The 54,772-nt window shown below is 65.7% G+C and carries 60 protein-coding genes (2 of these 60 only partly in view); 17 read left to right on the forward strand and 43 right to left on the reverse strand.

The window, feature by feature from the left end; translation table 11 throughout:
* Positions 1-1,157: the 3' portion of a glutamate synthase-related protein gene (locus tag FPZ61_RS03485; RefSeq protein ID WP_185464980.1), read on the forward strand. It extends 394 nt beyond the left edge of the window; only the last 1,157 of its 1,551 coding nucleotides appear in the window; the start codon falls outside the window, past its left edge; the stop codon is at positions 1,155-1,157.
* 46 nt (positions 1,158-1,203) lie between these two features.
* Here FPZ61_RS03485 and FPZ61_RS03490 read toward each other — a convergent pair whose 3' ends face one another.
* The 10 genes from FPZ61_RS03490 to atpD form a co-directional block, all read right to left on the reverse strand.
* Entirely contained in the window at positions 1,204-2,712 is a 1,509-nt protein-coding gene (locus FPZ61_RS03490; protein WP_370593356.1) for a mechanosensitive ion channel family protein, read from the reverse strand.
* A gap of 569 nt (positions 2,713-3,281) precedes the next feature.
* Complete coding sequence (locus FPZ61_RS03495; RefSeq protein WP_185464982.1) at positions 3,282-4,250, reverse strand: F0F1 ATP synthase subunit gamma; 969 nt, start codon at positions 4,248-4,250, stop codon at positions 3,282-3,284.
* Positions 4,251-4,255: 5 nt separating this feature from the next.
* On the reverse strand, positions 4,256-5,812 hold the full coding sequence (locus FPZ61_RS03500; protein ID WP_185464983.1) for a F0F1 ATP synthase subunit alpha: 1,557 nt from the start codon (positions 5,810-5,812) through the stop codon (positions 4,256-4,258).
* Positions 5,787-6,581 (reverse strand): hypothetical protein, encoded by a 795-nt coding sequence (locus FPZ61_RS15855; RefSeq protein WP_185464984.1) that lies wholly within the window; start codon positions 6,579-6,581, stop codon positions 5,787-5,789. Before FPZ61_RS15855 ends, FPZ61_RS03500 begins: the two co-directional genes overlap by 26 nt.
* A 1-nt stretch (position 6,582) precedes the next feature.
* Positions 6,583-6,852: a F0F1 ATP synthase subunit C gene (locus tag FPZ61_RS03510; protein ID WP_185464985.1), complete on the reverse strand. Its 270-nt coding sequence runs from the start codon at positions 6,850-6,852 to the stop codon at positions 6,583-6,585.
* On the reverse strand, positions 6,849-7,562 hold the full coding sequence (locus tag FPZ61_RS03515) for a F0F1 ATP synthase subunit A (protein WP_185464986.1): 714 nt from the start codon (positions 7,560-7,562) through the stop codon (positions 6,849-6,851). Before FPZ61_RS03515 ends, FPZ61_RS03510 begins: the two co-directional genes overlap by 4 nt.
* A gap of 3 nt (positions 7,563-7,565) precedes the next feature.
* Positions 7,566-7,904, reverse strand: a complete 339-nt coding sequence (locus FPZ61_RS03520) for an ATP synthase subunit I (RefSeq protein WP_255441335.1) — start codon at positions 7,902-7,904, stop codon at positions 7,566-7,568.
* Positions 7,904-8,221 (reverse strand): AtpZ/AtpI family protein, encoded by a 318-nt coding sequence (locus tag FPZ61_RS03525; RefSeq protein WP_185464988.1) that lies wholly within the window; start codon positions 8,219-8,221, stop codon positions 7,904-7,906. Before FPZ61_RS03525 ends, FPZ61_RS03520 begins: the two co-directional genes overlap by 1 nt.
* Complete coding sequence (locus tag FPZ61_RS03530; protein ID WP_185464989.1) at positions 8,218-8,607, reverse strand: F0F1 ATP synthase subunit epsilon; 390 nt, start codon at positions 8,605-8,607, stop codon at positions 8,218-8,220. Before FPZ61_RS03530 ends, FPZ61_RS03525 begins: the two co-directional genes overlap by 4 nt.
* Complete coding sequence (gene atpD, locus FPZ61_RS03535; RefSeq protein WP_370593357.1) at positions 8,607-9,980, reverse strand: F0F1 ATP synthase subunit beta; 1,374 nt, start codon at positions 9,978-9,980, stop codon at positions 8,607-8,609. Before atpD ends, FPZ61_RS03530 begins: the two co-directional genes overlap by 1 nt.
* On the opposite strand from atpD, the gene FPZ61_RS03540 reads away from it, so the two are divergent.
* Positions 9,952-10,941 (forward strand): hypothetical protein, encoded by a 990-nt coding sequence (locus tag FPZ61_RS03540; protein ID WP_185464991.1) that lies wholly within the window; start codon positions 9,952-9,954, stop codon positions 10,939-10,941. The genes atpD and FPZ61_RS03540 overlap by 29 nt on opposite strands.
* 56 nt (positions 10,942-10,997) lie before the next feature.
* Here FPZ61_RS03540 and FPZ61_RS03545 read toward each other — a convergent pair whose 3' ends face one another.
* Together FPZ61_RS03545 and FPZ61_RS03550 are read right to left on the reverse strand one after the other, a co-directional pair.
* Positions 10,998-11,621: a mechanosensitive ion channel gene (locus FPZ61_RS03545; RefSeq protein ID WP_185464992.1), complete on the reverse strand. Its 624-nt coding sequence runs from the start codon at positions 11,619-11,621 to the stop codon at positions 10,998-11,000.
* A 6-nt stretch (positions 11,622-11,627) separates the two neighbouring features.
* Positions 11,628-12,566 carry a hypothetical protein gene (locus FPZ61_RS03550; protein WP_185464993.1) on the reverse strand — a complete coding sequence of 313 codons (939 nt, stop codon included), beginning with the start codon at positions 12,564-12,566 and terminating at the stop codon, positions 11,628-11,630.
* A 503-nt stretch (positions 12,567-13,069) separates the two neighbouring features.
* Here FPZ61_RS03550 and FPZ61_RS03555 point away from each other — a divergent pair.
* Positions 13,070-13,564 (forward strand): hypothetical protein, encoded by a 495-nt coding sequence (locus FPZ61_RS03555; RefSeq protein WP_185464994.1) that lies wholly within the window; start codon positions 13,070-13,072, stop codon positions 13,562-13,564.
* On the opposite strand, the gene FPZ61_RS03560 is transcribed toward FPZ61_RS03555, so the two are convergent.
* The 10 genes from FPZ61_RS03560 to FPZ61_RS03605 all read right to left on the reverse strand — a co-directional run bounded on the left by FPZ61_RS03560 (position 13,475) and on the right by FPZ61_RS03605 (position 22,156).
* Entirely contained in the window at positions 13,475-15,079 is a 1,605-nt protein-coding gene (locus tag FPZ61_RS03560; protein ID WP_185464995.1) for an alpha-amylase family protein, read from the reverse strand. The genes FPZ61_RS03555 and FPZ61_RS03560 overlap by 90 nt on opposite strands.
* A 109-nt stretch (positions 15,080-15,188) precedes the next feature.
* Entirely contained in the window at positions 15,189-16,946 is a 1,758-nt protein-coding gene (locus FPZ61_RS03565) for a mechanosensitive ion channel family protein (RefSeq protein ID WP_185474745.1), read from the reverse strand.
* Positions 16,947-17,017: 71 nt separating this feature from the next.
* The gene (locus tag FPZ61_RS03570; protein WP_370594264.1) at positions 17,018-17,926 is read right to left on the reverse strand and encodes a DUF362 domain-containing protein; all 909 of its coding nucleotides are present in this window, start codon (positions 17,924-17,926) and stop codon (positions 17,018-17,020) included.
* A 313-nt stretch (positions 17,927-18,239) separates the two neighbouring features.
* Positions 18,240-18,905 (reverse strand): SDR family oxidoreductase, encoded by a 666-nt coding sequence (locus FPZ61_RS03575; protein ID WP_185464998.1) that lies wholly within the window; start codon positions 18,903-18,905, stop codon positions 18,240-18,242.
* Between the two features lie 72 nt (positions 18,906-18,977).
* Complete coding sequence (locus tag FPZ61_RS03580) at positions 18,978-19,667, reverse strand: hypothetical protein (protein WP_185464999.1); 690 nt, start codon at positions 19,665-19,667, stop codon at positions 18,978-18,980.
* Positions 19,668-19,879: 212 nt separating this feature from the next.
* Complete coding sequence (locus tag FPZ61_RS03585) at positions 19,880-20,128, reverse strand: hypothetical protein (RefSeq protein WP_185465000.1); 249 nt, start codon at positions 20,126-20,128, stop codon at positions 19,880-19,882.
* Positions 20,129-20,270: 142 nt separating this feature from the next.
* Complete coding sequence (locus FPZ61_RS03590; RefSeq protein ID WP_185465001.1) at positions 20,271-20,996, reverse strand: hypothetical protein; 726 nt, start codon at positions 20,994-20,996, stop codon at positions 20,271-20,273.
* Between the two features lie 53 nt (positions 20,997-21,049).
* Positions 21,050-21,199 carry a chlorophyll a/b-binding protein gene (locus FPZ61_RS03595; RefSeq protein ID WP_185465002.1) on the reverse strand — a complete coding sequence of 50 codons (150 nt, stop codon included), beginning with the start codon at positions 21,197-21,199 and terminating at the stop codon, positions 21,050-21,052.
* Between the two features lie 69 nt (positions 21,200-21,268).
* Positions 21,269-21,544 carry a cell division protein SepF gene (locus FPZ61_RS03600; RefSeq protein WP_185465003.1) on the reverse strand — a complete coding sequence of 92 codons (276 nt, stop codon included), beginning with the start codon at positions 21,542-21,544 and terminating at the stop codon, positions 21,269-21,271.
* A gap of 54 nt (positions 21,545-21,598) precedes the next feature.
* Positions 21,599-22,156: a PAP/fibrillin family protein gene (locus FPZ61_RS03605; RefSeq protein ID WP_185465004.1), complete on the reverse strand. Its 558-nt coding sequence runs from the start codon at positions 22,154-22,156 to the stop codon at positions 21,599-21,601.
* A gap of 132 nt (positions 22,157-22,288) precedes the next feature.
* Between FPZ61_RS03605 and FPZ61_RS03610 the strand changes: the two genes are divergently transcribed.
* A complete protein-coding gene (locus FPZ61_RS03610) occupies positions 22,289-22,618 on the forward strand; it encodes an RNA-binding protein (RefSeq protein ID WP_185465005.1) in 330 nt (109 codons plus the stop codon).
* A 148-nt stretch (positions 22,619-22,766) separates the two neighbouring features.
* On the opposite strand, the gene FPZ61_RS03615 is transcribed toward FPZ61_RS03610, so the two are convergent.
* Both FPZ61_RS03615 and FPZ61_RS03620 read right to left on the reverse strand, forming a co-directional pair.
* Complete coding sequence (locus FPZ61_RS03615; protein ID WP_037979861.1) at positions 22,767-23,141, reverse strand: AbrB family transcriptional regulator; 375 nt, start codon at positions 23,139-23,141, stop codon at positions 22,767-22,769.
* Positions 23,142-23,352: 211 nt separating this feature from the next.
* Positions 23,353-24,819, reverse strand: a complete 1,467-nt coding sequence (locus FPZ61_RS03620) for an apolipoprotein N-acyltransferase (RefSeq protein WP_185465006.1) — start codon at positions 24,817-24,819, stop codon at positions 23,353-23,355.
* 35 nt (positions 24,820-24,854) lie between these two features.
* Here FPZ61_RS03620 and FPZ61_RS03625 point away from each other — a divergent pair, with 35 nt between their 5' ends.
* From FPZ61_RS03625 to FPZ61_RS03635, 3 genes are all read left to right on the forward strand, one after another.
* The gene (locus tag FPZ61_RS03625) at positions 24,855-25,196 is read left to right on the forward strand and encodes a phasin family protein (RefSeq protein WP_185465007.1); all 342 of its coding nucleotides are present in this window, start codon (positions 24,855-24,857) and stop codon (positions 25,194-25,196) included.
* A gap of 88 nt (positions 25,197-25,284) precedes the next feature.
* The gene (locus FPZ61_RS15460; RefSeq protein WP_185465008.1) at positions 25,285-25,941 is read left to right on the forward strand and encodes an FKBP-type peptidyl-prolyl cis-trans isomerase; all 657 of its coding nucleotides are present in this window, start codon (positions 25,285-25,287) and stop codon (positions 25,939-25,941) included.
* Positions 25,942-26,156: 215 nt separating this feature from the next.
* Positions 26,157-26,756, forward strand: coding sequence for a superoxide dismutase (locus tag FPZ61_RS03635; protein WP_185474746.1), 600 nt, complete (start codon positions 26,157-26,159; stop codon positions 26,754-26,756).
* A 51-nt stretch (positions 26,757-26,807) separates the two neighbouring features.
* Here the strand turns inward: FPZ61_RS03635 and queA are convergent, their stop codons facing one another.
* The 5 genes from queA to lipB form a co-directional block, all read right to left on the reverse strand.
* A complete protein-coding gene (gene queA / locus FPZ61_RS03640) occupies positions 26,808-27,959 on the reverse strand; it encodes a tRNA preQ1(34) S-adenosylmethionine ribosyltransferase-isomerase QueA (RefSeq protein ID WP_185465152.1) in 1,152 nt (383 codons plus the stop codon).
* 38 nt (positions 27,960-27,997) lie between these two features.
* Entirely contained in the window at positions 27,998-29,368 is a 1,371-nt protein-coding gene (locus FPZ61_RS03645) for a dihydrolipoamide acetyltransferase family protein (RefSeq protein ID WP_185465010.1), read from the reverse strand.
* Between the two features lie 67 nt (positions 29,369-29,435).
* The gene (locus FPZ61_RS03650) at positions 29,436-29,879 is read right to left on the reverse strand and encodes a YlqD family protein (protein ID WP_185465011.1); all 444 of its coding nucleotides are present in this window, start codon (positions 29,877-29,879) and stop codon (positions 29,436-29,438) included.
* Positions 29,880-29,957: 78 nt separating this feature from the next.
* Positions 29,958-31,895, reverse strand: a complete 1,938-nt coding sequence (locus tag FPZ61_RS03655) for an AMP-binding protein (RefSeq protein ID WP_185465153.1) — start codon at positions 31,893-31,895, stop codon at positions 29,958-29,960.
* Between the two features lie 93 nt (positions 31,896-31,988).
* Positions 31,989-32,666 carry a lipoyl(octanoyl) transferase LipB gene (gene lipB / locus FPZ61_RS03660; RefSeq protein WP_185465012.1) on the reverse strand — a complete coding sequence of 226 codons (678 nt, stop codon included), beginning with the start codon at positions 32,664-32,666 and terminating at the stop codon, positions 31,989-31,991.
* Between the two features lie 53 nt (positions 32,667-32,719).
* Here lipB and hpf point away from each other — a divergent pair, with 53 nt between their 5' ends.
* The 5 genes from hpf to FPZ61_RS03685 are packed head-to-tail and all read left to right on the forward strand — an operon-like array spanning position 32,720 to position 37,435.
* Entirely contained in the window at positions 32,720-33,307 is a 588-nt protein-coding gene (gene hpf / locus FPZ61_RS03665; protein WP_185474747.1) for a ribosome hibernation-promoting factor, HPF/YfiA family, read from the forward strand.
* Between the two features lie 27 nt (positions 33,308-33,334).
* The gene (gene deoC / locus FPZ61_RS03670) at positions 33,335-34,015 is read left to right on the forward strand and encodes a deoxyribose-phosphate aldolase (protein ID WP_185465014.1); all 681 of its coding nucleotides are present in this window, start codon (positions 33,335-33,337) and stop codon (positions 34,013-34,015) included.
* Positions 34,012-34,842 carry a DNA repair protein RecO gene (locus FPZ61_RS03675; RefSeq protein WP_370593366.1) on the forward strand — a complete coding sequence of 277 codons (831 nt, stop codon included), beginning with the start codon at positions 34,012-34,014 and terminating at the stop codon, positions 34,840-34,842. The genes deoC and FPZ61_RS03675 overlap by 4 nt, the downstream gene beginning before the upstream one ends.
* Positions 34,843-34,846: 4 nt before the next feature.
* Complete coding sequence (locus tag FPZ61_RS03680; protein ID WP_185465016.1) at positions 34,847-36,238, forward strand: MFS transporter; 1,392 nt, start codon at positions 34,847-34,849, stop codon at positions 36,236-36,238.
* Positions 36,239-36,265: 27 nt separating this feature from the next.
* Positions 36,266-37,435 carry a glycosyltransferase family 4 protein gene (locus tag FPZ61_RS03685; protein ID WP_185465017.1) on the forward strand — a complete coding sequence of 390 codons (1,170 nt, stop codon included), beginning with the start codon at positions 36,266-36,268 and terminating at the stop codon, positions 37,433-37,435.
* A 3-nt stretch (positions 37,436-37,438) separates the two neighbouring features.
* On the opposite strand, the gene FPZ61_RS03690 is transcribed toward FPZ61_RS03685, so the two are convergent.
* The 5 genes from FPZ61_RS03690 to FPZ61_RS03710 are packed head-to-tail and all read right to left on the reverse strand — an operon-like array spanning position 37,439 to position 41,907.
* Complete coding sequence (locus FPZ61_RS03690; RefSeq protein ID WP_185465018.1) at positions 37,439-38,818, reverse strand: 1-acyl-sn-glycerol-3-phosphate acyltransferase; 1,380 nt, start codon at positions 38,816-38,818, stop codon at positions 37,439-37,441.
* 6 nt (positions 38,819-38,824) lie between these two features.
* Complete coding sequence (locus FPZ61_RS03695; protein ID WP_185465019.1) at positions 38,825-39,520, reverse strand: superoxide dismutase; 696 nt, start codon at positions 39,518-39,520, stop codon at positions 38,825-38,827.
* A 17-nt stretch (positions 39,521-39,537) separates the two neighbouring features.
* Positions 39,538-40,281 (reverse strand): orotidine-5'-phosphate decarboxylase, encoded by a 744-nt coding sequence (gene pyrF, locus FPZ61_RS03700; RefSeq protein ID WP_255441337.1) that lies wholly within the window; start codon positions 40,279-40,281, stop codon positions 39,538-39,540.
* Positions 40,282-40,289: 8 nt separating this feature from the next.
* Positions 40,290-41,537 (reverse strand): tyrosine--tRNA ligase, encoded by a 1,248-nt coding sequence (tyrS, locus tag FPZ61_RS03705; protein WP_185465154.1) that lies wholly within the window; start codon positions 41,535-41,537, stop codon positions 40,290-40,292.
* A 46-nt stretch (positions 41,538-41,583) separates the two neighbouring features.
* Entirely contained in the window at positions 41,584-41,907 is a 324-nt protein-coding gene (locus tag FPZ61_RS03710) for a DUF1825 family protein (protein ID WP_185465021.1), read from the reverse strand.
* Between the two features lie 131 nt (positions 41,908-42,038).
* On the opposite strand from FPZ61_RS03710, the gene FPZ61_RS03715 reads away from it, so the two are divergent.
* The 4 genes from FPZ61_RS03715 to FPZ61_RS03730 are packed head-to-tail and all read left to right on the forward strand — an operon-like array spanning position 42,039 to position 45,164.
* Positions 42,039-42,725 (forward strand): hypothetical protein, encoded by a 687-nt coding sequence (locus FPZ61_RS03715; protein ID WP_185465022.1) that lies wholly within the window; start codon positions 42,039-42,041, stop codon positions 42,723-42,725.
* A 2-nt stretch (positions 42,726-42,727) separates the two neighbouring features.
* Positions 42,728-43,345 carry a GIY-YIG nuclease family protein gene (locus FPZ61_RS03720; protein ID WP_185465023.1) on the forward strand — a complete coding sequence of 206 codons (618 nt, stop codon included), beginning with the start codon at positions 42,728-42,730 and terminating at the stop codon, positions 43,343-43,345.
* A 41-nt stretch (positions 43,346-43,386) separates the two neighbouring features.
* Positions 43,387-44,862: a leucyl aminopeptidase gene (locus tag FPZ61_RS03725; RefSeq protein ID WP_185465024.1), complete on the forward strand. Its 1,476-nt coding sequence runs from the start codon at positions 43,387-43,389 to the stop codon at positions 44,860-44,862.
* A 32-nt stretch (positions 44,863-44,894) separates the two neighbouring features.
* A complete protein-coding gene (locus FPZ61_RS03730; RefSeq protein ID WP_185465025.1) occupies positions 44,895-45,164 on the forward strand; it encodes a hypothetical protein in 270 nt (89 codons plus the stop codon).
* A 6-nt stretch (positions 45,165-45,170) separates the two neighbouring features.
* On the opposite strand, the gene FPZ61_RS03735 is transcribed toward FPZ61_RS03730, so the two are convergent.
* The 9 genes from FPZ61_RS03735 to FPZ61_RS03775 all read right to left on the reverse strand — a co-directional run bounded on the left by FPZ61_RS03735 (position 45,171) and on the right by FPZ61_RS03775 (position 53,898).
* Positions 45,171-45,395 carry a hypothetical protein gene (locus FPZ61_RS03735; RefSeq protein WP_185465026.1) on the reverse strand — a complete coding sequence of 75 codons (225 nt, stop codon included), beginning with the start codon at positions 45,393-45,395 and terminating at the stop codon, positions 45,171-45,173.
* Positions 45,396-45,491: 96 nt separating this feature from the next.
* On the reverse strand, positions 45,492-46,121 hold the full coding sequence (gene msrA, locus FPZ61_RS03740) for a peptide-methionine (S)-S-oxide reductase MsrA (RefSeq protein WP_185465027.1): 630 nt from the start codon (positions 46,119-46,121) through the stop codon (positions 45,492-45,494).
* Between the two features lie 86 nt (positions 46,122-46,207).
* The gene (gene lpxB / locus FPZ61_RS03745; protein ID WP_185465028.1) at positions 46,208-47,395 is read right to left on the reverse strand and encodes a lipid-A-disaccharide synthase; all 1,188 of its coding nucleotides are present in this window, start codon (positions 47,393-47,395) and stop codon (positions 46,208-46,210) included.
* The gene (lpxA, locus tag FPZ61_RS03750; RefSeq protein WP_185465029.1) at positions 47,395-48,216 is read right to left on the reverse strand and encodes an acyl-ACP--UDP-N-acetylglucosamine O-acyltransferase; all 822 of its coding nucleotides are present in this window, start codon (positions 48,214-48,216) and stop codon (positions 47,395-47,397) included. Before lpxA ends, lpxB begins: the two co-directional genes overlap by 1 nt.
* A gap of 4 nt (positions 48,217-48,220) precedes the next feature.
* Positions 48,221-48,676 (reverse strand): 3-hydroxyacyl-ACP dehydratase FabZ, encoded by a 456-nt coding sequence (gene fabZ, locus FPZ61_RS03755; protein WP_255441338.1) that lies wholly within the window; start codon positions 48,674-48,676, stop codon positions 48,221-48,223.
* Between the two features lie 6 nt (positions 48,677-48,682).
* Positions 48,683-49,534: a UDP-3-O-acyl-N-acetylglucosamine deacetylase gene (lpxC, locus tag FPZ61_RS03760; RefSeq protein ID WP_185465030.1), complete on the reverse strand. Its 852-nt coding sequence runs from the start codon at positions 49,532-49,534 to the stop codon at positions 48,683-48,685.
* Complete coding sequence (locus FPZ61_RS03765) at positions 49,534-51,969, reverse strand: BamA/TamA family outer membrane protein (protein ID WP_185465031.1); 2,436 nt, start codon at positions 51,967-51,969, stop codon at positions 49,534-49,536. The genes lpxC and FPZ61_RS03765 overlap by 1 nt, the downstream gene beginning before the upstream one ends.
* A gap of 43 nt (positions 51,970-52,012) precedes the next feature.
* The gene (gene purC, locus FPZ61_RS03770; protein WP_185465032.1) at positions 52,013-52,768 is read right to left on the reverse strand and encodes a phosphoribosylaminoimidazolesuccinocarboxamide synthase; all 756 of its coding nucleotides are present in this window, start codon (positions 52,766-52,768) and stop codon (positions 52,013-52,015) included.
* Positions 52,765-53,898, reverse strand: coding sequence for a hypothetical protein (locus FPZ61_RS03775; RefSeq protein ID WP_370594265.1), 1,134 nt, complete (start codon positions 53,896-53,898; stop codon positions 52,765-52,767). Before FPZ61_RS03775 ends, purC begins: the two co-directional genes overlap by 4 nt.
* Before the next feature lie 64 nt (positions 53,899-53,962).
* Between FPZ61_RS03775 and purD the strand changes: the two genes are divergently transcribed.
* Positions 53,963-54,772 carry the 5' portion of a phosphoribosylamine--glycine ligase gene (gene purD, locus FPZ61_RS03780; protein WP_185465033.1) on the forward strand. Its footprint extends 516 nt past the window's final position, so only the first 810 of its 1,326 coding nucleotides appear in the window; its start codon is at positions 53,963-53,965; the stop codon falls past the right edge of the window.

The raw sequence follows: 54,772 nt of genomic DNA on the forward strand, positions 1-54,772 counted from the left end.
TGGGGGTGCCCCGCTCCCAGCTGCCCCTCTGGGATGACATCCAGATCCTCACGGCCCAGCTGGCGCGGCGACCCCTGGCCGAATCCGCCCCGGTGGGCACGGAGCTGGTGATCGGTCCCCGGGCCCGGCGCCCGCTGCGGCTGGAGATCCCTCTTCTGGTGTCGGACATGAGCTTTGGGGCCCTCTCCGAGGAGGCCAAGCGGGCCCTGGCCACAGGCGCGGAGCTGGCCGGTACGGGCATCTGCTCCGGCGAGGGGGGGATGCTGAGCGAGGAGCAGGCCGCCAACCACCGCTACCTCTACGAACTCGCGCCGGCGATGTTCGGCTATCGCGAAGACCTTCTCTCCCGGGTGCAGGCCTTTCACTTCAAGGCTGGTCAGGCGGCCAAGACCGGCACGGGCGGTCATCTGCCCGGTGCCAAGGTCACCGCCCGCATCGCCAGGCTCCGAGGCATCCCCGAAGGACAGCCCGCCTGTTCTCCCGCCAGCTTCGAAGATCTGCGCACCCCGGCCGATTTCCGCCGCTTCGGCGATCGGGTGCGGGAGCTCAGCGGCGGCATTCCGGTGGGCTTCAAGCTGAGCGCCCAGCACATCGAGCAGGATCTCGATTTCGCTCTCGAGGCCGGGGCCGACTATCTGATCCTCGATGGCCGCGGCGGCGGCACAGGTGGGGCCCCCCAGCTGCTCCGTGATCACATCACCATGCCCACCATTCCCGCGCTTGTCAGGGCCAGGGCCCATCTCGACCGACGCGGCGCCAGCGCACAGGTGTCCCTGATCGTGACGGGCGGCCTGCGCACCCCGGCAGACTGCGTCAAGGCGCTGGCCCTGGGGGCCGACGGGATCGCCCTGGCCAATGCCGCAATCCAGGCCATCGGCTGCGTCGGCTCCCGGATCTGCCACACCAACCGCTGCCCGACGGGGATAGCCACCCAGGATCCAGAGCTGCGCCGCCACCTTCAGGTGGAGCCTGCCGCCCAGCGCCTGGATCGTTTCTTCCGGGCCACGGTGGCGTTGATGCAGGTGATGGCGCGGTGCTGCGGCCATGACCACCTGAACCGCATGAACCGGGACGACCTGGCCAGCTGGCAACGGGACCTGGCGGAGCTGGCCAGCATCGCCTGGAGCGGTGCTGGGGCAGCCACGGAACAGCCATGAGGACATGACGTGATTGGTGTGGTTCTGCTCCCCCCGATGTTCGTACTCAGGGATTGTTCCCTGGCTGCTTGGGGAGAGTGCTGGCATTGCCGTTGCGGATGGCGTGGTAGCCGGGGGAGAGAATCTCCACCTTGGCCTCGGCAAAGTGATCCTGGAGTGCCGCAAAGAGGTCGGAGAGGGTCTGGCGATAGGTGCCTGGATCGCGCACGTAAGCCGTGAGTTCGTAACTGATATGGAAGTCGTTGAGCGAGGTCTGCAGCACAAACGGCTCGATCTCGTCTGTGATTCCCTCAACGCTGCGGGCGGCGGTGAGCATGAGCTCGTGCACCTGCCGCCAGGGCACGTCGTAGCCGATGGTGATCGTGGTGGCCAGGGCCACTGGTTGGCGGATCTCGCGGCGTGAGAAGCTGAAATTGGTCACCGAGCTGCTGATCACGGTGGCATTGGGGATGCTCACCAGTTCGTTGCGAGGAGTCTTCACCCGCGTGACCAGCAGGGTGCGATCCTGCACCACGCCAACCACCCCGTTGATATCAATGCGATCACCCTCGCGGAAGGCGCGGGTATAGATCAGCATCAGTCCGCTGATGATATTTGTGGCCACAGCACTGGAGCCGAGAGCCGCCAGCACACCCACGAACAGTCCTGCTCCCTGGAACACCTCGCTGCCGGAACCTGGGACGAAAGGGAAAGCTCCGACAAGAGCAATCAACACCGCCAGGGTCGCCACCAGCCGGGAGGTTGGCTTGGCCCATTCCCTGTAGAAACCTGGAATGCGCAAGCGTCCAAGACGGATCGCATTGAAAAACGCATTGCTGATCCGGATGATCACGATGGTGATCCCGATGATCACCGCGATGGACAGCAGGTTAGGGATCGCGGCCACCATCCCCTGAAGGAATGCAACAACCAGGCCGAGGATCTGCGCTCGCAGCCCCTCAGCGATCCCCTGGGTGGGAGGGAAGAAGCCAAGCAGGAGGGGGATCAGGAGATAGCTGATCAACAGCAGGATGGTCCAATGAATCACCACACGAATCAGCTGCATCAGCTGACGCACCCTGTCCGCATCCACCAACGCCGTGATTCCCACCCGACTCAACCTCTGCAGCACAAACCGTTCCCTGCTCGACAACCAGTCACGGATCCGGTTGTTGAGACGGAACTGCACCCGAAGCCACACCACATAGGCAGCCAGCACCAACGCGGCCAGGGCACTGCCCCGCAGCCAGAATTGAGCACTGTTCTCCTTCCTGTAACGGCTGATGGCCGTCTTCAAGGAATCCCTGTACGTCTCGGCAAGCCTCATGCGGGTACTGGCGGAGCAGGCCGCCATCCGATCATCCACCGCTCCGAGCTGCTCAAACTCCCCCGAGCTGTCCTCGATTCCGATCAAGGCATAGGGAGGGGAGTCGCGGACAACGATCTGATTCACGGCGACGGTTCTGTCCTTGGCCAACGCGAGAAGTTCGCTGGACTCACGACGGGCAACGTCCTCCAGGTTCTGGGCGCCGGTGGTCGCGCGCATCTCCAGCACATTCCGGCCGTCAAGGGTCACGAATACGGGCTTCTCCGCGCACTCGGTTGTCGAGCTGGACGGGGAGGGGGTCTCGGCGGCAATAGCGATGGGAATCTGAAACGTTGGAGATCCCAGCAGGAGCAGCGCCAGCAGGAGAAGCAGGGCAAAACTGACCTGTTGAGGAAGGCGGAAACGTCTGCAGATTTTCGCAGGAAGGTTCATGACAGAGCGGCCTGGAAGCAATCGTTTATGGGCCGATTCTCGCACCCACAGATTCCATTTCAAGCTTGGCGTTGTCGACTCGCCAGGTTGTTCAACTGACGATGGTCGGCGAGGTCACAATGTGAGGTCACCAGGGTCGGGGGCTCGCCGCCCATCTCAAGACCTCAGCTCGGGTGTCCAGCCATCCTCAAGCCAGACTGCCGCTCAAGTCGCTTACAGCACAAGCTGAGATCAGCCTGCGCAGGGCTTACACCACCCGGCGGCGGTACCGTTGCTCTCTGGTGCTGCGGCGCCTGCCCCTGGCCTGGACTGGTGTCGTCAACCCATGATGCCTGGCCACACAATCAGGTGAATCCCAACGCTTCCTTTGCCGGCAACAACCGGGGTCATTCTCTCTGACGAAGAGCCTCGAAACCAGAGACGATGTCGAGCAGTTCACCGGTGATTGCATTCTGCCGCTGCTGACGATGCAGGGCATTCAGTTCACTGAGGCGCTCATCAATGTGTTCTCCTGCAGCATGCATGGCCGTAAGGCGCGCAGCATTCTCGCTGGCCAGCGACTCCACCGCGGCCCGGAACAGGCAGAGGTGGAGGTACTCCTGCACGATGCCCGCGAACAGCCCTGGAAGCGGCTGGTTGTTCATCGGCTCACCGCACGAGCCCCAGGCGCGCCACTGCAGCCCCCCAAGCCAGGAGGGATCAAGGGGCAGGAGCTGCAACGCCGAGGGCTGATGGGTCGTGGCAGTCAGAACCCTCTGGTACACAAGCAAGATCCGACCGACACCGGCGCTGGTGTGCTCTGGATCGCTCCATGCGGGGTCGGTCTTCATCGCCCCGGCAACAGAATCCGGGAAACGCCAGCCTTCAATCAACGGGAGGAGTTCCTGAAGCAGGACTGAAATCACCGCCACCGAACTGGGCAGCGAAAAACGTGCCTCAACCGGCAGAGGGCCACCCTCCAGAAGGGTGGCAAGGCGGTCTCCGACCACTGCCATCCTGCATCGCTCATGGGCGATGCCTCGGCGCCGCAGCTGCTCAACCGTGAAGGTGACGATCTGCTCGTTGAACGGACCGCAGAGTCCGTGACTGGATCCATAAAGAATCACACCCACATCCCCAGGAGCGGTGGGAGAGGGCAACAGTGAAGAAAGGGAAGCAGGAGCGGCATCGAAGCGCTGCAACCGGAGCACAGCCTGCAGGGCCAGCTCCACACTGGCGGTATAAGCAACGAGTGATTCACTGGCCAACTGATACTGACGCGTCCCCGCCATCGCCAGTGCCTTCATGGTTCGAACGACCGACTGCAGTTCCTGCGTTGTACGGATCGTGGCTCGCAACTCCTCAAGCGTCTGCATGGGTGTTACGCGTTGTCGTCGTCGGCAAGGGCGGCGGCGATGCTGCCGCTGAGCGCCTCACGATCCTCCACCGAGAGGGGCTTGCCGTCTTCGATCCTCTGGTAAAGGGAGGCCAGCTCCCGCCGCACATGGCTCAGGATACTCGCTTCCTCAGACTCCAGACTCATCTCTGGTAGCTCGTCGAAGAGACCTGAATCCGTACCAAACAACATCGTGACCTGCTCAGGCACCGACAAGGGGTTGTGCAGTCCCTGCCTGAGTACGTCCCGGATGCGCCGACCCCGCCGCAAGACATCGCGGGTGCCGGAATCAAGCTGGGTTCCAAAACGGGTGAAGAGTTCGATCTCCTGATACTGGGCATAGGCCAGGCGCAGACCAGGACTGATCTCCCGAAGGGCTGCGAGCTGGGTCCTTGAGCCGACACGCGAGACTGACCTGCCCACATCCACAGCTGGAAAGATTCCCTTTCGGAACAGATCAGAGGAGAGGTAGATCTGCCCATCGGTGATCGAAATCAGATTGGTAGGAACATAAGCCGAGATATTCTGAGCCTGGGTCTCGATGATCGGCAACGCAGTCAGAGATCCCCCTCCGAGGGCAGGGGAGAGGTGAGTCGCCCGCTCCAGCAAGCGCGAGTGCAGATAGAAGATATCTCCAGGATAGGCTTCACGCCCGGGCGTTCGCCGCAGCAGAAGGGAGAGCTCCCGATAGGTGCGGGCGTGATGCGTGAGATCGTCATAGACAATCAGCACATCACGCCCCATCTCCATGAAGTACTCGCCCATGGTGGTGGCAGCATAGGGGGTAACATATTGCAACCCAGGCGAATCCTGGCCAGAGGCAACAACCACGATGCTGTACTCCATCGCGCCATAGTCCGAGAGAGTCGCGATCACATTTGCAATCGAGGCTGAACGCTGTCCGATCGCGCAGTAGATACAGACGACGTTTTTATCCTTCTGATTCAGAATCGTATCGACTGCCAGAAGCGTTTTACCGGTCTGGCGATCTCCGATAATGAGCTCCCGTTGGCCTCGGCCAATCGGAATCAGGGCATCAACAACCTTCCATCCGGTCTGAAGGGGCACCGTGACTGCAGCCCGCTCCAGGATGGCCGGAGCTTCACGCTCAATCGGGCGCATCGTGCTGAACGAGACATCACCCAATCCATCGAGGGGTTCACCCAGGGCGGTGATCGTGCGGCCCAGCAGACCATCACCAACCGGAACCTCCACCACCCGGCCGGTTCGAACGACCGGATCCCCGGCGCAGATGTGCTGGCTGTCCCCCAGCAGGACAACCCCCAGCTCCTCAGGATCGAGATTGAAGGCGATCCCAAGGATCGACGACGGGCCGGATTGCTGATCCTCATACGAGAAGCTGACCAGTTCGTCAGACCGCACATTGGGAAGTCCACCCACTTGAGCGATGCCGCGTCGCACGGAAAGGGTGGCGCCGGTCTCCTGTACGGAAAGAGCTGGGCGGAACGCGTCGACGGAACAACTCAGCGAATCCAGCGCCCCGAGCAAAGCAGCCTCAAGCGGACGCTGTCGCTGAGTCATGAAGAGAACTGTTTTTCGGAAGGAGGGCCTGGGTCAGATGTCGATCGAGGTCGCCAAGGTACTGATCCAGCGTCCAGCGGATGGCCTTCCCTTCGATTCCCAGCTGGATGCCAATGGGGAAGAGGGGATCGTCGAGGAAGGTGACACGTCCGCTGCACGCGAGGGACTCAAGCACCTGATCAATCAGAAGCTGACGGAGCTCCCTTGGAAGGGGAAAGGAGGTTTGGACTTTGATTGGCCCATGGGCGGCCCCATCCATGGTCTGAATCGCGTCTCGCTCCAGGGGGTCAAGATGCTTGAGCCGATCGATGAACACAGCCACGATCTGATGCTCCAGATCGATATTGGCGAGATCCTTCAGGGCCTTGCGTGCGATGAACTGACTCTCCAGAAGAACGCGCTGTTTCACTGTCTGGAGGGAGGCCTCCTTCTCCTCTTGAAGGGACTGATAGCTGAGCTGCCGTCGTTCCTCCACCTCAGTGCGCAGGCGAGCGAGCTGATCCAACCGCTGCGCCTCCACCTCTGCATTGGCCTCAGCAAGGAGCTGCTGATGATGCGCTTCAAGATCGAGGAGGAGGGACTGCTGATGTTCCATATCCCGCTGGGCAGTCTGCTGGAACTCCTCAGCCTTATGGATATCGTGCCTGATTCGATCCTGACGTTGTCGAATCACACGGCGTATTGGATCATAGAGAACCCACCGAAGCAGCACGACAAGAAGCAGGAAATTAAAGATCTGGGCGGCAACGATAAACCAGTCAACAAGCATATCAAAGCCCTTTAAAATAAATCCAGAATGGATTAACGAAAACCAGGACCATCGCGACAACCAGGCAGTAAATGGCGGTGGATTCAACCATCGCCAGACCGACAAACAGGGTGCGGGTGATCACATTGGCCTTATCAGGCTGCTGGGCCAAAGCTCCCAAAGCGCGTGCCACGGCCCAGCCCTCTCCCAGAGCAGGACCAATCGAGCCCACGGCCATCGTAAAGGCCGCTCCAGCGATGGAGGCCATTCCGATCAGGGCAAGGTCACTCATGAGGGCGCTCCGGGTGCTGTAGTTCGGGAGCCACCCCGAGCCTTGGCACCAATGCTAGCCGCGGATGAGATATAGACCAACGAGAGCACCGCGAAGACATAGGCTTGAATCACTCCAAAGACAAGACCCATCGCTTGCATCACAGCAGGCACGAAGAACGGCACAATGGACAGAAGGATGGCCGTGATCAAAGTGCCACTCATGATATTACCAAACAGACGCATTGCAAGAGCTATAGTTCGCGAGAACTCACCGATGACCTGAAAGGGCAGCATCAGCGGGGTGGGCTTCAGATAGGAGAGCAGATAACGGCGGAGGCCTAAATCACTGATGCCATAAATAGGGACAGCAAAGAACACGCAGATCGAAAGGGCTACGGTGGTCGAAAGCGACCCCGTTGGCGGCTCAAAGCCGGGAATGATCGTCAGAATATTGGCTGTTATAATGAACAGAAATAGGCTGCCAATGAAGGGCAGGTAGCGAGCGGGATCCTGCTGGGAAACATCCTCAATCTGTTGGCAGATGGCCTCAACAACGGCCTCCACCACGCACTGCATGCGGGATGGTGTGCCCTCTGAGCTGAGGCTGCGCCCAAGCCATAGGGAGAAGCCAACAAGCACAGCGCTCGTGAGCCAGGTGAACACCAGGGTGGCGCTCAGGGTCCAAGGTCCCCAGGTGGCGATCACGATGGTGTCGGGGCTTAGTTGCACGCTTCAATCATCCAGAACAGCCGGATCCGTGGAAGGGATGGGACGCCAGCAAAGGATCAGCAGGGAGCGGGCGAGGACGAATCCAAGCAGGGCAAAAGCCACGCGCTGCCACTGGCCTGCAGCCACGAAATAAAACGCGGGAACAGCTACTGCCATCCTTGCCACTCCGCTGCCAAGCATCAACAGCACGGGGTTGGAGGAGCGAGGCAGGTGGCGCACAGTGAGCCATAGGGAAGTAAAAAAGCACAGACCCAGCACAAACCCGATCAGCAGGGCCATCAGCACCGAAGCGCTAGCGAAAAGCGTTGACACGCCGGAAGCCAGAGCAGGAAGACCGTTCATTATGGCCCCTCCTGCTGTTGCTGCATCCATCGCCACGCATTCCAACATCCCAGCACGATTCCGAGAACCAGGAACATCAGGGTCCACGAATAGGAGCCGGGAAATCGGCGGTCGACCCACATCCCCAGGGCAAGACCAAGCAGCGCCGGAAGGGTCACCGACCAGCCCACCATTCCAGACACACCTAACCCCTTGAGGATGCTCCGATCACCCTCAGCTTTGGCGCGAAGGCGACGTTCAGCCTTGCGGCGAACCTGAGAAGCCAGCGATGGTGGCTTCTGCCGGGGACGGGACTCTTCGTGACGAGCCTGTTTCATCCCTGATCTCCCAGCCCCACCAGGCCATACACGAAGCTGGCCTCGAGCCGGGCCAGCACGGCGCGAGCCTGCTCTTCCCGTTCATCTAGGGCCAGAAACTGCTCCACCACTGTCTTCTGCAAGGTTTCAAGGGATCCTCCTGCCACCCCCCGACGAACCGTGACCGTGACCTGCGCCCCTCGCTTGACCAGAAGACCTTCATCAAGCGCGACGAATCCTTCCTGGCCATCGAGATCTTGGTAGGAGAGGATCCCTGGGACCAGGGTGCTCACCAGAGCGGCATGGTGTGGCAGCAGAGCGAAGCAACCACTTTGGCTTTCCGCGAGCACCTTCACGACATCGACATGCAGGATCTCCTCAAAGGGCAGCAGAACCTTCAGCTCCATCAGGCCACGGCCTCGTCAATGGCACCAATCATGTAGAGCGCCGATTCAGGAACCTCAGCAAAATCATCGTTGAGGATGCGCTCGCAACCCTCCAGAGCATCAGAGAGTTTCACATGCCGTCCAGGCTTGCCGGTGAACTGCTCAGTCGTGAAGAAGGGTTGTGTGAGGAATTTTTCCAGTCGCCGGGCCCGGTTCACCAATTGACGATCATAGGGAGACAGCTCCTCGATCCCCAGCATCGCGATAAGATCTTTCAACTCTTCATACGTTGCCAGAGCTTCTCTAACGGCAAGAGCGATTGAGTAGTGGCGCCGACCGGCAATGCTGCTCATTAACATTTTGGAATTTGAGCCGAGAGTATCAACGGCAGGATAGAAGCCCTGGCTGGCTCGTTTGCGTGACAGCAGAATTGTGGAGGAGAGATGACCGAATGTATGGACCGCTGCAGGGTCGGTGAAGTCGTCAGCAGGTACATACACAGCCTGAATCGAGGTGATGGCCCCCGAGGATGTGCTGGAGATGCGTTCCTCAAGCGCCGCCAGCTCAGAGGCCAAGGTCGGCTGGTAGCCGACCCTTGATGGCAGTTCCCCCATCAGACCAGAGACTTCCTGGCCTGCCTGGATGAATCGATAAATGTTATCAATCAGCAGCAGCACATCCTGGTGGGCATCGTCACGAAAGTATTCTGCCATCGTCAGAGCTGCATGACCCACCCGATAACGAGCGCCGGGTGGCTTGCTCATCTGCCCGAAGACCATCACGGTCTGATCAAGGAGGTCGGCATCCTTCATGGCGCGATAAAGATCTTCCCCCTCTCGACTTCTTTCTCCGATTCCGCAGAACAGGCTGACGCCTTGATGGTGACGCACCATGTTGTGGATCATCTCCGTGATCAGCACTGTCTTTCCCACTCCGGCTCCGCCGAATAAGCCTGCCTTGCCACCTCGCTCCACAGGGGTCAGGAGATCGATGGCCTTGATACCCGTTTCCAGGATTTCCGGATGGGTTGAAAGCTCGTTGAGTGGAACAGTGGATTGGTGAATGGATCGCCAGGCCACACCCTCGATCCGATCACCCTGATCGATAGCCTCACCGAAGACATTCAACATGCGGCCCAACAGTTGCCTGCCGACTGGAACCCTTAACGAATGACCAGTGTCGACAACGCGTGAGCCCCGAGCCAGCCCCGAGGCCGTGGTCAGGGCGATGCCCCGCACGACCTCAGTACTGAGGTGGCTGACGACTTCGATGACGACATGGCCATCCTCCCCAGCATCCAGTCGATTCAGCAGTGCGGGAAGTTGATGAGGAAAATGCACATCAACCACGCTCTCCCGAACCGCAATGACCGTACCGCTGTTGGTTGTTTCCATGGCCATCGGCCAAGCCCTGGGCTACTTCCCTGGCGGACGCCAGGATCTGTGGACAACCATTCTCCTTCTTTCTAGCTTTCAGGTGTGGGCTCCTGCCCTGAAGCACATGCACCTGATCAAGAGCCTCCTGGCGGTCCTGCTTGGGTCCAACATCTGGATGCTTCCTGCTGAAGCCGCTGTCCTCGTCGACCTGGATCAGGATCTGGTCCGATGGAGCAATGACGGCAAGCCCGCGGTCCAGGTGCGTCTTCAGGGGGAGATCAGGCTGGTTGCCGAGGCAGCGCCCTATGCGTTCCCCATTGGACCCGATCGAAGCCTGCGCTTCATTCCCTGCCTGCCTCCTGCCGGTGCCTCACCACCAGGATGCGAGATCCCTTCCGCACCGGCGGGCGCAGCCGGGCTGGTGGTCAGCGCTCCACTCGTCGAGTCGATGCGCATGGTCTATCAACAGGCCTGGCGGCGAGGAGTCACGCCAAACAGCCCGGAGGAGGACCTGCTCGCTATCGCCATGATCCAGACGGCAACCCGACTTCGTGACAAGGGGGAGCAAAAACTCAATCTGCGGCAGACCAGCACAGCCTTTCAAAACGTTTTAGCGGCGCTGTCGAAAGCCAAGCAGGCAGGCAGTGCGGCGCCGATCACCAGGCGGGCGGAACGGGTGGCAAGAATGTTTGCCGTGTTCAGAGATCTGTGGCAAGAGAAGAACACGTCCGCGTCTCGCGATCTGAGCATGCCCTGCACTCTGCTCGAGGCGAAGGCTGAGGCCTTCAACACAGCCGCCGGCGCTGATCTCGTCCAGGTGGAGAGGCGGAGTCCGCGAGGGATCTGTTTCTTCTGCAGGAACATCTGCACCCTGGAATCAGCTGACGCCCTACTTCATTCCATGAAGCAGGCGGTGGCCGATGAGCTGAGGGAGGCCACTCAATCACCGGTGCAATCTGGTGCAGGAGCACCTGGCTGATACTCCTGTTGATCGTCTACCGCCTGGCGGGTTGCAGCCAAGGCCTCCCGCCCGGGTCACTTCAGGGTCTTGATCGAGCGCATCCACTCCCGCAGCTGCTCGGAGGCCACCTCCCTGCCGCCCAGGCCGAAGGCCACCGCCACCGCCACAGCGATCGAGCCGAACAGCAGACCGAAAGCGATCGAGACGATCATGGGCGCCACGCCGATCTGCTGCAGGGCCATGGCACCGGCAAAGGCGATGATCGCCAGCCTGGTGATGGTGGAGAGCAGGGGGGCGAGCGGGCCCGCCGAAGCGGCGACCACCTGGCTGGCCAGATTGGCCAGGTAGAGCCCGATCGCAAACACCACCAGCCCCGCAAGGATCTGGCTGAACACCAGGAGCATCACCTTGAGCACGTCGGTGAGCGCCGGCAGGGCCAGCACATTCGAGGCGGCGATGCAGGAGAAGAGAAGGATGGCCAGGAAGGCCACCACACCCACCAGCTCCGACGGCGAGCGCATTCCATCGCCGGCCTCGGCATTCGCGGCCTTGCCGTACTCGGGCAGGCCGATCCACTGGAACAGACGGTTGAAGCCCACCCCGGCCAGCACCCGCTCCACCAGACCGGCCACGAAACGGCCCACCACCACGCCCACCACCACGATCAGCAGGGCCGTGAAGATCTGGGGCAGGCTCACCAGCACCTAGGCAAGCATGGCGGTGGCCGGACCCGACAGCGCCGGAATCGCCAGGGCATCAAGGGCCGCGGTGGCTGTGGGGATCAGCACCAGCACGTACACCAGCATTCCGGCGATCCAGGAGAGCCGCTGGCCGCCCTTCTCCGGGTTGAGGCCGAAATCGGCGCCGGCCTTGTCGAGGCCGCTGGCAGCCACCAGGTTGGAGACCACGCCCCGCAGGGTCTTGGCGATCAGCCAGCCGATCGCCGCTATCACAAGAGCTTTGACCAGCCGCGGCAAGGCGCCGATCAGATCCTCGAACAGGCCGACCACCGGGGTGATCTGGGCGCCGAGGTTGAGGGCACCGAGCACCAGCGGCACGAAGAACAGGATGATCAACCAGAACGCCAGATTGGCGACGGCCTCGCCGATCAGCATCCCTGCCGGGGCGTCGTCCTCCTTGCTGTCGAACAGCTTTTCGTCCAGCTCCAGTTTGGAAGTGGACCCGCGCACGATCGATCGTGCCACCGTGGCCAGCACGAAGGCCACGGTGGCCAGGATGGCAGCCGAGAGCAGCTTCGGCAGGTAGGCGAAGATCTGATTGACCAGCTCACTGAACGGCTGGGACACCGTGCGCAGATCGAGCGTGTCGAGCGCCGCCAGCACAGCCAGCACGATCACCAGCCAGAACACCCCGGTGGAGATCCAGCGGCTCAGCCGCATTGGCTTGGTGTCTTCGCCCCCGTCCGACAGGGTGCGGGAGAGCCGCTCATCCACCGACAGCCGCCGCAGCACCGAGCGGCAGATCTTGGAGAGCACTCCGGCCACCAGCCAGCCCAGCAGCAGGATCGCCAGGGCCCCAAGCAGACTGAGAACCATCGGCAGCACTTCAGCGCTGAGAGCCGTGAGGTCGACCCCGGCAGGTGAAGGCGTGGCGGCGGCGGTGATCGGAACGATGGGATGCATCAAAGGTTGAAGCAGAAACCGGGCCCGGCAGGGGCTGTCCTGATCAGGTTCGACACGGCGGCCTCAAGCGTCAACAAAATGAAGGAATACGGAGGAAACCCGTCGCTGGCTGCGGGCCACGAGGCTTCCCATCACCCTCTCGTGGCATCACGCAGGGGCTTCGATCCCGGGGTGGGATCCTCTTTCAACAAAACCGGTCAGCAGCTCAATCCCGACGGCGTTGCGGCCCTGGCAAAGGATTGGATCCAGGCACTGGCGCTGCCAATGCACTCATCCATTGGGCCACGATGATGACGAGGTGTTGCAGGCTTCCAGCTGTCACGCTGTGACCGGTTCGATGGGTTTTCCCTTTCCCCAGGGCCTCTCACCCTTCCTGTCCGGTAGCCTGGCGTTCTGCGGCAAGCTGAAGCCGGGCCGGACTGCCTGAGCTGGACGAAGGGCCTGCAGGAGTGGTGAGTCAATGCACCGATCTGACTACCATGTCCCCAGCCTGGACCTGACTGATGGTGCCTGAGATCTACCTGTTCGGGCTTTACCCAAGCGACACCGTCGTCTGGTCCTGGCAGTACCGAAGCCTCGATGGGGAGGTGGATCCCGTCACGGCTGGCGGGCTGCTGCTGAGCGACCCGGACCTTGACGGCGATGGCTGGTTCGACATCGATGGCATCATCGGCCGGCGCAACGGAGTGAGAATCTCTGGGCTGTTTCCTGCGGGAGAGGGCATTCCGGGAAATGTGAATCCCGACGATGGCGTTCCCTACACGGGAGACAACCAGGTGCGGCAGGCCGGACTGGCTGACGACCCTCAGCTCACAACCAGTGGCTTGCAGTTTGCCCTCACGGATGGCAGCTATTCCAATGTGTTCCACGCCTCCTTCCTCTCACCGCCCACTGACCTTGATTTTCATTCAGTGTCGCCATTCCCCGATGGGCCGATCTCGCCCAACAGCGAGCCCGCGGTGAGTTTCTCCGCCGAGATCATCGCCACTGTGGTGTAGGGATGTGCTGGATCCGACCGCATACCACATCCTGGCGCTGCGGGCTGGCAGGTGAAACGTGTAGCTGGGCCCCTTGATTTCAGGAAGCAAGGTGTCCGTGAGCATGTCGCGGTAAGGGTGGTTCCACCTGAACTTGAAACGGGTGTCCACCGTGATCGAGCGTTGCTCCCCGCATTTGTTGATGGCCACGATCCCGTCCTCCTGGCGACGCCAGAGCAGGGTGCAGGCATCAGCGGCCATGACCTCCATCGGCTTGCCCTGCATGCGGTTGTGGAAGGCAATCATGCGCCCCATGCGATCGCTGTTCCACACATCGCGCCACCGGCTGTTGTTGGAGCGGCCATCCGACTGATCGTCAAAGACCAGGGGGGTCCCACCGTCTCGACCCATGATGTACACATAGGCCAGATCTTCATCGACAGAGGACTCTGCATCCTGATCAAAAATCAGTGATCTGAATACTTCATTGTAAGGAATGTCGTGCGTGACCACCACGGTGACGGCACGGCTGTTGGCCAGGGCATCGCCGCTGGAGTATGGGAAAGCGACATCCGAGAGGGGGCGAGAGAACGAGAAGGCCTGCCTGAGTGCATTGAACAGCGGGAAATCGTAGGCACCAAACTCCGATGGAAGTTCCCGGAGGTACGGCTCCAGATACTGCTGATAATCGCTTGAGGTGGCCCCACCTGAGGTGATGATCTCCGCAAAGACATGGGAATTTCTGGCCACCTCCTCTGGCACAAATGACCTGATGGCACCATTCGGCATATGCTTGGCGGCATCGATACGAAATCCCCGGATGCCAAGGTCGTAGAGAGCCTGAACATACCGCTTGCGCTGGTCCTGCACCCAGGTCCTGGTGGGATCGGTGTCGATCAGATCGGGCAGGCCTGGATCAGGGTCAGGACCGCAGATACGATCACGTATCACCGAAAAACGGTTGCCGTAGTCCCGAATACAGGCTCGAGGGTGAAAGTCCTGTGGCCCGAACAGCCCATCGGGGGTGCCATCATCAGGAAGATACCCATTATCAAGGATCCCGTCACCATTGCTGTCCCCGTAGAGAATCTGCCTGCTCCAGTACGGCTTGTCTTCAGAATAGGCGCGCAGGATCTCCTCACCAGGGAAACTGGTTGCTGCCATCCTCTCGTTCGCCATGTGATTGACCACCACGTCCGCGTAAGTCTTCACGCCTCGCAAATCGAGTGCCTGAATCGCCTGAACGAGGGACTCCCTGTTGCCATCACAATGATCAATCACGCGGAAATCCTGAGGCTGATACCGCAACCACCACTCACAGCTCGTTGTTTTCGGTGATTTCAACGGTGGCGTGACCAGCACCGCCTTGTATCCCACCGCCGCAATCGCTTCTGCCCGCTCGGCTATGTCTGCGTAGGACCAGTCAAAGGCGTGCAGGATCACATCGGCCCGGCTCTCTGCGGGAAGAGAAAGCAGCAGGCCTGCGATCGAGAAGGCAAGAGAGGCACGGCGGGCAACAGGAGATCTCCTCGTCATTCCCCATGGACGCTGGGTTGTCCTTCAAGGTTCACAAGGGCCCTTGGGGAGATCGGTAGCAGCAGTCACACCTGCAAGACCCGGGCTGGATCAGCACCCTGCCGTCCGATCATGGCTTCTGAAGAGCCTTGAGTTCAGGGATGTAGGCAAGCCGGATCTGTTCCTGCTGGAGGCCCTGCACCAGGCGACGCAGCAGCTCCCGCTCTGCCCTCCACTGCTCCATGGTTCGGGTCACGAGCAGGGCGCTGATGGTGATTCCCAGGGGCGAAACCTGCGTGACACCGCGCAGCAGTGGCGGCTGCATCAGCAGGGACTTCCATTCGGGATCAGCCGAGAAGTCCATGATCACCCGGTGGGCCACCGCCAGCACCCGCTCAATCGAGGCCGTGTTCGGGGCCACCACCCAGGTGACCTCCACGCCGGAGCGCAGCTTGGTGTGATTGATCACCCTCTGGAAGGAGCTGTTCGCTGCCACCAGCAGCCTCTGATCGAGACAACGCACGGTGGTGTTGAGCATTCCCACGTCTTCCACCACGCCCTCATCCCCATCGATCTCCACCCAGTCGCCGATGGCGTAGTGATCCTCCAGGGCCACCACGATGCCGGCCAGGAAATCACGCAGCACGCTCTGAAAGCCCAGGGCCAGCGCACCCAGCAGAGCGCCCCCCACCAGGAGAACCTCTGCCGAAAAGCTGCGGACCCCGGGAATCCCGAACAGGATCCAGAGGCCCACCAGCGCCAGACAGAAGCAATTGATCAATCGGTGGCTGCCCTTCAGCAGGCTGCGAAAGCGCTGCTCACGCCGGCACTGTTCTTCGGCTGGAACGGCCAGATTCGCGGACCACTGGAAGAGCAGAAAGCTGGCAAGGGAACGCAGCACGATCGCCAGCCCACCGATCACGATGACCTTGGCGGCCGCCTCAGCTGGAACCACCAGCAGTTCGAGGCCCAGGGGGATCTGACCCGGGACGGCCATCACCAAGAGGCTCAGGATCAGCACGAGGCCGATCACGACCAGCACCAGTAGCAGCCGAGAGAGCCCGAAGTTCACCTGCACGAGCAACAGGCTGGTGGTGCAGGGATTCTCCCGGGCCTGGCGGTGCAGGCGGACTGTGCGACTGCGAACGCGTTGCCAGAGCCAGATGATCCCTGCTTCCGCCAACACCACGATCAGAATCATCACCGCGGTGAGACCCAGACGGCTGAGCAGGGCCGAGGGGCTCGTGACCGCCCGGGCATAGCGCAGCCTGGCCTGAAGCACTGAGCGCCAGGATTCAGCCAGCTCCCAGGGAGTGGTGCCGAAGAACTGGGCATCGGCCTCCGTCACCGTGAGCAGAGTGAAGGGAGTCCTGCGCCCGGGCAGCAGGGCTTCGATCACCGCCAGGCCAGAGGGCAGGGATCGGGCGCGGAGAACCAGGGAATCCGGCTCGTTCTGCTTCCAGCCCTTGAGGGAACACAGATCGCTCCTCTCGGCCTTGATCCATCGGCGGATCAGCCCATCGGCCAGGCGTTCGCCAAGGCTGCACACCTGCACGGGCTGATACAGGAGCATGAGATTTCCCTCGATCACCCGGGCCCGGCGGCGGGCATCGATCGATTCCGATCCAGCACCGACAGTGCGGGAGGTGACCTGAATCACCGGCACGCCAAGGATCCTGACCGGTGCCAGCACGAAACTGCCCACATCGATCAGCGTGGCGAAGTCCGACGGAGGGGACGGGCTGGGAGAAACCACCTGGGGCTCACTGGCCCCAGAGGACACTCCGCTGGGGCGGCCATTGAGACCAGGTGCGGCCAGGGAAGGACCGAACCCGATGCAGGAGCCGACGGCCAGAAGCAGGCCAAGCAGAAGCGGGATCCATTGCATCATTCCGCGCCTCAAGCGGCTGCGGAGCGGCATGGCAGGGATCCGTCGCGGAGACCGGATGGATTCCGGCGTCATGCTGATCCCGATGTCATGAGCCTGCGGATCTGATCGGCCATCGCCCGGCCCGGCGCATCGGCTGTGACGATTTCGATCTTCTCCGCACGGTCGACCCCCAGATTCAGCTCCACCGCCCGTTGAATCTGCTCCAGCTCCCAGATGGATCCACGGGCGACCGCGGAGGTGGTGCCCAACAGGCGCAGAAGAGCAATCCCCACCACATCCACGGCCACCCGGTCCGTGCCGGCGAGGATGACGTTCGGCCTGGCGACCTTCCCCCGGTCCGGGCCCCCATTGACGAACGCTTCCACCCCGTCGAGAAGCACCAGGGCAGGACTGTAGGCCTGGTTCACTTCGGCGATCATCCGCCGCTGATGGGGAGAGGAATGGAGATCGCCCATGTAGTTGTGGGACTCTCCAGGCAGGGTTTTCGCCACCAGTCCCACCGTGTTCTTCAGCGAGAGGGTGAACTGCCCGCCGAAGCGATGGGTCTTCAGGCAGCAGGTGCTCACCACAGCGCCGGCGTCGAGGGCGGGCCGGGCGAAGGCATAACCCTGGGGCCAGTGGGTGCCTTCAGCAGGAACATGCAACCACTGGTCCCGCTCCAGTTCATCGAGCACCAGCGCACGCAGGCCGAGGCGATCCGCCAGCCGGAACACCCCCTTGCTCTCCATCGCACGTCGGGAGTCGGCCATGCCGGAGCGATCGCCGATCGTGATCGCTCCGGCGGAGCTGTTCTGCAGATCCCGCACCAGGGCCTCCAGCAGGGCCGGATCGGTGGCTGCGGGGGCTGGATCAGCCGTGTTGAAATTCGGCTTGAGGAACACACTGTTCCCCTCGAGGCCCGTGGGCTGGAGCAGGTCGATGGCCTGATGGGTGCCAGCCGCACGATCCTCCTGGCGAATCAGAACAACCCGGGTCACCCCTGTACTGGGCGTTTCTGCCGGGCCAACCTGGACCTGCGAAGAGCCGCTGACGCGCGCACTTGCCGATTCGGAGGAGGAGCCGGCCTTGCAGGCCACCGAGAATGCCGCACTGCCGGTGGCCAGCCCAGCCAGCTTCAGCAGTCGGCGTCGGCTCCAGTTCTGCAGAGGATCATTGGAGGGCATGGCCTTGCGCGCAGGGCCGGATCCATCGCCCGCCGGCCTCCTTTTTTCAGTATGACGCCGGTCAGTATGGCGCCGGTCGTGCTGAGGTCTTCGCTGTTGTGATCACCGCTGCGATGGAGAGATGGACCTACCAGGGCAACTCCTGGCCGTTGGCGTGCCAGAAGGTGCCGGAGGTCTCGAGGGTGAGGGCGTCGATGCGCTCCAGCAGGCCACGAACCGACTGCTCCGGCGTGATCCCGTGGGCTGTGAAGCCGGTCATGCGGGTGCTCACCAGACCGGGGTGAAGGAGGGCCACGGCGATGGCGCGGGGCCTGAGGTCGATGGCCAACGACTTGCCGGCCATGCAGAGCGCCACCTTCGACATCCTGTAGCCGTAGGAGCCGCCTGAGCTGTTGTCATCGATCGAGCCCATGCGGCTGGTCATCAGAATCACCTTCGCTCCTGGGTGGAGATGATCCAACAGGGCACGGGTGAGCCGCAAAGGGCCGATGGCATTCACCTCGAACTGGCGGCGCAGGCTCTGCGCATCGAGAGTCTCCAGGCTGGTGGCTTCATAGAGGCCGGCGTTGTGAATCAACCCATCGATCGCCAGATCCCCCAGACGCTCCACCAGGGAGGCAATGGCTGCCTCGGAGGTGATGTCGACCCCCGCCTCGATGCGCACGCCCAGTTCCTCCAGCTCCGGAGATGGGGTGCGGCAGACGGCCACCACCGTCTCGCCCCGTGCCTGCAGTTGCCTGCAGTATTCGTAGCCGATTCCGCGGTTCGCGCCTGTGATCAGGTAGGTGGCCATGGAAGAACTGAGCAGACATGGAAGGGTGCCTGGATCGTATGGGGGCAGCATCGCTGCAATCCCTTGAGGCCATCAGCCGCCGAGCACCACTGCATCAGGGATCTCGTAGCGCTCCTTGCCCACCCGGATCAGGTTCAGATCTGCCTCCCGCTTCAACGTGAAGGGGCCCGAAGCATCGGCTTCGCTGCTGTCAGCGCCGATCGCCCGACCCATCCGGAAGTAGATCGCCCGCGTGCCGCCTTCCGGTCGGGTGATCAGAACGGTGGCGTAGCCGCCACCGGCCCTGGCGACGGCGAACGGACACGACCCCATCGGCTGACCGGGTTGCTGGGCGCAGGGGACCGATCCCCTGGCATCGAAGTCACCCTGGCCGGCGCGAAGGGCGGAATCATCAGAACCTCTGGCCACGCTGCCATCGGGGGAAACGGCAGGCTTCAGGCTGCCGGCGGGGACGAAACCCCTCGGCCCACCTCCCAGCTGCTGCACATCGCACCAGACACCGGCGTCGCCGGGTTGACAACCGAGGTTGTCGAGAATCGTCTCAGCTTCGTAGGTGGCGAGCAGCTTTGAACCTGCTGAGGCACTCTCCCGCAGCGACAAGGGCGCGCTGCTGCCGGGAACCTGCCAGTTGCGGGGGCCTCCCTGTTCCGGCGAGGCCGGAACAGCGGCGGCTGGAGTGGTCTCCGAAGGGGCCGAGGCGGCCGGCTTGGACGGCTCGGCAGGAGGCGGCGGTGACCCGCAGGCCCCGAGCAGGGCAAGCAAGCCCAGGGCAGGAAGAAGGGACCATCGACACAACTCCCGATGACGCATGCGTCCCTCGCTGTTCCGATCAGCGTAGACAGGGGCTCAGCAGCGGATCACACGGCATGCTCAGGAACGCTGGGGACATCTTTCGAATTCTGGGAGTATGCTGAAAAACTGTGCTCGATCACCTGCTTGCAGCAGAAGCAGAATCAGAAGCCAGGCCTCTGCCCTCAAACAACTTTATGCCGGCGCACCTGGATTCGCTCATCGATCTTGATTTCTTTGTTGTGAAGATCTAATCCCTTTACAGCCGCCACTTCACCCTGAATTCCCTGGGCCGCCAGCTGCTCAACCAGCTGTTTCATCAGTTCATCTTCTACCTTGTTCTGATCAAAACCACTGGGGGTGAGATCAGCCAGAAAGCGACCGATGCGTGTGGCAACCACTGAAGACGAGTTGGTTACGTTGATCACAATCATGGCCGATCAGGCATCATTCAACGGGATTGTATCGCAGCTTGTGATTCCTGCGTGATAGGCCGAAAAGGCCTGCCGCACAGAGGTCTGCAGGATCAATGACCACGTCCAGCCGAGTGCAACAAACCGAGGTTGATGGTCATCCTCAGCGGTAGGTGGAGATGGTCGAGAGCCGCTGAAAGGAGGGATCGGCCATGCCATCCACCCGGAAGGACGTCCAGGTGGCATTGAATGAGGGATGCTCAGTCAGACGGGGAAACTCGATCCGGCGGCGTTGGTAGGTGAGTCCGACACAGCTGAGGTTCTCGTCGTCGGCCATCAACGACCAGAGCAGACGCAGCTCACCCCTGTCATAGGAATAAGGATCTGTCTGGGTGACCGCTTCGGCCAGCACCCCCGGGGCGAAGCGAACGTCGCGGCAGGATTCCGACGCGAGGTAATGGCCATCCTCGGTGGGATAAAACCAGCAGGTCTCGTTACACAGCTGCTGGAGGGGAACAGCATCGAGACGTTGCCACTGGCCTGGAGTCTGGTCACGCAACTGCCCCGCCTCGTACTGGAGCCAGTGCACCTGCAGCCACAGCCTGGTGGGCTCGAAGCGCGGGATCACGGCATCGCAGAGCAGCCGCTGGGATGGGGCAGGGAAGCTGGGATCGCAGGCAAAAGGATCTTCACAGGCAGCAGTGGCCAGGCCATTCTGTACAAGCTCATCCAGACTGCCGCTCCACGCCGGTGGACAGCGCAGGATACGCAGGGCCAGGGCAGAGCTGAGTGCCTTCTGATGCTCGGCAACCAGATCAGACCACAACAAAGGCTCCTCTCCGTTCCGGGGAGGAGCCAGGCTGAACGTGAACGCCAGGGAAGATGTCATGGGCGGAGGTGAACCCGTCATGACGGGAAGAATGGCGCGCCGGAGCGAGGCGATCAGCCCAGGCCGATCTGGCGGAGGATGCCCTGGCCGGTGAGCAGCTCGGTGGCCAGCCCGATCACGAAACCAAGCATGGCGAGGCGGCCATTCCAGGTTTCAGCGAAGGCAACGAAACCGAAGCGGGGGGTGGAGGTGGAGTCAGCCATGGGGCCAGAACAAAGTGCTTTGCAAATCGTAACACGAATCTTTCAGCATTGTTAAGGGCCGCGCCGGACTCATGCCTCGTCCTCGCCTGTGTCCCGGCTGACATCCACTCCGAAGGGAGCGAAGAGAAACACCATTTCCCCCAATCGCTCCTGCTGGCCATCGAGGGCAAACACGCCTCCAGAGACGAAATCAGCGGAACGCTGGGCCTCTTCCGGTGGCATCGCGCCGAAGTTCAGCACAACGGTCTTGCGCTCACGGACCGCCTGTACCGCATGGAGGACATCCTCGAAGCGGTGCGGCTCCATCAGGACCACTTCGGGAGGCAAGTCGGAAAACCGATCCATGCCTTCACGGTGCCATGGGCAGACCAGTGGCGCCAACCGAAGTGTCTGACAGGGTCAGCACGGCTGCACCGTTCCCGCCAGGGCGAACAGATCGTCAGGACTCAGCTCCTGACGCCGACGCAAGGCAAACAGTGTGCCGGCCTGGCCCCGACAGAGGCGCAACTCCTCATCCAGAACGGTGATATCAAGCCAGGCTGGATAGCTCTGGCTCACACGCCGCAACCAACGCAACCGAGTGCCCCCCAGCGGTGGGCCGATCCAGCCTCCCCTCTCGAAGTTCACCGCCACCCGCTGCACTCCCTCGATCTCGATCCTCGCCAGCACGGCGATGCCACCCAGGGCGGCGAAAGCACCGCTTGGTCGCAGCAGGTTCATGGCTCGCCCACCAGCCGGGTCCAGAACCTGAAGGTTGTCGATCCAGGGCGTCACCCGCAGATAGGGAGCACGACTGCTGCTCCAGCGCAACTCCCAGACCCCCTTGAGCGGTTCAGGTCGCTGGAGGAGATCAGCGGGGCAGTCCCTCTCCAGCGTTTCGATCAGGCCGCGCATCCTCTGGTCTCCCACCGAGGCGGGGTCCCGCAACGCATCGAGCAACTGATCGCGAACAGACATGGCGCCGGTGGGGGGAGGAGGAACGGACTTGATGGACCGGTGGCGTGTGTAGAGTGAGGGTTGATTTCTCGATCACTGGTGAGAGCAACACTTCCAGCCGTCGACAGATCGGTTCAAGTTATTTAACGTTACATGACAATCTACGTAGGCAACCTCTCGTTCGATGCCGAGCAAGAGGATCTCCGTGACCTTTTCAGTCAATACGGAGAAGTGCGCCAGTGCAGCCTGCCCCTTGATCGGGAAACTGGACGCAAGCGCGGTTTCGCCTTTGTCGAACTCGCGAACGACACCGAAGAGCAGAAGGCCATCGACGATCTCCAGAACGTCGAATGGATGAACCGGATGATCCGGGTCAACAAAGCCGAACCACGTGGCGGCGGCGGTGGCAACCGTGGCGGCGGCGGTGGCTATGGCGGCGGTGGCGGTGGCTACGGCGGTGGTGGCGGTCGCAGCCGCTACTGAGTCGCCGTCAACGGCGCACCAAAACTGACCTGAAATCAGGTTCGTTTCAACCAGGTTTGTGATCAACCCCGCCACGGCGGGGTTTTTTGTTGGGTGCCGAGGCTCTGGGGTCTCGGCACCCTGGTCCTTCAGGCAGATCGACGGGGAATCACTCCTCCCCTTCGTCCTCGGCGCCCACGGGGACCAGGCGAATCTGCTTGCGACCGATCTTCAACTCGAACTCATCACCGGGCTTGAGGTCGAGCAGGGCCGTGTAGGCCTTGCCCACCAGCAGATTGCCGTTGCCCTGAACCGTGGCGATGTAGCTGAGTTTGCGCCCACCCTTGCCGGCGGCCTGACCGCCACCTGTGGAGCCGAGGTTGACGCCCTTGGCCTCCAGCAGCGCCTCGTAGAACGCTGTGAAATTCAATCGTTCACTGCCGTCCTTCTTGGTGCTGACATAGCCAGCGGAACGCACCAGCTCTGATTTGCTTACCTCACCCAGCTCCTTGACCTTCGCAAGCAGATCGGCACCCGTCAACATGGCAAGCATTGAGAACATCACAGCCAACATACTGAATGGTGTGGGTTCGTCGAGGCTGATCGAACAAGCCCCCAACCTCAGGCCATTCAGCTCCCGCGAAGATCCAGGGCCTCGCCCATTCCCGGTCAGGACATCCTGATTCAGATCAGAGGAGCCTTGGGGGCGAAGTTGCGCCAGATCCACTCTGCGCCGGCCGGTGCTTCCCTGCGGCTCAGTGGGAACGGCCCGAGCGAGGGCGGCGATACCAGAAACACCCAGCTCCCCCGAGCAGAATCATCAGGATCAGAGGCGCTTCGCCCCAGATTTGATAGCTCGTGGCACGGCTCAGCAGCTCCAGTTCGAACACCCCCAGCTCTGACTGCTCCGGGGGTAAAGCGTTTCGGATCAGCCCCTGCCCATCGATCACCAGGCTGGGGCCGGTGTTGGCAGCACTCACCAGCCAGCGGCCCGTTTCGATCGCACGCACCTGGGCCAGAGCCGTGAACTGATCGCGCAGCAAGGCCGGATAGGGGTCGAGATTGGCACTGGCCATCAACCAACCGGCGCCTGCCGCGCTGGCCTTCCTCAAGGCCACACCATCGGCCAGCTCGTAGCAGATCGCCACCGCCGGATCGGCACCCGAACGCATCAGCAGGCGCGAAGGGGGGCCAGGCTCCACACCCCCCACGGCCGAGAGTCCGCTCCAGCGCCAGAGCCGCGCCAGGGGAACCCATTCACCGAGGGGGACCACCCTTGACTTGTCGACCCAACCCGAGGCCTGGGCCTGGCCGGGCAGGAAACGCAGCACACTGCTGCGCAGCTCCTCCCCCTCGAGGCGGAAGCCTCCGCTGAGCACTTCCGCGTCGGCCTCGGGCATGGCCTGACCCAGCACCAGCGTTCCTTCTGGCAGCAGCAGGGGTACCCCCAGAGCGGCCGCCTGCGAGCGGGCAGCGGCGATCTGGACCAGCAGACCCCGCTGGCGCTCAGGCTCGAACTTCTCCCGGGTCGGCAGGGCCGGTTGCAGCACCAGCACCCGAAAGGGGGCGCCCCGCTCCGCCTGGTCCGCCCGCAGCTGACTCCAGCCGAGGCCATGGCTGAGCAGCAGCACCGCCACCAGGCCCAGCCCCCAGCCCCGCCGGCTGGCTCCCGAGGCCACCAGGGCGTGCCAGCAGAACCAGCTGATCAGAAGTTGAACCGCCGCCACCAGGCCAGCGCCGCCCAGCGCCGCCAGCCCGGCCAGGGGCCGGTCGGCCGGCAACGGAGAGGTGCCCAGGCCGATCCAGAACAGGGGACCGGTGGCCAGCAAAACTTCCGTCAGACCCCAGAGCCCGCAGGCCACCAGCGCCGTGGCGAAGTGACGGGGGCCGAGACAACGCACCAGAGCGCTCCAGGTCGCGACCAGCAGCCCCCCGGCCAGACCGCAGCCCAGCCACAACAGCAGGCAGATCGGCAGGCTGAGGGGGCCGGGGACGCCGATCCAGTCGAGAGGGTGCAGCCAGAGCAGCCAGCGGTGGCTCACCAGCACTGCTGCGGCACCCCAGAGACCAGCGGCCGCGGGGCCGCAGCTCCAGAGGGGCACCAGGGCCAACCACAGCAGTGGGGCCAGGCCCAGGGGGGCCAGCGAGAGACCCGCCAGGGCTCCGGCAAGGGCGGTGACCCCCACCAGGCGCCGGTCATCTCCCATGGCCTGCACCGGCATGCAACGACATCATCAGGAGGTCAGCGCTTGCCGCCATGGAACGGGACAATCTGCTCCAACAACTGATCCTGCGGGGTCTGGGCACCAGTTCGCTGGTGGCCGACCGCCTTCGCAGCGTCACCCAGGCCTGGGTCACCAGTGGCCGCCTGGATCCCGGGGAAGCCACCGTGCTTGTCGACGACGTGATGCGCTCGTTGCGGGGGGAGAACCCTGAGCTGGAAAAGCAGGCGGAACGCACCATGGAGCGCAACATCGATCATTTTCTCCAGGACCTGGGGCTGTCCCGCCAGCGGGAGGTGGATGAGCTGCGGGGGCGCATCGACCGCCTTGAGCAACAGCTGCGCAGCCGTCGGGAGGGCACGGAAGTTCCCGACTGAGAGTGAAAGCCCTCCAAGGGGGTCCGCTCGTCCTGCGCTGTCAGAATCACCTTCAGCTCGTTTCGGCCCGGCCGTCATTTCCCGACCCATGCGTGACATCCTGATCAGCACCGGCGTCTGCGCCGCCTGTCTGCTGCTGGCCCTTGCCAGTCAGCTGATCTCCCCCAGCACGGTGGAGGCCAGCAACGACGGGGCTGCCGCCACTTCCATGGCTGCGGTGACCAGGGCGGCCAGCCCTGCACCGGCCGCCCTCAGCGGCCGGATCGAACTGGACCCCGACGATCCGAACCCTTCGCTGTTCACCATGGCTGCTGACACTCCTTCCGATCCCAGCTCCCTTGCTGACAGCACCGTGACCCAGGCGGGAGAAGCCGCTGGCCTCGGCGGAGAAATGGTGGCCGCCAAGGAAGTGGTCACCCCCAGTGGCCTGCGCATCACCGATCTTCTGGTCGGAGATGGCGCTGAAGCCGTGAACGGCCAATCGGTTCAGGTCAATTACAGCGGCACCCTCGCCAATGGCAAGGAGTTCGACAGCAGCTACGGACGCGGTCCGTTCTCCTTCCCCCTGGGCGCCGGCCGGGTGATCAAGGGCTGGGATGAAGGCGTGGCGGGCATGAAGGTGGGTGGCAAGCGCAAGCTCGTGATTCCCCCGGATCTTGCCTACGGAGAGAGAGGAGCCGGTGGCGTCATCCCCCCCAACGCCACCCTCACCTTCGTGGTGGAACTGCTTGGTGTCGGGGGCTGAACCCTCCCTCACGACTGGAAACGGTCACCCCTCGTTAGGATGACCCCACCGGTGGACCGCCGGTGGGGCTGTCCCTGGTCGGGTTTGTGTCAGACCCGGGTCGCCTGCCACGACCAGCGCCGCCGGAGCCCAGCAGGTTGCCCATGTCGTGCCGCTGGACATGGCGGTCCTCCAAGGGCTTTGCCCGCTTTTTCACCCTTCGTTTCACCGTTTTCATGGCTCACACGCTGCCCGCTCTCCCCTACGACATCAACGCGCTCGAGCCCCACATCTCCAAGACCACCCTCGAGTTTCACCACGGCAAGCACCACGCCGCCTACGTCGCCAACCTCAACAAACTGGTGGAAGGCAGTGATCTCGACAGCAAGAGCCTTGAAGACGTCATCACCAGCGTGGCGGGCGATGCCTCCAAGGCCGGGGTGTTCAACAACGCCGCCCAGGTCTGGAATCACAGCTTCTACTGGCAGTGCATGAAGCCCGGTGGCGGCGGCCAGCCCAGCGGTGCCCTCGCCGAGAAGATCAACGCCGATTTCGGCAGCTTTGAAGCCTTCGTTGAGCAGTTCAAGACCGCCGGTGCCACCCAGTTCGGCAGCGGCTGGGCCTGGCTGGTGCTCGATGGAGGAACCCTGAAGGTCACCAAGACCGCCAACGCCGATCTGCCCCTGGCCCATGGTCAGAAGGCTCTGCTCACCATGGATGTCTGGGAGCACGCCTACTACCTCGATTACCAGAACAAGCGTCCGGATTACATGGCCACCTTCCTGGACAAGCTGGTGAACTGGGATTTCGTGGCCGCCAATCTGGCTGCCGCCTGATCGGCCCAGGCCCATGGGCGGCCGTCGAAGACGGCGGCCGCCCCCGAGGGCTCAGGGGCGCGCCGCCTCCAGCACCGCCTCCGGTGGAATCCACATGGCATCGCCATAGGAGAAGAAGCGGTACCCTTCCCGCTTGGCCTCTTCATAGAGCTCCAGCAGGCGCCGGCGCCCGATCAGCGCACTGACCAGCAGCAGCAACGAACTGCGGGGCAGGTGGAAGTTCGTGAGCAGTCCCTGCACCACCTGAAAACGGAAACCGGGCTGGATGACCAGGTTCACCGGCCCGCGGAACGGCACCAACGCTCCGCCATTCAGCGCCGCCACTCCTTCCAGGCTGCGGACGCTGGTGGTTCCGATGGCGATCACCCGACCACCCCTCCGGCGGCAGGCAGCCACCGCCTCCACCAGCGCCTGGCTGATCTCCACCCACTCACTGTGCAGATTCAGTCCGGTGAGGTCTTCGTCCTCCAGAGGTCGAAAGGTGCCGATTCCCACGTGCAGGGTGGCGCTGGCGATCGCCACGCCCCTGGCCTCCATGGCCTCCAGCAGATCATCACTGAGGTGCAGGCCCGCCGTCGGTGCAGCCACCGCGCCAGGTCGGGCCGCGTAGCGGGTCTGGTAGCGGCTGTCCTCCTGGGGATCATGCCGCTGGATGTACGGGGGCAAGGGCATCGCCCCGTACTGCTGCAGCAGCGCTTCGATCGCAGCCGCATCGTTGCAACCGGGAGGGAAGCGGATCACCCGCCCCCCCGTGGACCCATCGACGGCCACCACCTCCAGGGGCAGAGACGGCTGGCCGATGGCCTCCAGCTGAAGGATCTCCCCCGGCCGCACCCGCTTGCCAGGCCTCACCAGGCAGATCCAGCAACTGTCGCTGGCCTCCACGGCCGCCTCCTGGGGAGTGGCGCTGTCGTAGGGCTGAAGCACCAGCAACTCAACGGCACCCCCGCTGGAGCGGCGGGCCTGCAGCCGGGCCTTCAGCACCCGGGTGTCGTTGACCACGAGCAGATCACCCTGGTGCAGCTCGGCCTGAAGATCCCAGACACGCAGATGCCGGATCTGTTCAGGACCTGAGCCACCCGAAGCGCCAAGGGCCAGCAGGTGGGCCGAGTGGCGCGGCTCAGCTGGCGTCTGAGCAATGAAGGACGGCGGCAGGACGTAGTCGTAGCTGGAGAGCCGCAGATCGGCGGGGGGTTCGCTCAGGGGTGCAGGGGCCTGTGGGGCCAACGAAACGAAGGAAGTCAGAGGGCCAGGCTTTCGGGTGCCGTCTCGATCAGCTGGGCCAGGTCCTTGAGGAAGGCTGCGGCGTGGGTGCCGTAGATGACCCGGTGATCCGCCGTGAGGTTCACCTGCATCTGTCGCTTGACGGCGATCGAACCATCCTTGCCGGCCACCACCGCAGGGCGGGAGGCCGCCACCGCCAGGATCGCTCCGGTTCCGGGAGGGAGGATCGCATCGAAACGGTCGACCCCGAACATGCCAAGGTTGGAGAGAGTGAAGGTGCCTGTGCTGTACTCCTCCGGCTTGAGCTGCTTGGAGCGGGAACGGGCCACCAGGTCGGCCCAGGTGCGCGAGAGGCTGTAGAGGTCGGTGCGATCGGCCGTGGGCAGCACGGGTGTGATCAGGCCGCCGTCATCCATGGCGACCGCCACAGCCACATTGATCGTTGGGGGATACACCATTCCTGCCTCACTGAAGGAGGCATTGACCTGGGGATGACGGGCCAGCACCACACCCACGGCCTTGGCGAGCAGGGCGGTCATGGTGACGCCCTTGCTCTTCACCGACTTGGCGAAGGCATCAAGCCGGTCGGTGGTGATCGTGTAGCCCACGTGGAAGCAGGGCACCGCCAGGCTGGCCACCATGTTGCGGTTGACCGCCGCCTGCAGGGTGTTGAAGGCGACTGTGTCGCCAGGGTTGCCGAAGCACTGGCCGGCGGGTGCCGCCGCCGCTGAGCCATTGCCGGATGCCACGGCACCGGCCGCAGCGGAAACTGCCGGGGCAGAGCCCTCAGCCACCCGCGGCACGCTGGCGGCCTGTCCGGCGGCCCGCTCCACATCGTCGGCCTGGATACGACCACGGGGCCCACTGCCTCGCAGGCTCTCAAGGGCCACACCCAGCTGACCGGCGAGCTTTCGGGCGCGGGGTGTGGCCACCAGGCGTCCGTCTGCGGCCACGGGCATCGGGGTGGCGACGGGCGCCGGTACGGGAGGCGCAGGTGCCGCCACTGGTGCCGGGGCCGGAGGAGCCACCGAAGCCGCGGCGGGCGCAGCGGAAGCCGTGGCGACTGCGGGCGCGGGCGCCGGCTCGGCCGCTGGAGCAGCCGCAGGGGCGGCCGGCGCTGAAGCCTGGGCCGCCGCGATCTCCGCTTCGGTTTCAACGATCAGACCGATGGTTTCACCCACAGGGGCTGTGCCGCCAGAAGGAAGCAACACCGAGGCCAGAAAGCCTTCCTGGAACGCCTCGACGTCCATGTCGGCCTTGTCGGACTCCACCACCAGCACCGACTCGCCCCGCTCGACGCGGTCCCCGGGCTTCTTCAGCCACTCCACGATCTTGCCCTCCGTCATCGTGGAGCTCAGGGCGGGCATGAAGATTTCGTGGGTCGCCAAAGTCCTGATCCCAAATGCAGGCTGCGTGCGGATTTTACGTGCGACCCCTCCCGCTGCGCCGGGAGCCTCAGCCCCCTTCGATGGCCTGCACGACGCCGTCGCGCACCAGGACGGCCACCTGCAGCTTCTCCACCAGATTGTCGCCCACCTTGACCTTGCAGGTGCCCTCGATCTGGCCCTGGTCGACGATCTGATCAAACTCAAGATCACGCACCTGGCGCTGCTGCTCGATCAGGGTGCGTTTCTGCTCCTCGAATTCGGCCCGCTTGGCCGCCACCTGCTGCTGCACCGAAGCCACCTGCTCCTGCACCCGGGGATCGAGCGGATTGAGGCTTTGGCGGCGGATCTCATCCACCAGTTGCTGACCCTCCTGCTCCAGCTGGGCCAGCTGCTGGTCGCTGTTGCTGACCGCCGCGCTCAGCTCCCGCTCGGCGTCCTCCTTCCAGCGGGGGGTGACCACGGCCCGCACGGTGATCGTGCGCTTGATGGTGAGCGTGTGGCCTTCGGTCATGGGAGAGCGGTCGCAGCGACCAGGCTCTCAGCCCGCAGCCCAGCGGTCAACCAACGGGGCAGGGGAGTGGCTGAGGGCTCAGCCCCGGTAGATCGCCTCGATCGCCGCCCCGTCGCGATCGGTGATGCGATCCCGGCGCTGCTTGAGGGTCTGGGTCAGCAAACCATTGTCGATCGAGAAGGGCTCCACCAGGGCCACCCCCGCCAGTCGTTCGTCGGGGCGCGAGCCCGGCCGGGCCGCCAGCAGCCGGTTGAACTCTCCGCTGAGGGCCTTGAGGAGGGCCCGGTCAGTACCGGTTCCACCGCTCTGCGGGGCGGGCAAGTCCCTGGCCCTGGCAAAGGCAGCCAGGGGTTCGGCGCGTGGCACCAGCAGGGCCGCAAGCTGACGGCGGTCCTGACCCACCAGCATCACCTGCTCCACCAGGGGATGGGCCACCAGAGCCTCTTCCAGGGGACCCGGCTCGATGTTCTCGCCACTGCTGAGCACGATCGTGTCCTTGGCCCGGCCTGTGAGCACCAGGGTTCCATCGGGCAGAAGCTGCCCCAGATCACCCGTGTCGAACCAGCCGGCCCCATCCAGCACCGCAGCGGTGGCCTCGGGCCTGCCGAAGTATCCGGCCATCACCTGGGGGCCTCGGGCGAGCACGCGTCCCCGCTGCCGCCAGCCCAGCAGCTCCCCGCTTTCGGGATCGACGATGCGCAGTTCCGTTGCCGGCAGCGGTTGCCCGGCACTGCCGCGCCGGTTCCGCCAGGGACGACGGCAGGCCAGCACCGGGCTGGTTTCGGTGAGGCCGTAGCCCACCAGCAGCTCGATGCCGATCGCCTCGAAAAAGCCATCCACGTGCAGGGCCAGGGCCCCACCGCCACTGATGGCGGTGCGCAGGGCCCCTCCCGAAAGCTGCTGGCGCACTTTGGGCCAGAGCAGGGCGGAGGCCAGCCCATGGCCGGGCCAGCTCAGCAGCCAACCCAGGCCTGCGGCCAGGCGGCGAGGCAGCGATTCGTGCTCAAGGGTGAGATCGAGGGCGCGACGGCGCGACAGCCCATGCCAGCGGCTCAGCCGCAGGGCCTGGCTGATCAGACCCTTGCGGGAGGGGGGCATGGCCTCGAGGGCGTCCTCAAAGCCCGCCAGCAGGGCCTCCCACAGCCTCGGCACGCTGATCATGTACTGGGGCCGGACGCGCTGCAGATCGGGGCGCAGGTGCTTGAGGGTGGTGTAGCTCTGGCGGCACCCGCAGGAGAGCAGGAAATACTCGGCGGTGCGCTCGTAGGCATGCCAGATCGGCAGCACGCTGAGCACCCGATCAGCCGGCCGTGGAGCCACCGCCACCCCGAGGGTGCGCAGCTGATGCAGCAGGTTGGCGTGGCTGAGGGCGACCCCCTTCGGGCGCCCCGTGGTGCCCGAGGTGTACAGCAAGGTGGCCAGCCGCTCGGGACCGGCGCTGGGAGGAGCGGCAGCCGGCTCACCTCGGCCGAGGGCCTGGAAGGTCTGCCAGCTCAGCCGCCGTGGCCCGGGGACCTGGGGACTGTCCTCCCCGGCATGAGGCCCATCCTCCAGCAGCACCACGAAGCGCAGCCGGCTCAGGACGTCGCTCTGAAGGGCCAGCCGCTCCAGCAGGCCAGCGGTTTCCACCACGAGGCCCACCGCAGCGGAGTCGTCGAGGATGTAGCGCAGTTCCTCGGGTGGGGCGCTGCTGCCACGTACGGCGTCGGCAGCTCCGCGGCGCATGATTCCCTGATCCGCCACCAGCCAGCGGGGGCTGTTCTCCGCGAACAGCGCCACCACGTCACCCTCCCTGAGGCCGAGGGCCGCGAAGGCTGCCGCTGCCGCCTGGATGCGGGCGTCGAGCTCCTGGAACGACACCTGCTCGGGCGGATGGGCGTGGGGAGCGTCGAGAGCGATGGCCTCACCGTGCCGCCGGGCCAGGATCGGCCAGAGTCCCTCCAGCCCCTGCAGCTCGCTCCAGTCGTCGCGTTCCGCCAGGGCCCGTTGATCGAGTCGGTCCCCCTCCCAGAGCATCGAGGCCTTGCCGTCTGGGAGTTTGCCGCCTGAAAGCGTCCCGTCAGAGGCCTTGGCGTCCATCGTCCAGTCCCGAAGCGCGGCTCAGGCTTATCACTGCCAGGTCACTTCCGAGGGATTCGGTGGGCGGAATCGCAACCCGAACCGCCGCGCCAGGGCCTGGCGCAGCAGGGGCTGCACCTGGGCGGTGGTCAGGCCCGGGCACCAGTCGCTCAGGCGCGTCACCCCATGACCGCTGAGGCCGCAGGGAACAATGGCGCCGAAACCCTCCAGGGGACAGTTCACGTTGAGGGCGAGGCCGTGCTGGCTGATCCAGCGACGGGCACCCACCCCGATCGCCGCCACCTTGCGCCCTTCCAGCCAGACCCCTGTGAGACCCGCCTTCCGCTCCCCCTTCAGCCCGACGGCCTGGAGCACATCGAGCACGGCGCCCTCCAGCTCTCGAAGGTAGAGATGGAGGTCTCCGCCGTGGCGCTGCAGGGCCAGCACCGGATAGGCCACCAGTTGGCCGGGGAGGTGATGGGTCACCTCCCCACCGCGGTCGATGCGGAACAGCGGGGCAGGGGGATCGGCGGGATCGAAGCGCAGGAACCGCTCGCTGCCCCCCCGGCCCAGGGTGTAGCAGGGGGGATGCTGAAGCAGCAGCAGAGCCTCAGGCCCGTCGGGATCGCTCAGCAGCCGGGCCTGCAGGCCCCGTTGCCAGGCCCAGGCCGTGGCGAAGGCCACGGGCTGGGGGGGTTCAACAAGGATTGCGTCGAGGCAGGGAATCATGCGCTGGTCGCTTCCTACAGTTGATGCAGAACGACCACCGAGGGGACTGTTCGATGAAGCTGTTGATCCACGGCCGCAATCTCGACGTCACACCGGCGATCCGTGATTACACGGAAGCCAAACTCGGTAAAGCCATCAATCATTACGAGGGGCTGGTCAAAGAAGCTGATGTTCATCTCTCTGTGGCTCGCAACCCCAGGGTGGCGCAACAAACCGCCGAGGTCACGGTGTATGCCAATGGGCTGGTGATCCGTGCCCAGGAAAGGAGTGAGAACCTCTACGCCAGCATCGACATGGTGGCCGGCAAGCTCGGCAGACAGCTGCGCCGCTACAAGGATCGCCTCAGTGATCACCACGGAACCGGCCCAGCACCTGACCGCGGCGACGATACCGAGCAGGCCAGCCTCGAGGGCATCCTTCCCGACGATCTGATCGGCAACCGGGAGCCGGCCCTGCCTGTTCCAGCCGTCCGGCGGAAGTACTTCTCGATGCCTGCGATGACCCTGGAGGAGGCGTTGCACCAACTGGAGCTGATCGATCACGATTTCTACGTGTTCAGGGAGGCCTCCAGCGGCGGACTGCAGGTGGTCTATCGCCGCAACCACGGCGGGGTCGGTGTGATCCAACCCCAGGAATCCTGACTCACCCTCCCTTCTCCAGCCCCGGTGATGCGTGACTCAAGGTCCAGGGGGCCCCTGCCCGATCTGGCTCCGCTGATCGAGCAGGCCCTGCTGGATCCCCACCACGGCCTGGAGGCCGTGCACCAGGCCTGTGATCAGGCGCGGCACTTCGGTTTCGCCGGCGTGTGCGTCTCCTCCCGCTGGGTGGCCGCAGCCCGTGAGCGGCTGGGTCGTTCCGGCCGGGTCAAGCTGGTGGCCGTGGTGGCCTTCCCTTTCGGTGCTGTAACGGCGGCGATCAAGCTGGCCGAAGCGGAAGCCGCCGCCAGCGCCGGTGCCGATGAACTCGATGTGGTGCCCGATTTCGGGGCTCTCGCCGATGGGGATGGCAGCGCGATCTACCAGGAACTGGGCGCAGTCGTGGAGCTCGGCTTGCCGGTGAAGGTGATTCAGGAGGTTGGACGGCTGGATCCCGCCGCCCTGGAGCTGCTGGTGGAGGCCTCGATCGATGCGGGCGCCGCCTACCTCAAGACCGGCAGTGGCTTCGGCCCGGCCGTCAGCCCGGAGCAGGTGGCCCAGCTGCGCGAACTGGCCAGGGGCCGGGCGGCAATCAAGGCCTCAGGCGGCATCGCCGAGCTGGAGCAGGCCTTCGACCTGGTGGCCGCCGGGGCCACGCGTCTCGGAACAAGCCGGGGCGTGGCCCTGATCGAGGCCATGCGCGCCCCTGCCTGATGCCTGAAGAGTCTCTGGAGGGTCTCTCGCTGAAATGCGGGCCCCTGGGGGAACACGACCGGCTGCTGACCCTGCTCAGCGATGGCGCCGGCCTCAGCCGCCTGGCGGTGCCCGGCGCCCGGCGCCCCCGCAGCAGCCTGGCTGCTGCGGTTCCCCTGTCCCAGCTGCGGCTGCAGGTCGGCGGTGGCCGCGGCCTGCGGCGGGTGCGCCAGCTGCGGGTGATCCACAGCTTCGGTCAGCTGGGACAGCGTCTCGAGACCCTCGCCGCCGCCCAGTCGCTGGCGGAGCTCTGCCTGCGCCTTGTGCCCGATGGGGATGGCGTGGCTGGCGCCCTCGACGACCTGACCCTGCAGCTGCGCCGCCTGGAGGCGGTGGTCACCGAGCGACAGGAGAACCTGGAGGCCCTGGCGATCGCCGCGCAGGGGCATGTGCACCTGCTGGCGCTGGGGGGGTATGGGCTGCCGCTGCAGCACTGCGCCCGCACGGGGGAACCGCTGGCCCCTCCCCTGGGCAACCGGCAGTGGCGCTGCAGTCTGTTGCCCCGAGAGGGGCTGGTGATCGGCGCCGTGCCCGGAGCGATGCTGGTGCTGAACGCCTCCGAACTGGCTCTGTTGCAACGGCTGCCGCGGCCGGGTCTCCCACGCTGCCGCGATGGTGCGCTGATGGGCCCCGCCTGGGTCTGGCTGCGGCTGCTGGAGCTGCTGCAGGTGTGGTGCCAGGAGCACCTGGGCCGCCGGGGTCGGGCCCTGCGCCTGCTGCAGGGCTGCTTCAGCGCCGAAGCTCAGGGGCACCGGGGCGCTGCGCCATCATTGCCGCCGAACGACTGACACCTTGAGCGGATCGTCCCGGCCAACCGCCACGCCCCCCCCGGAGCCGTCCGAGGGCAGCAGCGCCGGCTCACGCACCGATGGCCTGCAGGCGGTGCTCACCCTGCCGGACTTCCGAAAACTCTGGCTGGGACAGATCTTCTCCCAGCTGGCCGACAAGTTCTACATCGTGCTGATGGTGTTCCTGATCGCCCAGTACTGGGTGACGGACACCCCCCAGAACAACATGGTGCTGGCCGAGGCCGCCGCCAGCCTGCGGCTCGATCTGGAAACCCGCGCCCAGATGATCACCCTGCTGGCCACGGGGATCTATGTGGCGAACACCGTGCCGGCGATGGTGCTGGGCACCGTGGCCGGGGTGTGGGCGGATCGCTGGCCCAAGCGCCAGGTGATGGTGGCCTCCAACGGCCTGCGGGCCGGCCTCACCCTGCTGGCTCCTCTGGCGCTGATGCCCGGGCCCCAGTGGCTGGGGTTGAGCTGGGGCTACTGGGGCCTGGTGGCCATGACCTTCCTGGAGTCGGTGCTCACCCAGTTCTTCGCACCGGCCGAGCAGGCAGCGATCCCGCTGCTGGTCCCCAGGCCGCGCATGCTCGCGGCCATGTCGCTGTATCAGGCCACCAGCATGGGGGCCACGATCGTCGGCTTCGCCCTGGGAGACCCCGTGCTGAGGCTGCTCCGCTCCAGCCTCAAGGAGATCGGCATCGGGGGTGGTGAATTCGTGCTGCTCCCCCTCTGCTACGGGCTGGCAGCCCTGTGCATCAGCACGATCAAGATGGAGGAGCCTGAACGGGTGGAGCGCGGCACCAGCGTCTGGAGTGAGATCGCCGAGGGGCTCCAGGTGCTGCGGGAGCGGGCCAGCGTCCGCGGCGCGCTGCTCCAGCTGGTGCTCCTGTACAGCATTCTGGCGGCGCTCTATGTGCTGGCCATCAGCCTGGCGTCGGCGATCGAGGGGCTGGGACCCACCCGTTTCGGCACCCTGCTGGCCATGAGTGGGGTGGGCATGGCCTGCGGCGCCCTGGGGGTGGCCCAGCTGGGCCAGGGGCTCAACCGCCGCCGGATGGCCTCCACGGGGCTGGCGCTGATCGCCTTCAGCCTGGTGTTGCTCGGCCAGGGACGGGGCCAGCTGCTGATCACCCTCGGCCTCTGCGGTCTGCTCGGCATCGGCGCCGCGCTGGTGGCGATTCCCTCCCAGACCACCATCCAGGACGACACCCCCGAAGCGATGCGCGGCAAGGTCTTCGGCCTTCAGAACAACCTGATCAACGTGGCGCTGAGCCTGCCCCTGGTGCTGGCCGGAGCCGTGGTGAGCCGCTATGGGCTGATGCCCGTGCTCTGGGGACTGGCGGCGATCACCCTGCTGGCCATCCTGATCGAGAAGCCCTGGCAGCGCTGCTAGCGTTCTCCCAGCACGAGGCCTGAAGCGTTGGCCCACATCGCGTGGCTGGGCAAGAAATCACCCTTCTGCGGGAACGTCACCTACAGCCTCTCCACCACCGAGCAGCTCCGGAAGCACGGCCACCAGATCAGCTTCATTCATTTCGACACCCCCGCTGGCGGCCTGGCCCCGAACGAGGGTGTCGGTGGCGGCAACGGAGAGGTGGCTCTGTCGTACCTGGTGAAATCCCAGGTGTATACGATTCCCTCTCCAGGAGCCCAGCGGGAGCTGCGGGAATCCCTGGAGCGTCTGCGCCCCGACCTGGTGCACGCCAGCCTCACCCTCTCCCCGCTGGATTTCCGCCTGCCGGATCTCTGCCAGCACCTGGGGGTGCCGCTGGTGGCCACGTTCCACCCTGCCTTCGACGCCAGCCTGCGCAACATCACCGCCGGCACCCAGCAGCTCACCTACCAGCTCTACGCCCCGGCCCTGGCCCGCTTCGATCGGGTGATCGTCTTCTCTGAACTTCAGGCTGAGCTGCTGGCCCGGCTGGGGGTGCGCCAGGAGCGGCTGGCGGTGATCCCCAACGGGGTCGATCCCGGTCTGTGGTGCCCTCCCGACCCTGTGGCTCCCTCGAGGGAGCTGGCCAGCCTCCGGAGCCGCCTGGGCCGGCGGCGCCTCTTCCTCTACATGGGACGGCTGTCGACGGAGAAGAACGTGGAGGCGCTGCTCCGGGCCTGGCGGCTGGTCCGACCACGGGAATGCCTGCTGGTGATCGTCGGCGATGGCCCCCTGCGCCAGGCCCTGCAGGGCAACAGCGAGGAGCATGACGTGCTCTGGTGGGGCTATGAAGCGAATCTGCACCAGCGGGTGGCCCTGCTGCAGGCGGCCGATGTCTTCCTGCTGCCCTCCCTGGTGGAGGGACTCTCCCTGGCCCTGCTGGAGGCGATGGCCAGCGGCACCGCCTGTGTGGCCACCGATGCCGGCGCCGATGGGGAAGTGCTGGAGGGAGGGGCCGGCATCGTGATCAGCACGCAGGGGGTGACCACCCAGCTGCGCACGCTGTTGCCGGTGCTTCGGGATCAACCGGTGCTCACGGCCGAGCTGGGCCGGCGGGCCCGGGAGCGGGTCCTGCAGCGTTACACCCTGGCCCACAACATCGAGCAGCTGGAGCGGCTCTATGCCGAGCTGGTGCCCCAGGGCAGCCTCGCCGCCTGAAGCTCAACCGATCCCGGCCTCCAGCCGCTCGCGCAGATCGGCGGTGAGCCGCTCGACCGCACCGCGGCGATCAAGGCGATACCCCTCGCAGCGAACCCCCACATCGAGGGGCTCCCCCACCGCCATGCGCACCAGCCAGGGGCCCAGGGCCGCAGGGGGCTCCTCGCCGCAACCGCGGATCCAGGTGATCGCCCGCCAGAGGATCATCAGCACCTCCCCATAGCGGTCAATGCTGGGCTTCTCGGCCACATAGGAGCCACTCACCGTGGAGAAGTGCTCCACGAGGCGCATGTGCCCCATGCGGATGTCCGCCTCCCGAGCCGACCAGTCAGCCAGGCTGCGCTCCACCGGGGAGAGCTCGTCGAGATCCTTCCGGTAGATGCAGGCCCAGCCCGCCTGCTCGATTCGGCGGCAGCGCTCGCTGACCGTTCCCCTGGCGGAAAGCTGGAAGTGGGCCTCGGCCTCCGCCAGTGCCCGCTCCCGCAGCCGTGCCAGCCGCTCCAGGAAGTCGATCGACGCGGGATCCTCCACGGCAGGTCCTGGGGCCGCCCCGTCGCTGCGCTGATAGAAGGTTTCCAGCAGGGAGAGCAGCCGCTCCGAGAGGGCTATGAGCCGTTCATAGCGGTGCTCGAGGGCCCGGGGGGAGTCGGCTGGCGCGGCGGGGGTGCTGACGACGGCGTCAGGAAGCCCCCCCAGCAGGGCCTCCATCCGTCCGAGCAGACGATCGATCGGTCCCCAGTCGTGGCTGATCGACAGGTACTGAAGTCCGATCGGCACGATCAGCACCCGCTCCTGGCGCCCGGCCGCCGCCAGGTCCTCGCAACACCAGAAGGCCATCTGGGCCAGGCCGGGCTCCAGGGGACTGAGCAGCTCGCCGTGGTTGTTGGTGGCTCCCTCCGGGGCGATCGCCAGGGGGAAGGGGCCGTCGGCGAAGAGGTGGCGGGCCGTCTTGAGGGCGAGGCGGTCCAGCTTGCCCCGCTGGATCGGGATGCCGCCCAGCTTGGAGAGCATCCAGCCGGCGGCCTCCCCGGCCCAGAGGGGAATGCCGCGGTCGTAGAGAAACTGGCTGTGGACCGGCGGCTTCAGACGCAGCCCATCGCGCCTCGCCGCCCGGGGAACCTCCCGCCAGAGCAGCTGGGCCATCACCAGGGGGTCGGTGGTACTGGGATGGCGGAAGGCGATCAGCAAGCGGCTGCGTCCGCTCTGGGCCTCGGCGAAGAGACGGGCGAGCCTGTCAGTGCCGCTGGCCTCGAAGCGCACCAGACCGCGGTAACGCAGCAGCAGCGGCAACAAGCCACGGCAAAGCCTGTAAAGCCAGCGGGTGTAATCCGGTGGGATGAAAGAAAGGGCCGGCTGGGCGGCCTGGATCCCTGCGCGGGGCATGGGCGGTCAGCGGGCGGCGTAACGATCGGACACCACCGACCAATCAACCAGAGACCACCAGGCGTCGAGGTAATCGGCGCGTCGATTCTGGTAACGCAGGTAGTAGGCGTGTTCCCAGACGTCATTGCCCAGCAACGGTGTGCCGCCCACGGGGGCCAGGTCCATCAGGGGGTTGTCCTGGTTGGGGGTGGAGAGCACCTGCAGCGTCCCCCCCGGATCAGTGACCAGCCACACCCACCCGGAGCCGAAGCGGGCCAGGCCGGCGGCGCGAAAAGCGGCTTGGAACTGCTGGAGGGAGCCGAAGTCGCGCACCAGGGCTGCCTCCAGCGCAGCGCTGGGTTCTCCCCCCTGCTCAGGGCGGCTGAGGGAGGTCCAGAAGAATGAATGGTTCCAGTGACCGCCGGCGTTGTTGCGAACGGCCGCCGGCACCTGGGAGGCACGCGCCAGCAGGTCTTCGAGGCTGAGGCCCCTCAGGGCCGGATCCCTGGCCACGGCGGCGTTGAGGTTGTCCACGTAGGCCTGGTGATGGCGATCGTGGTGGATCGTCATCGTGGTGGCATCGATCGCCGGCTCCAGGGCCTCGGCGGGATACGGAAGGGCAGGGAGGGTGAACGCCGGCGCCGCTGCCCAGGCCCCCTGGCCTGGGCAGAGCAGCAGCACCAGCAGCGGCAGAACCACCAGGGCGGCAAGGATCCGTCGCATCGTTTCGGCCCGGGAGATCAGGAGCCAAGTATGGATAGCCCTGCGCAGCAGGCGGCGAAAGCAGCGGCCGGATCGTCAGCGGCACTGATCGGCCGACCGATCACCAGCCGGCTGGCGCCTGCGGCCATGGCGGCCGCCGGGGTCATCACCCGCCGCTGATCGCCCACCGGTGCACCGGCAGGGCGGATGCCGGGGGTGACCAGGGCGAAGGGCTCGGGGTAGGCCTGACGCAGGGCCGCCACCTCCTCAGGAGAGCAGACCGCCCCGGTGAGACCGGCCGTCGCCGCCAGGGCCGCCAGGCGCGGGACATAGACCTCGGGTGTTTCCTCAAGCGCCAGCTCGGCCCTGAAGCGCTCGGCCTCCCAGCTGGTGAGCACGGTCACCGCCAGCAGGGTGGGGGGCGGCAGCTCCGCCTGGGCCGCCCCTTCAAGGGCTCCGGCCTGGGCAGCCGCAAGGGCCTCGCTGCCGGCACAGGCATGAACGGTGATCAGCTCCGCCCCGAGCCGGGCCGCACTGCGGCAGGCCCCGGCCATGGTGACAGGGATGTCGTGGAATTTGAGATCAAGGAACACCCGCAGGCCCCGGCGGCGCAGCTGATGCACCACATCGGGACCGCTGGAGCAGAACAGCTCGAGCCCCACCTTCACCCAGCGCAGAGTGGGAATCGAGTCGGCCAGGGCCAGGGCCGAGGCGGTGTCCCGGCGATCAAGCGCCAGGATGATGCGCTCCTGTGGAGCCTGGCTGCCGTGAGAGCCTGGCATCGAAGCGCTCATGCCACCAGGCGCAGGAAGGTCTTCTTGCCCAGTTGCAGGACCCGGCCCTCCAGCTCGGAGGCGGCGCTGAAGTCCTGGTTCACGTCGCTGAGCTTCTCGCCATCGAGACGCACCCCACCACCCTGGATCCGGCGCCGGGCCTCACTGCTGCTGGCGCACAGACCGAGAGCGCTGAGCAGATGGAAGGCCTTGGAGGGGAAAGTCACCCCCGAAAGGGAGACCTCCGGAACCGTTCTGGCCGCCATCTCTCCCGCCACCAGATTGGCGGCATCGGCCTGGGCGGCACTGGCGGCGTCCTGGCCATGGCGCCCAGCCGTGATCGCCAGGGCCAGGGCTTTCTGACGCTCGCGCGGGCTCCCGGGCCAGTGGGCAGGATCCAGGTCGGTGAGCAGGGTCAGGTACTGATCGGCCACCGCATCGGGCACCTTCTCGAGCTTGGAGTACATCTCCAGCGGCCCCTCGTTGAGCCCCACGGTGTTGCCAAGGCTTTTGCTCATTTTCTGCACACCGTCGAGCCCCGGCAGGATCGGCAGCAACAGACCGAACTGGGGCCGCTGGCCGAAGTGGCGCTGCAGATCGCGGCCCATGGCCACGTTGAACTTCTGGTCGGTTCCCCCCAGTTCCAGGTCAGAGCGGACGGCCACCGAGTCGTAGCCCTGCAGCAACGGATAAAGAAACTCGTGCAGGGAGATGGGGGTGCCTGAGCCGTAGCGGTTGGCGAACTCCTCCTTGGCCAGCATCTGTCCCACGGTGGTGGTCCCCAGCAGCTCGATCACCTGGGGCAGATCAAGGCCAGCCAGCCACTCGCTGTTGCGACGCACCTCCAGGCGACCCGGGGTGACGAAATCCAGCAGAGCCCGCTCCGGGGGGTGCCCCAGGCCCAGTTGCGCCAGATAGGTGTCGGCATTGGCCTCCACCTCGGCGGCACTGAGCTGCACACGGGTGATGCTCTTGCCGGTGGGATCCCCGATGCGGGCCGTGAAGTCGCCGATGATCAGCACCGCCGTATGCCCTGCGTCCTGAAAAGCCCGCAACTTGCGAAACAGGATCGAGTGCCCCAGGTGGATGTCGGTGCCGGTGGGGTCGATGCCGAGCTTGATGCGCAGGGGACGGCCCTTCCGATCGGCCTCGGCCAGCCGTGCGGCCAACTGCTGATCGGGATCGTCGGGTGTGCCGTTCGGGAACAGATCTGCGAGCCCACGCCGGAGCCAGGGGGGCAGGGTTGGTGGGGGGGCCTCAGCCATCAGCGACGGAACCATCGGCGCGGATCGTAGGCAGAGGCCTGCGGGCTCAGGCGCTGGCCTCGAGTTCGCCCTTCATGCGCTCCAGGGTCTGGTGCATCTGGGTGAACATCTGCTCGGGGGTCATGCCGAACTGCCCCAGCTGGGTGCGCAGCTGCTCCACGGTGAGCTTCGCCTGGAAATCCTCGGAGAGCTCGAAGCGCTTCATGAACACCTGGTAGCGATTCATCAGTCCTTCCATCTGCTCGATGAACAGCTTCTTGCCTTCCCGGTCGAACTTGCCGTAGTCGCCCCCCAGCTGAGTCATCTGCTGGTAATCGGTGAACAGGCGTTTGGCTTCGTCCTGAACGATCTCGGATTCGAAGAAGGCCATGGGGCGTGCCAGGCATGAGGCAATGGAGTCGATTCTGGGGGCCTCCATGGCCGGAGGCCAGTACGGATTGGCGTAACCCCGGCCCTGCTGCCGCTAACTTCGCCCCAGTTGCGCGGAGCTGGGGTACCGCCATGGCCAAGGGGCACTGGTTGGATCCCCTCGCCCGCAGCCTGCTGGAGGCCACGGGTCAGATCCGGCGCGAACCCAGGCAGCGCGGGGCCGAACTCCCGGAGTCCTCCAAGGCCGGCGACGAGAGCGTCGAGCGGGATCTGCTGGCTCTGAAGCTGGCACAGAATCCTGGCCTGAGGCTGCGCAGCGCCGAGGAGGTGCGCCACGCCGCGGCCCTGGGCTGGCGGCTGGATGTGAACCGCGCCACCGCCGCCGACTGGCTGCGCCTGCCGGGCTGCAGCCCCAGCCAGGTGGATCTGCTGCTGCGGCTGCAGAGCCGCGGTGTGCAGCTGAGCGGACCGGAGGATCTCCAGCAGCTGCTCGATCTCGACGAAGCGGTGATCCGCCGCTGGCAGCCCTTGCTGGTGTTCCGCTGGTATGGCGATGCCCCGAAGGCACGCCCGGCACCGCTTGATCTGAACCGCTGCACAGCCGAGCAGCTCAGGGCCCAGCTGCCCCTGGAGGAGGCCCGCCTGCGGCACCTGCTGCAGGAGCGCAGCCGCCTCCCCTTCCGCGACCTGGCCGATCTCCAGGACCGGCTGGACCTGCCTGCGGATCTTGTCGAGGCCCTGATCGGGCGGGTCAGCTTCGGGCAGGGCCCCAGCGGACCGGAGTTGCCGAGGCCGCCCAGGCCGGCGTCATCCCGTTGAGCATGGCCAGCGGACGCCAGCAGGAGCTGTTCCGGAGTGGCGCTCTCCATGGGGCGAGCAGCCCTCAGCCAGCGTCGCCGCCCCTGCTGCGCGAGCACCTGCTCAACTGGCAGCAGCACCTGGCGGACTTCCAGGGCCCCCTGTTCGAGCGCAACGCCAGCGAACTTCTACAGGGCAGCCTCTTCAGCGCTGACCCCTGCGGAAGCGGCGAGGATCCCCAGACACTTGCCGCCTGCTTCGATCCCCTGGCCTTTGAGGCCCAGAATCTGCAGTTCTGGCGCTGGCCCGAGTCCCCCCAGCAGGGCCCCGCCCTGTACCTGGTGATGGACCGGCCACAGCAGTTGCGCAGCCCTCTGCTGCTGTATGTGGGAGAAACCGGCCAGGCAGATCGGCGCTGGAAAGGCGAGCACGACTGCAAGGCCTACCTGGCGGCCTACGGCGAGGCCATGGGCCGAGCAGGCCTGGAGACCCGCTGCAGCATCCGCTTCTGCTGTGACGTCCCCGCCCGGGTGCGCCCCAGGCGGGCCCTGGAGCAGGCCCTGATCCGCCGCTGGCAGCCGCCCTTCAACAAGGAGACCCGTCAGCGCTGGAGCACCCCCTTCACCAGTGATCCCGTCTGAGCGGCGTCGCTACGATCGCGACCCGATGACCGCCACACCCCATGGAGTTCAGCTGCCCCACCACCCCGCTGAGCGACTGGAGCGGCGACACCCTCGGTGTCGGTCTGTTCGAGGGCGAGGCGGGGGAACGTCTCGAAGCCCTCGAGGCCCGCTTCGGGCCAGGATTGCAGGCGTTGCTGGAGCGCCGGTCCTTCAAAGGAAAACCGGGAGAGTGCATCAGCCTCACCCTGCTCCGGCCCAGCCCCCTGCAGCTCGTGCTGGTGGGGCTGGGGGAACCGGGCCGCTTTGATCTCGAGGCCCTCCGCCGTGGTGTGGCCGCCATCGCCAGAGCCGCGGGCCCAGGCCCGGAACTTGGCCTGGTTCTGCCCACAGAGGGGCTCGAGCCCCGCTCCGCGGCACGGGCCATGGCGGAGGCCGTGCGTCTCAGCCTCTACGTCGACGAGCGCTTCCGCAGTGAGACCGACCCCAAACCCATCCCCCTGGCCGTGCACCTGCTGGGGCTGGCCGATGGGGCCGCCGCCGGTCTCGAGGGGGTTGGCGCCACCTGCGCGGGCGTGGAGCTGGCACGGCAGCTGGTGGCGGCCCCACCGAACGTGGTCACCCCCCAGGCCCTGGCCGACACCGCCACGGCGATCTCCCGGGACTTCGGCCTGGAGCTGAAGGTGCTGGAGCGTGCCGACTGCGAAGCCCTGGGCATGGGCGCTTACCTGGGGGTGTCCCGTGGCTCGAGCCTGCCCCCCAAATTCATTCACCTCACCTACCGCCCTGCGGCTGGCGCCAGCCGCCGGCTGGTGCTGATCGGCAAGGGACTCACCTTCGATTCCGGCGGCTACAACCTCAAGACCGGCGGCTCGCAGATCGAGATGATGAAGTACGACATGGGAGGCAGCGCAGCGGTGCTGGGGGCCGCCAGGGCCATTGCTGAACTGAGGCCGGCCGGCGTGGAGGTCCATGTGATCGTGGCCGCCTGCGAAAACATGATCAGCGGAGAGGCGATTCACCCCGGCGACATCCTCACCGCCTCCAACGGCAAGACGATCGAGGTCAACAACACCGACGCCGAGGGCCGCCTCACCCTGGCCGACGCCCTCGTCTATGCCGCCAGGCTCGAGCCCGATGCCGTGGTGGATCTGGCCACCCTCACCGGGGCCTGCGTGATCGCCCTGGGCGAAGAGATCGCCGGATTGTGGTCCCCCAGCGACACACTGGCGGAGGCGTTGCTGGAGGCCGGCCACAGCCGTGGGGAGGCCTTCTGGCGCATGCCGTTGCAGGCCTCCTACAAGAAAGGACTCAAGAGCCCGGTGGCCGACATGAAGAACACCGGTCCCCGTCCGGGCGGCGCCATCACCGCCGCACTTTTCCTGCAGGACTTCGTGCCGGCCGGTCTGGCCTGGGCCCACCTGGACATCGCTGGCACGGTCTGGAGTGACAAGGGGCGGGGCCTGGATCCAGCGGGCGCCACCGGGTTCGGCGTGCGCACCCTGGTGGACTGGGTGAGCCGAGGGGGCGCGGCTTAGGGTTGGCTCCGCTGACGCCGGACCCCGACGCCATGGCTGCGCAGAAGATCCGCTGGTACATCCGCGCTCAGCTGGGGGTCCTGCTCCTGCCGCTGGGCATCTGCCTGGTCGGAGAGGCCATCACCCGCCGCACACTTCAGCTGGCCGCGCTGAGCCAGCAGGTGGCCGCGCCGGGACCCTGGTTCTGGTACGGAACTCTCGGGCTGATCTGCGTGACCGCCGGGGTGGGACTGATGGTGGAAAGCGGCCTGCTTCGGGGCTATCCCCGAGGTGGGCGCCAAGGGGCCGGCACTCCCAGCTGAGCCACCTCAGGCGGCGACGGGGCTCGACGCCAAGGAGCGATCATCCCGATCTTTGGCCAGCCCTGGGTTCTCCAGCAACATGGCGGGCTCCTCCAGTTCATGGATCTGCCAGCGGGCCCGCTCACCGAATGAGGCCAGCAGGCGGTCGAGATCGTCGACGGCCTGCTTGGGACTGGCATAGGGACCGATGTGACGTGTGACCAGTCCGTCCCGGATCGTCAGCAGATACATACAACCCACACGTCCCAAACTCCGCATCGATTTAGAGTAGGCGGATTTTGCGGATCTGGAAAGGGCCGGAGCCCCCCCCCTGCTGGGCGGCTGTCTTCACTTGACCGGCCCGCCCAGCCACGGCAGTGATTTCCGGGCCCTCTCCCCCCAGACCCGATCGAGCCTGCGGTCGCGGCCACAGGACCAACGGTAGTAGTTGTACTGGACCTTGTTGCGCTCCGCATAGTTCTGGTGATAGGCCTCGGCGGGCCAGAACGCCTTGAGATCCCGCAGTTCAACCTTGATCGCCCGGGGAGTGATCCCCAGCTCCCTGGCGGCCGAGGTCAGACTGGCCTTGGCCTGATCCCGCTGAGACGTCCCGCGGGTGAAGATCACGGGACGGTACGAGTCACCTCGATCGCAGAACTGGCCCCCTCCATCGAGGGGGTCCACATTCCGCCAGTACGCCCGAAGGAGTGTGGAGAGGCTGATCCGAGCGGAGTCGAAACGAACCCGCACGCTCTCGATGTGGCCGGTTCCTCCAGCGGTCACCTGGCGGTAGGTGGGGTTGCTGACGCTGCCTCCGCTGAAGCCGCTGATCGCCTCCACCACCCCCGGGAGGGTTTCCAGATCGTGCTCGAGGCACCAGAAGCAACCACCGGCGAGAACGGCCTCCTCCAGGGCAGCCTGCGCCGGTGCCGCAGGAAGCAGCAGCAGGGCCAGCAGCAGAGAGGTCAGCAGCCCCATCGACAACCCCTGCAAGGGGGACTCACGCCTGGGTCTGGATCGCCGGTCCGGGGACCTGAGGCCGCCCTGGCGCCCATCAGCCTGGTTCACGCCTGCGCCCCCGCCATCTGATCGAGGATCTCACAGGCGGCTCGGGTGGTCACACCAGGCTCACCGAGCAGGCCGCGCAACCTGTCGTAACCCGCCAGCATCCGGTCGCGCTCAGGACTCTGCTCCAGCAGGGGCAGCGCCATGGCTTCGATCCCCTCGGGAGTCAGGTCGTCCTGGAGCAGCTCCGGCACCAGCCGCTCACCCAGCACCAGGTTCACCGGAGAGATGTGGGGCACGTTGAAGCCCAGCAGTCGCTGGGCCACGAAGGCGGTGACGCGGCTGAGGCGGTAGCCCACCACCTGGGGAACCCCACGGAGGGCCAGCTCCAGGTTCGCTGTTCCCGATTTGGTCAGAGCCAGATCAGCGGCGGCGCAAAGGACCGGCTTGATGGCATCGGAGCGATCCGCAGGGATCACCGTGGCCTCCACACCTGCCATCTCCAGTTGCTCCGCCAGGGGGGCCTCGAAGCTGGCCAGACCAGCCGGCACCATCACCCGCAGCCCCGGCCGGCGCCGCTGCAGCTTGGCCGCGGCCGCCACCAGGGTGGGCATCATGTAGCGCATCTCCTGGGGGCGGGAGGCGGGCAGCAGCAACAGCAGCTGCTGGGATGGGGTCAGTCCCAGCTCCAGGCGGGCCTGCTCCCGTGAGGGCAGGGATCCGAGGGTGTCGATCAGGGGATGGCCGACCCAGGTGACCCTTGCCCCGCGGGAGGCGTAGAACCTGGCTTCTTCCGGGAAGATCGCCAGGATGCGGTCGGTGAAGCCGATCAGACGGGTCGTTCCACCCTCCCCCAGCCGAAAGGCCCATTCCTGGGGAGCGATGTAGTAGGTGATCGGGATCCCGGGGAAGCGGCGGCGAATGCGGCGGCCCAGGCTCACGTTCGCCCCCATGTAGTCGATCAGCACCACGCCGTCGGGAGGGAAGCGGGAGAGCCAGGTGCCCACCCGCCGCTGCAGGCGCAGGGTGGGCAGCACCAGAGGCAGCGCTTCCCACAGACCGACCGCACCCATCGGGGCGGTGTTGGCCAGCAGATGGGAGCCGGCGCTGCGCATCCGTTCTCCACCGAGGCAATCGATCTGCAGATGCAGGCCGCGCCGCCTGGCTTCCGCATGGAGGGCCTGGATCAGCAGGCCACCCTGAAGATCGCCGGACACCTCACCGGTGCTGATCAGCAGACGCACCATCAGCGCTGGTGGGGAAGCGGGCCCCGGCGCCCTGGGGCGATCGAGGCCTCGAGAAAGCTGCAGAGTTCTTCGGAGGCAGGCAGGAGTGTTTCGGCGCGGATGTGAGCCAGCGCCTCCGCCAGCACCTCCTGGCTGCGGTAGAGCCGATTCCACACCGCCAGGAGCTGCTTCATCTCGGCACCGCCCTCTCGGTCAGCCAGACCGTTGCGCTTGAGCCCGATCCGGTTGAGACCGCGCAGACGACCGGGATGGCCCTCCACGATCGCGAAGGGGGGCACGTCGCGGTCGATGCGGCTCATGCCGCCGACCATCGCCAGCTGTCCGATGTGCACGAACTGGTGGATGCCGAGCACCCCGCCGATCACAGCCCGGTCGCCGATCACCACATGGCCGGCGATCGCCACGCTGTTGGCCACCACGATGCGGTTGCTGAGGTGGCAGTTGTGCCCCACATGGCTGTAAGCCATCAGCAGGTTGCCGCTCCCCAGGCGGGTCTGCTCCCCATCGGCGGTGGCGCGGTTGATGGTGACGCATTCGCGGATCGTGTTGTCGTCCCCCAGCACCACCTCGGTGGGGGCGCCTCCGTATTTGAGATCCTGGGGTTCGAGGCCGATGCAGGCCCCTGGAAAGATCCGGTTCCCGGACCCCATCGTGACCCGGCCATCGATCACCACGTGGGGACCGATCTGGCAGCCGGGGCCGATCCGCACGTCGGGGCCGATCACCGCGAAAGGGCCGATCTGGACTCCCTGGGCCAGCTCGGCCCGGCTGTCGACCACCGCGGTGGGGTGAATCGTGGTTTCCACGGCAGTGCTGGTCATCGCCTCAGTCAACCAGGGAGAACATCAGCTCCCCGGAACACACCAGGTCGCCCTCGACGGTGGCTTCAGCCCTCACTTTGCCGAAACGCTTGCGTTTCAGACTCAGCAATTCGCAGCTGATGAGCAACTGATCACCGGGGACCACCGGCCGGCGGAAGCGCACCCCATCGATGCCGGCAAACACGAACAGCCCCTTGGGCAGCTCCGGCATCTGGGTGACGATCAGACCGCCCACCTGGGCCATGGCCTCCACGATCAGCACACCGGGCATCAGGGGACGTCCGGGGAAATGCCCCTGGAACTGGGGCTCGTTGAGCGTGACGTTCTTGAGGGCGACCGCCCGCTTTCCCTGCTCGTACTCGATCACCCGGTCGACCAGGGCGAAGGGATAGCGATGGGGCAGCAGGTTGAGGATCTGCTCGGACGTGAGCAGGGGGGTGCCAGCGGGAGAAACGGACAACGGGCTTCAGGTCGAGCGGGACGGAGCGGCCAGGGCCGCCGCCAGGGCAGTGTGCAGCCCGTGGGATCCACGGAAGGCGAAGACCTGGGCCTGGGGCAAGCCCACCAGCGCCAGATCCCCCAGCAGGTCCAAGAGCTTATGGCGCACCGGTTCCTCGGGGAAACGCAGGGGCGGATTCAGCCAGTGATCCCCATCACAGACCAGGGCATTCTCAAGGTCGCCACCCCGAATCAGACCGGCGGCCTGGAGCTGCTCGATCTGCTCGCGGAAGCCGAAGGTGCGAGCCGGTGCGATCTGCTCCACGAAGGCTGCTGGAGTGAGCTCCAGTGAGTAGAGCTGCCGGCCGATCGCACCCTGGGGAAACTCGATCGCGGCCCCGATCCTGGGCCTCTCGCTGGGCAGGGCGGTGGCGAAGCTCTGGCCCTGCTGCAGGGTGATCGGAGCGTTCAGGGGCTGGAGAGACTCCCGCTGGCCGAGAGACCACAGGCCGGCTTCAGCGATCGCCTCCACCCAGGGCAGCGCGGAACCATCCAGGAGGGGGACTTCCTCCCCCTCCACCATCAGCTCCAGGTGGGAGAGGCCCGTTCCCACCAGGGCCGCCAGCAGGTGCTCCACCGTGGCGAGGCGGCGCTGGTCGAGGCGCAGGGCCGTGCACAGCCGGGTATCACTCACCTGGGAGGGGTGGAGCAGCACCGGCGTCAGCTCAGGCGCATCGAGCCAGCCCACCCGGTAACCGGGGCTCTCGGAAGGCTGCAGCCGCACGCGGCAGGGGCTTCCGCTGTGCAGACCCACGCCCGAGCGCTCCACCGCCGTTGCCAGGGTCCAGGCCCGGCTGTAATCCTCAGGCCAGTGGGTCACTAGAACTTCCAGCCCACTCCGAGGTTGAAGCGCCAGTCACCGGTGAAACCCTCGCTGGCGACCTCGAGGCGCAGAGGGCCGACCGGAGTCGTCACGATCAGACCGGTTCCCACGGAGAAGCCGCTGCCGGGCTTGTCGAGCAGGGTTCCCGGATTTCCGGGCACTGCCGACTGGGTTCCGAACGCCGTGCCCCCATCGACGAACAGCTCACCACTGACGATGCTGAACAGCGGGAAGCGGTATTCGATCGTGGCTTCCCCGAAGCTGCGTCCCACCCCCAGGTCGCAGTCGGCGTAGCCGCGCACGGAGTTGGACCCCCCCAGACAGAAGGCCTCGTAAGGCGGCAGGTCACCGATGTTGGTGCCCGCCGAGAACTGGAAGGCCAGGGTCTGCTTGCAGTCGGGGGTCTCACCGGGCTTGGGACGGCAGCCCTTGTAGAACTTCAGCCAGTTGACGGGAATGAAATAGCTGTAGCTGGCCCGCAGGCGGTTGAAGGTGGGGGAATCGGGGCCGACGGAGACGTACTGCTCAGTGCCGACGCTGAGGAAGGATCCGGAGGTGGGGTTGCGGGGATCGTCGAGGCTGTTGCGGGTGGCCGCCAGCCGCAATGCAAGCAACTGGTTGGTGCGGGCGCAGTTGAAGGCGATGCAGATCACATCGTCGATCGGGGCTTCCGCGCCATTGAAGTCGTTGGTGCTGGCGCCGAAGGGCCGGCTGGAGCCGGCGAAGTTCATCGGCGTGACCTCCTGGGCGGTGACGCCGAGGACCGCGGTCCAGAGCGCGCGCTTGAAGGGATTGCCGCCGTTGAGGGGCCGCACGAACTGGATGTTGCCGCCAGCGCGCTGGATGGCGACGGAGTTGCCTTCGTAATCGAACCAGCTGTTGTTCGGAGACTGAGACTCGGCTTCTGAGACCGAGCGGAAGGTTCTGCTCTCGGGGTTGTTGCTGTTGTTGATGTTGAAGGCCACGGGGGTGCCGGGGGCTTCGTAGAAGTCGGACACCGTGTTGATGTTGCCGTTGTCCTGGCTCTGGAAGATCTGGGGAACGTCGCGGCTCAGGAACAGGCGGGCACGGAAGGCGGTGCGGTAGGCATCGCCCTTGATCCAGGGATCGGTGAAGGAGATGTCGGCGAGGCCACCGAACTGGCCATAGGTGAAGTTGAGGCCGAGATCCCAGGCCCGGCCCAGAAGATTGCTGTCCTGGAGCTGGATCTGACCGAACACACCCTGGCTCTGGCTGTAGCCGAGGCCGCCGGAGAGGGAGCCGGACGACTGCTCGACGATGCCGAGCACGATCACCACCTCGCCGGGTTTGGCCGGTACGGGCCGCAGGGTCACCTTGATGTCACCGAAGAGGCCGGTGGCGTAGAGGCGCTTGATGTCGTCCTCGAGGTTGCGGCGGTTGAAGGTCTCGCCGGGCTTGATCGAGATCTCACGGCTGACCACCCAGGGTTTGGTCTTGCCCCGGATCGGCTCCCCGTCCTCGTTGGTGGCCGAACCTTCCTTGTTGAGGAACTGAACCTCCACCCCCTCGACAGTGCCTTCCCGCACCGTGAGCAGCACCGTGCCATCCGGACTCACCCGGTTGGGACCGGTGACCCGCGCCAGGGAATAGCCCTGATCGGCATACCACTTCTGCAGGTCCTGCATCCGGGATTGCAGGGTGTTGAGGTTGAGGGTCCTGCCGAAATCAGCGGCGAAGGTGTCCGCCAGCACCGTTGGTGGCAGCTTGATCTCTTCGGCGTCGAACTCGACCTTCTCCAGCACCGGATTGGGGGTGGTGATCACCACCACCTGCACACCAAGGGGGCCGTCCACCGGCTGGATGCGCACATCCGAGAACCAGCCGGTGGCGTAGATGGCGGAGAGGTCGGTCTGCAGCTCGCTGCGGGTGACCCGGCTGCCGGGCCTGACCACCATGGCGTCATAGGCGGCGAGCTCCAGGCGCTCCCGCTCGGGGTGCCCTTCCAGCCCCTGAATCACCACCTCACTGACCAGGACCCGCGGTTCGTCGGACTTCTCAGGAGCGAGGCTTCCAGGGCTGATCGAGCCTGGTGGGCCGCTGGGGAGTGGGGTGGCGGGCTCCTCGGCAGGGGCCTGGTCAGTCTCCAGAACCTCGGGTCGAGGGGTCGCAGGGTCCTCATCCTCAGTGGCCGCCTCCTCGGGGGTTGGAGCTGTGGTCTCCGGTGTGACGGCTTCCGGTGAGGTTGTCTCCGGCGCAGCAGGTTCAGGCTCCGTCGGGGTCTGATCCGGTGCGGAGGGAGCGGTTTCGGCCGCCTGGGCCACTTCGGCAGCCGGTTCGCTCCGGGCGGCTGCGGCCTGGGGAGTCAGCAGCGCCAGCAGACCCAGCATGGGCAGGCCAAGGGCCAGCGACAGAGGCCTCGGCATCGCTTCGGAGATGGCAGCAGTGGTGCGGGCGTTGGGGATGACACCCATGGTTCTCCGAGTCAAAGCGGCGGCGCCGCAAATTGCCGTGACCTTACCCGTAGAGGCTGGGGCCGTGGATCACCCCTTGGACCCGTTTGAGGACCTCCCCATAGGCTTCGATCACCCCGCCGAGATCCTGGCGGAATCGGTCCTTGTCGAGAATCCTCTCCTGGGCATCGACCACGTCGAGGTCCCAGAGACGGCAGGTGTCGGGGCTGATTTCATCGGCCACCACCAGAGCCCCGTCGGCCGTGAAGCCCAGCTCAAGCTTGAAGTCGACCAGCTGCAGACCGAGACCGCTGAACAAATCCAGCAGCACCGTGTTCACCCGGCGGGCCAGCACTTCCAGCTCCCGGCGCTGTTCGCCGTTCACCAGGGACAGCCGCTCCAGCCGTGCCTCGCTCAGCAGGGGGTCTCCATAGGCGTCGTCCTTGTAATAGAGGTCGAGGAGCGGTGGATCGAGCGGTGTGCCGGCGGCGATCGGCATCTGCCTGCACAACGATCCCGCCGCCACGTTGCGGATCACCACCTCGATCGGGATCACCCGCACCGGGCGCACCAGCATCCAGTGGTGGCCCTGCACCCCCAGGTAGTGGGTGGGCACACCCGCGCGCTGAAGATGCTCGAACAGCAGGGCGGAGATCCTGCAGTTGAGGGCGCCCTTGCCCTTCAGTTCGGCCTTCTTCAGGGCGTTGAAGGCGGTGGCGTCGTCCTTGAACTCCACCGCCACCAGGTCGGGCTGGTCGGTCTGGAAGATCCGCTTGGCCTTGCCTTCGTACAGGAGCGGACCCAGCTGATAGGACGTCATGGGGTGGTGGGCTCGGCGGAGTTTGCAGGGACGGCGGGAGAGGGTGCGGCAGGCTCCATCGGCAACGATTCGGGCCCCTCCCCGGCAGCATGGCCGCCCGGCTCACGCGGGGAGCGCAGGCGCTGCTCCAGCACCTGGTTCCGCTCCGCCTGGGAGGGATCATCGCGCCGCAGCAGCCACTCGGCGTAAGCGTCATCGATGCGGCGGCTGAGCCGCAGACGGCGTTGCCGGGCCGGATCCGGATCGCCACCCTCGAGCCGCTGCAGGGCCTGCTGGTCATCCAGCAACTGGGCCGCCAGGCCCCAGGCCCCGCCCGCGGCGGCCTGATCCAGGGCCATCTCGAGGAGAGCATTGCGCTGGGCCAGGGGAAGGTCGCTGAGCAGCGCCACGGCCCGCTTGAGGCGCTCGGCCGCCACCTGACCAGGCAGGCGACCGGCCAGCAACACGTCTGCCGCTTCCCGCCGGCGGCCCATGGCCGCGAGATGGGAAGCGAGCACGTCAAGGGCCGAACGGGTGTCCAGGTTGCCGTCGTCACGCAGCCGCACCGGCAGGGCCACGGCCTCCAGAGAGCTGCGCTCCCCGCGGCCGAGCCGTCGCAGGGCCTCGGCGGCTCGGCGGTGATTCAGGCCGGCATCCGCCGCCCGCCACTGCAGGGTCAGCCATTGCTGACGCTCCAGCCCGGGGCCGGGCCCGTAGCGGTCGAGCACAGAGAGGGCAGCCTCCGGCGCCAGGCAAGTGATCAGGGCATTGGCATTGGAGAGGACCACTGGCAGGGGCTGGGGGGCAGGCCGCAGAGCGACCAGCCGGTCCTTGAGTTGACGGAGCCGCCCGGGCAGATCGAAGCGGGCGGCGTCCTGACAGGCCTCCGCCAGCACCGGCAGCTGATCGGAGGCCAGGGCCGCGAGGAAGGCCTGCTCGTCCATGGGCAAGGACAGCACTGGGGGACCCGGGGGGCCGCTCTGGGGGAGCGGGAGTGGATCCGGCAGGGGCTGGGCCAGGCTGCGGCCGGGGAGGCTGCAGCTGAGCAGGAGCAGTGTGAGCAGGCCCGCCAGCCGTGCCCGCGGGATGGCCTGGACACGGCGATTGAGCGGTGCACCGGGAACCGCAGGCATGTAAAGAAGGAACGACACGGCTGGCGGTCCACCGGGGGTCAACCTAAGGGAACCGATCCACCACCTCTGCCGCTGCGGCCCCATGACAGATCCGGTCCAGTCCAGTCCCCCTTCCACCCGCGAGCCCGGCGTGCAGCGACTGCTGGTGGTGGGCTCCGGCGGCCGGGAGAACGCCCTGGCCTGGGCCCTGGCCCGTTGCCCGGGGGTGGAGCGGGTCTGGGTGGCTCCAGGCAATGGCGGAACCGCCCAGCTGGAGGGCTGCGAGGCCCTGGCCATCCACGACGCCGACCAGGAGGGCCTGCTCCAGGCGACCCTCGATCTGGGGGTGACCCTGGTGGTGGTCGGGCCGGAAGGGCCGCTCGCCGACGGCCTGGCCGACACCCTGCGGGCGGGTGGGATCGCCGTGTTCGGACCAGGAGCCGACGGGGCGCAGCTGGAGGCCAGCAAACAGTGGGCCAAGGCCCTGATGCTGGAGGCGGGTGTACCCACCGCCGGCTACTGGGCGGCCTCCAGCCGCGAGGAAGCCCTGGCAGTGCTGGAGCGGGAGGGAAGGCCCCTGGTGGTCAAGGCCGATGGCCTGGCGGCAGGGAAGGGGGTCACCGTGGCCGAGAGCGTCGAGGAGACCCGCGCCGCGATCGAGCAGATCTTCGCGGGACGATTCGGTGAGGCCGGCCAGAGCCTTGTGCTCGAGGAGCGGCTGAGCGGCCCTGAGGTGTCGGTGTTCGCCCTCAGCGATGGCCGGGCGATGGTGCTCCTGCCACCGGCCCAGGATCACAAACGGATCGGAGAAGGTGACACCGGCCCCAACACCGGCGGCATGGGGGCTTACGCCCCGGCCCCCCTGCTCGATGCCGCGGCCCTCGAGCAGGTTCGAGCGCAGGTGCTCGAACCC

The organism is Synechococcus sp. BSA11S (genome assembly GCF_014224355.1).
Taxonomy (GTDB): Bacteria; Cyanobacteriota; Cyanobacteriia; order PCC-6307; family Cyanobiaceae; genus Regnicoccus_A.

Coding starts and splice junctions, on each gene's coding strand:
- FPZ61_RS03495 (WP_185464982.1), bottom strand. CDS start 4,250: ATGCAGACGCTTGAGGAGTTGCGAGCCACGATCCGTACAACGCAGGAA.
- FPZ61_RS03500 (WP_185464983.1), bottom strand. CDS start 5,812: ATGACTCAGCGACAGCGTCCGCTTGAGGCTGCTTTGCTCGGGGCGCTG.
- FPZ61_RS15855 (WP_185464984.1), bottom strand. CDS start 6,581: ATGCTTGTTGACTGGTTTATCGTTGCCGCCCAGATCTTTAATTTCCTG.
- FPZ61_RS03510 (WP_185464985.1), bottom strand. CDS start 6,852: ATGAGTGACCTTGCCCTGATCGGAATGGCCTCCATCGCTGGAGCGGCC.
- FPZ61_RS03520 (WP_255441335.1), bottom strand. CDS start 7,904: ATGAACGGTCTTCCTGCTCTGGCTTCCGGCGTGTCAACGCTTTTCGCT.
- FPZ61_RS03525 (WP_185464988.1), bottom strand. CDS start 8,221: ATGAAACAGGCTCGTCACGAAGAGTCCCGTCCCCGGCAGAAGCCACCA.
- FPZ61_RS03530 (WP_185464989.1), bottom strand. CDS start 8,607: ATGGAGCTGAAGGTTCTGCTGCCCTTTGAGGAGATCCTGCATGTCGAT.
- FPZ61_RS03540 (WP_185464991.1), top strand. CDS start 9,952: ATGACCGTACCGCTGTTGGTTGTTTCCATGGCCATCGGCCAAGCCCTG.
- atpD (WP_370593357.1), bottom strand. CDS start 9,980: ATGGAAACAACCAACAGCGGTACGGTCATTGCGGTTCGGGAGAGCGTG.
- FPZ61_RS03550 (WP_185464993.1), bottom strand. CDS start 12,566: ATGCATCCCATCGTTCCGATCACCGCCGCCGCCACGCCTTCACCTGCC.
- FPZ61_RS03555 (WP_185464994.1), top strand. CDS start 13,070: ATGGTGCCTGAGATCTACCTGTTCGGGCTTTACCCAAGCGACACCGTC.
- FPZ61_RS03560 (WP_185464995.1), bottom strand. CDS start 15,079: ATGACGAGGAGATCTCCTGTTGCCCGCCGTGCCTCTCTTGCCTTCTCG.
- FPZ61_RS03565 (WP_185474745.1), bottom strand. CDS start 16,946: ATGCAATGGATCCCGCTTCTGCTTGGCCTGCTTCTGGCCGTCGGCTCC.
- FPZ61_RS03575 (WP_185464998.1), bottom strand. CDS start 18,905: ATGGCCACCTACCTGATCACAGGCGCGAACCGCGGAATCGGCTACGAA.
- FPZ61_RS03585 (WP_185465000.1), bottom strand. CDS start 20,128: ATGATTGTGATCAACGTAACCAACTCGTCTTCAGTGGTTGCCACACGC.
- FPZ61_RS03590 (WP_185465001.1), bottom strand. CDS start 20,996: ATGACATCTTCCCTGGCGTTCACGTTCAGCCTGGCTCCTCCCCGGAAC.
- FPZ61_RS03595 (WP_185465002.1), bottom strand. CDS start 21,199: ATGGCTGACTCCACCTCCACCCCCCGCTTCGGTTTCGTTGCCTTCGCT.
- FPZ61_RS03600 (WP_185465003.1), bottom strand. CDS start 21,544: ATGGATCGGTTTTCCGACTTGCCTCCCGAAGTGGTCCTGATGGAGCCG.
- FPZ61_RS03605 (WP_185465004.1), bottom strand. CDS start 22,156: ATGTCTGTTCGCGATCAGTTGCTCGATGCGTTGCGGGACCCCGCCTCG.
- FPZ61_RS03610 (WP_185465005.1), top strand. CDS start 22,289: ATGACAATCTACGTAGGCAACCTCTCGTTCGATGCCGAGCAAGAGGAT.
- FPZ61_RS03615 (WP_037979861.1), bottom strand. CDS start 23,141: ATGTTGACGGGTGCCGATCTGCTTGCGAAGGTCAAGGAGCTGGGTGAG.
- FPZ61_RS03620 (WP_185465006.1), bottom strand. CDS start 24,819: ATGCCGGTGCAGGCCATGGGAGATGACCGGCGCCTGGTGGGGGTCACC.
- FPZ61_RS03625 (WP_185465007.1), top strand. CDS start 24,855: ATGGAACGGGACAATCTGCTCCAACAACTGATCCTGCGGGGTCTGGGC.
- FPZ61_RS15460 (WP_185465008.1), top strand. CDS start 25,285: ATGCGTGACATCCTGATCAGCACCGGCGTCTGCGCCGCCTGTCTGCTG.
- FPZ61_RS03635 (WP_185474746.1), top strand. CDS start 26,157: ATGGCTCACACGCTGCCCGCTCTCCCCTACGACATCAACGCGCTCGAG.
- FPZ61_RS03650 (WP_185465011.1), bottom strand. CDS start 29,879: ATGACCGAAGGCCACACGCTCACCATCAAGCGCACGATCACCGTGCGG.
- FPZ61_RS03655 (WP_185465153.1), bottom strand. CDS start 31,895: ATGCTCTGGGAGGGGGACCGACTCGATCAACGGGCCCTGGCGGAACGC.
- lipB (WP_185465012.1), bottom strand. CDS start 32,666: ATGATTCCCTGCCTCGACGCAATCCTTGTTGAACCCCCCCAGCCCGTG.
- hpf (WP_185474747.1), top strand. CDS start 32,720: ATGAAGCTGTTGATCCACGGCCGCAATCTCGACGTCACACCGGCGATC.
- deoC (WP_185465014.1), top strand. CDS start 33,335: ATGCGTGACTCAAGGTCCAGGGGGCCCCTGCCCGATCTGGCTCCGCTG.
- FPZ61_RS03690 (WP_185465018.1), bottom strand. CDS start 38,818: ATGCCCCGCGCAGGGATCCAGGCCGCCCAGCCGGCCCTTTCTTTCATC.
- FPZ61_RS03695 (WP_185465019.1), bottom strand. CDS start 39,520: ATGCGACGGATCCTTGCCGCCCTGGTGGTTCTGCCGCTGCTGGTGCTG.
- pyrF (WP_255441337.1), bottom strand. CDS start 40,281: ATGCCAGGCTCTCACGGCAGCCAGGCTCCACAGGAGCGCATCATCCTG.
- tyrS (WP_185465154.1), bottom strand. CDS start 41,537: ATGGCTGAGGCCCCCCCACCAACCCTGCCCCCCTGGCTCCGGCGTGGG.
- FPZ61_RS03710 (WP_185465021.1), bottom strand. CDS start 41,907: ATGGCCTTCTTCGAATCCGAGATCGTTCAGGACGAAGCCAAACGCCTG.
- FPZ61_RS03715 (WP_185465022.1), top strand. CDS start 42,039: ATGGCCAAGGGGCACTGGTTGGATCCCCTCGCCCGCAGCCTGCTGGAG.
- FPZ61_RS03720 (WP_185465023.1), top strand. CDS start 42,728: ATGGCCAGCGGACGCCAGCAGGAGCTGTTCCGGAGTGGCGCTCTCCAT.
- FPZ61_RS03725 (WP_185465024.1), top strand. CDS start 43,387: ATGGAGTTCAGCTGCCCCACCACCCCGCTGAGCGACTGGAGCGGCGAC.
- FPZ61_RS03730 (WP_185465025.1), top strand. CDS start 44,895: ATGGCTGCGCAGAAGATCCGCTGGTACATCCGCGCTCAGCTGGGGGTC.
- FPZ61_RS03735 (WP_185465026.1), bottom strand. CDS start 45,395: ATGTATCTGCTGACGATCCGGGACGGACTGGTCACACGTCACATCGGT.
- msrA (WP_185465027.1), bottom strand. CDS start 46,121: ATGGGGCTGCTGACCTCTCTGCTGCTGGCCCTGCTGCTGCTTCCTGCG.
- lpxB (WP_185465028.1), bottom strand. CDS start 47,395: ATGGTGCGTCTGCTGATCAGCACCGGTGAGGTGTCCGGCGATCTTCAG.
- lpxA (WP_185465029.1), bottom strand. CDS start 48,216: ATGACCAGCACTGCCGTGGAAACCACGATTCACCCCACCGCGGTGGTC.
- FPZ61_RS03765 (WP_185465031.1), bottom strand. CDS start 51,969: ATGGGTGTCATCCCCAACGCCCGCACCACTGCTGCCATCTCCGAAGCG.
- purC (WP_185465032.1), bottom strand. CDS start 52,768: ATGACGTCCTATCAGCTGGGTCCGCTCCTGTACGAAGGCAAGGCCAAG.